Origin of the sequence: Salinisphaera shabanensis E1L3A, from assembly GCF_000215955.2 — a bacterium.
In the GTDB taxonomy this organism is placed as follows: Bacteria; Pseudomonadota; Gammaproteobacteria; order Nevskiales; family Salinisphaeraceae; genus Salinisphaera; species Salinisphaera shabanensis.
Map to the genome: position 1 here is coordinate 1 of NZ_AFNV02000021.1, position 57,017 is coordinate 57,017.

General features: G+C 60.5%; 56 protein-coding genes and 3 tRNA genes (1 of these 59 running past the window's edge). 34 read left to right on the forward strand and 25 right to left on the reverse strand.

Going from position 1 to position 57,017, the window contains the following annotated elements; translation table 11 throughout:
- The first annotated feature begins 105 nt into the window (after positions 1–105).
- Positions 106–1,107 (forward strand): GGDEF domain-containing protein, encoded by a 1,002-nt coding sequence (locus tag SSPSH_RS13200; protein ID WP_006915464.1) that lies wholly within the window; start codon positions 106–108, stop codon positions 1,105–1,107.
- 49 nt (positions 1,108–1,156) lie between these two features.
- Here SSPSH_RS13200 and pip read toward each other — a convergent pair whose 3' ends face one another.
- The 8 genes from pip to SSPSH_RS13240 form a co-directional block, all read right to left on the reverse strand.
- Positions 1,157–2,125: a prolyl aminopeptidase gene (gene pip / locus SSPSH_RS13205; RefSeq protein WP_006915463.1), complete on the reverse strand. Its 969-nt coding sequence runs from the start codon at positions 2,123–2,125 to the stop codon at positions 1,157–1,159.
- Positions 2,126–2,180: 55 nt separating this feature from the next.
- Positions 2,181–3,500, reverse strand: coding sequence for a hypothetical protein (locus tag SSPSH_RS13210; RefSeq protein ID WP_006915462.1), 1,320 nt, complete (start codon positions 3,498–3,500; stop codon positions 2,181–2,183).
- Between the two features lie 55 nt (positions 3,501–3,555).
- Positions 3,556–4,200: a 3-oxoacid CoA-transferase subunit B gene (locus tag SSPSH_RS13215; protein WP_006915461.1), complete on the reverse strand. Its 645-nt coding sequence runs from the start codon at positions 4,198–4,200 to the stop codon at positions 3,556–3,558.
- On the reverse strand, positions 4,197–4,868 hold the full coding sequence (locus SSPSH_RS13220; RefSeq protein ID WP_006915460.1) for a 3-oxoacid CoA-transferase subunit A: 672 nt from the start codon (positions 4,866–4,868) through the stop codon (positions 4,197–4,199). The genes SSPSH_RS13215 and SSPSH_RS13220 overlap by 4 nt, the downstream gene beginning before the upstream one ends.
- A gap of 13 nt (positions 4,869–4,881) precedes the next feature.
- The gene (locus tag SSPSH_RS13225) at positions 4,882–6,885 is read right to left on the reverse strand and encodes a TRAP transporter permease (RefSeq protein WP_006915459.1); all 2,004 of its coding nucleotides are present in this window, start codon (positions 6,883–6,885) and stop codon (positions 4,882–4,884) included.
- An 86-nt stretch (positions 6,886–6,971) separates the two neighbouring features.
- Positions 6,972–8,129 carry a TAXI family TRAP transporter solute-binding subunit gene (locus SSPSH_RS13230; protein ID WP_006915458.1) on the reverse strand — a complete coding sequence of 386 codons (1,158 nt, stop codon included), beginning with the start codon at positions 8,127–8,129 and terminating at the stop codon, positions 6,972–6,974.
- A gap of 571 nt (positions 8,130–8,700) precedes the next feature.
- On the reverse strand, positions 8,701–10,047 hold the full coding sequence (locus tag SSPSH_RS13235) for a PQQ-dependent sugar dehydrogenase (RefSeq protein WP_006915457.1): 1,347 nt from the start codon (positions 10,045–10,047) through the stop codon (positions 8,701–8,703).
- Between the two features lie 69 nt (positions 10,048–10,116).
- Positions 10,117–10,884, reverse strand: a complete 768-nt coding sequence (locus SSPSH_RS13240; RefSeq protein WP_006915456.1) for a 3-hydroxyacyl-CoA dehydrogenase — start codon at positions 10,882–10,884, stop codon at positions 10,117–10,119.
- Between the two features lie 180 nt (positions 10,885–11,064).
- Between SSPSH_RS13240 and katE the strand changes: the two genes are divergently transcribed.
- Positions 11,065–13,236 (forward strand): catalase HPII, encoded by a 2,172-nt coding sequence (gene katE, locus SSPSH_RS13245; protein ID WP_420852600.1) that lies wholly within the window; start codon positions 11,065–11,067, stop codon positions 13,234–13,236.
- Between the two features lie 66 nt (positions 13,237–13,302).
- Here katE and SSPSH_RS13250 read toward each other — a convergent pair whose 3' ends face one another.
- Positions 13,303–13,638, reverse strand: coding sequence for an MGMT family protein (locus SSPSH_RS13250; protein WP_006915453.1), 336 nt, complete (start codon positions 13,636–13,638; stop codon positions 13,303–13,305).
- Between the two features lie 86 nt (positions 13,639–13,724).
- Here SSPSH_RS13250 and SSPSH_RS13255 point away from each other — a divergent pair, with 86 nt between their 5' ends.
- From SSPSH_RS13255 to nirK, 9 genes are all read left to right on the forward strand, one after another.
- Complete coding sequence (locus tag SSPSH_RS13255; RefSeq protein ID WP_006915452.1) at positions 13,725–14,903, forward strand: acetyl-CoA C-acetyltransferase; 1,179 nt, start codon at positions 13,725–13,727, stop codon at positions 14,901–14,903.
- Positions 14,904–14,965: 62 nt separating this feature from the next.
- Complete coding sequence (locus SSPSH_RS13260; protein ID WP_006915451.1) at positions 14,966–16,264, forward strand: NnrS family protein; 1,299 nt, start codon at positions 14,966–14,968, stop codon at positions 16,262–16,264.
- A gap of 12 nt (positions 16,265–16,276) precedes the next feature.
- Positions 16,277–16,672: a SirB2 family protein gene (locus SSPSH_RS13265; RefSeq protein ID WP_006915450.1), complete on the forward strand. Its 396-nt coding sequence runs from the start codon at positions 16,277–16,279 to the stop codon at positions 16,670–16,672.
- Between the two features lie 417 nt (positions 16,673–17,089).
- On the forward strand, positions 17,090–17,221 hold the full coding sequence (locus SSPSH_RS19715; protein WP_006915449.1) for a hypothetical protein: 132 nt from the start codon (positions 17,090–17,092) through the stop codon (positions 17,219–17,221).
- A gap of 42 nt (positions 17,222–17,263) precedes the next feature.
- Entirely contained in the window at positions 17,264–18,091 is an 828-nt protein-coding gene (locus tag SSPSH_RS13270; protein ID WP_006915448.1) for a c-type cytochrome, read from the forward strand.
- 10 nt (positions 18,092–18,101) lie between these two features.
- On the forward strand, positions 18,102–19,472 hold the full coding sequence (locus SSPSH_RS13275) for a cbb3-type cytochrome c oxidase subunit I (RefSeq protein WP_006915447.1): 1,371 nt from the start codon (positions 18,102–18,104) through the stop codon (positions 19,470–19,472).
- On the forward strand, positions 19,469–20,272 hold the full coding sequence (locus tag SSPSH_RS13280; RefSeq protein WP_040608229.1) for a CbbQ/NirQ/NorQ/GpvN family protein: 804 nt from the start codon (positions 19,469–19,471) through the stop codon (positions 20,270–20,272). The genes SSPSH_RS13275 and SSPSH_RS13280 overlap by 4 nt, the downstream gene beginning before the upstream one ends.
- Before the next feature lie 15 nt (positions 20,273–20,287).
- Positions 20,288–22,267, forward strand: coding sequence for a nitric oxide reductase activation protein NorD (locus SSPSH_RS13285; protein WP_006915445.1), 1,980 nt, complete (start codon positions 20,288–20,290; stop codon positions 22,265–22,267).
- Positions 22,268–22,383: 116 nt separating this feature from the next.
- A complete protein-coding gene (gene nirK / locus SSPSH_RS13290; protein WP_021031782.1) occupies positions 22,384–23,757 on the forward strand; it encodes a copper-containing nitrite reductase in 1,374 nt (457 codons plus the stop codon).
- Between the two features lie 72 nt (positions 23,758–23,829).
- Here the strand turns inward: nirK and SSPSH_RS18525 are convergent, their stop codons facing one another.
- The 13 genes from SSPSH_RS18525 to SSPSH_RS13355 all read right to left on the reverse strand — a co-directional run bounded on the left by SSPSH_RS18525 (position 23,830) and on the right by SSPSH_RS13355 (position 34,185).
- Positions 23,830–24,285: a DUF3565 domain-containing protein gene (locus SSPSH_RS18525; protein ID WP_006915443.1), complete on the reverse strand. Its 456-nt coding sequence runs from the start codon at positions 24,283–24,285 to the stop codon at positions 23,830–23,832.
- A gap of 63 nt (positions 24,286–24,348) precedes the next feature.
- A complete protein-coding gene (azu, locus tag SSPSH_RS13300; protein WP_006915442.1) occupies positions 24,349–24,810 on the reverse strand; it encodes an azurin in 462 nt (153 codons plus the stop codon).
- Between the two features lie 63 nt (positions 24,811–24,873).
- A complete protein-coding gene (locus SSPSH_RS13305) occupies positions 24,874–25,608 on the reverse strand; it encodes a sulfite exporter TauE/SafE family protein (RefSeq protein ID WP_006915441.1) in 735 nt (244 codons plus the stop codon).
- Entirely contained in the window at positions 25,605–25,853 is a 249-nt protein-coding gene (gene ccoS, locus SSPSH_RS13310; RefSeq protein WP_021031783.1) for a cbb3-type cytochrome oxidase assembly protein CcoS, read from the reverse strand. The genes SSPSH_RS13305 and ccoS overlap by 4 nt, the downstream gene beginning before the upstream one ends.
- Entirely contained in the window at positions 25,850–28,315 is a 2,466-nt protein-coding gene (locus SSPSH_RS13315; RefSeq protein WP_021031784.1) for a heavy metal translocating P-type ATPase, read from the reverse strand. Before SSPSH_RS13315 ends, ccoS begins: the two co-directional genes overlap by 4 nt.
- A gap of 3 nt (positions 28,316–28,318) precedes the next feature.
- Positions 28,319–28,825 carry a FixH family protein gene (locus tag SSPSH_RS13320; protein WP_021031785.1) on the reverse strand — a complete coding sequence of 169 codons (507 nt, stop codon included), beginning with the start codon at positions 28,823–28,825 and terminating at the stop codon, positions 28,319–28,321.
- Between the two features lie 5 nt (positions 28,826–28,830).
- On the reverse strand, positions 28,831–30,261 hold the full coding sequence (gene ccoG, locus SSPSH_RS13325; RefSeq protein ID WP_006915438.1) for a cytochrome c oxidase accessory protein CcoG: 1,431 nt from the start codon (positions 30,259–30,261) through the stop codon (positions 28,831–28,833).
- Positions 30,258–30,557: a hypothetical protein gene (locus SSPSH_RS13330; protein ID WP_006915437.1), complete on the reverse strand. Its 300-nt coding sequence runs from the start codon at positions 30,555–30,557 to the stop codon at positions 30,258–30,260. Before SSPSH_RS13330 ends, ccoG begins: the two co-directional genes overlap by 4 nt.
- A 7-nt stretch (positions 30,558–30,564) precedes the next feature.
- The gene (ccoP, locus tag SSPSH_RS13335) at positions 30,565–31,497 is read right to left on the reverse strand and encodes a cytochrome-c oxidase, cbb3-type subunit III (RefSeq protein ID WP_006915436.1); all 933 of its coding nucleotides are present in this window, start codon (positions 31,495–31,497) and stop codon (positions 30,565–30,567) included.
- Complete coding sequence (locus SSPSH_RS13340) at positions 31,494–31,664, reverse strand: cbb3-type cytochrome oxidase subunit 3 (RefSeq protein ID WP_006915435.1); 171 nt, start codon at positions 31,662–31,664, stop codon at positions 31,494–31,496. Before SSPSH_RS13340 ends, ccoP begins: the two co-directional genes overlap by 4 nt.
- A gap of 1 nt (position 31,665) precedes the next feature.
- Positions 31,666–32,283, reverse strand: a complete 618-nt coding sequence (gene ccoO, locus SSPSH_RS13345; protein ID WP_006915434.1) for a cytochrome-c oxidase, cbb3-type subunit II — start codon at positions 32,281–32,283, stop codon at positions 31,666–31,668.
- Between the two features lie 17 nt (positions 32,284–32,300).
- A complete protein-coding gene (gene ccoN, locus SSPSH_RS13350; protein WP_006915433.1) occupies positions 32,301–33,722 on the reverse strand; it encodes a cytochrome-c oxidase, cbb3-type subunit I in 1,422 nt (473 codons plus the stop codon).
- Between the two features lie 387 nt (positions 33,723–34,109).
- Positions 34,110–34,185: transfer RNA gene (locus SSPSH_RS13355), tRNA-Asn, on the reverse strand.
- A gap of 224 nt (positions 34,186–34,409) precedes the next feature.
- Here SSPSH_RS13355 and uvrB point away from each other — a divergent pair.
- The 13 genes from uvrB (at position 34,410) to gluQRS (ending at position 46,157) form a co-directional block, all read left to right on the forward strand.
- Complete coding sequence (uvrB, locus tag SSPSH_RS13360) at positions 34,410–36,431, forward strand: excinuclease ABC subunit UvrB (protein ID WP_006915432.1); 2,022 nt, start codon at positions 34,410–34,412, stop codon at positions 36,429–36,431.
- A 41-nt stretch (positions 36,432–36,472) separates the two neighbouring features.
- Positions 36,473–36,823, forward strand: coding sequence for an AAA family ATPase (locus tag SSPSH_RS13365; protein ID WP_006915430.1), 351 nt, complete (start codon positions 36,473–36,475; stop codon positions 36,821–36,823).
- A 246-nt stretch (positions 36,824–37,069) separates the two neighbouring features.
- Positions 37,070–37,146 (forward strand) — tRNA-Val (locus SSPSH_RS13370).
- 296 nt (positions 37,147–37,442) lie between these two features.
- Complete coding sequence (gene thrS, locus SSPSH_RS13375) at positions 37,443–39,350, forward strand: threonine--tRNA ligase (RefSeq protein ID WP_006915428.1); 1,908 nt, start codon at positions 37,443–37,445, stop codon at positions 39,348–39,350.
- 109 nt (positions 39,351–39,459) lie between these two features.
- Positions 39,460–39,999, forward strand: coding sequence for a translation initiation factor IF-3 (gene infC, locus SSPSH_RS13380; RefSeq protein ID WP_084623619.1), 540 nt, complete (start codon positions 39,460–39,462; stop codon positions 39,997–39,999).
- A gap of 42 nt (positions 40,000–40,041) precedes the next feature.
- Positions 40,042–40,239, forward strand: coding sequence for a 50S ribosomal protein L35 (gene rpmI / locus SSPSH_RS13385; RefSeq protein WP_006915424.1), 198 nt, complete (start codon positions 40,042–40,044; stop codon positions 40,237–40,239).
- A 110-nt stretch (positions 40,240–40,349) separates the two neighbouring features.
- Complete coding sequence (rplT, locus tag SSPSH_RS13390) at positions 40,350–40,706, forward strand: 50S ribosomal protein L20 (RefSeq protein WP_006915422.1); 357 nt, start codon at positions 40,350–40,352, stop codon at positions 40,704–40,706.
- A gap of 183 nt (positions 40,707–40,889) precedes the next feature.
- Entirely contained in the window at positions 40,890–41,891 is a 1,002-nt protein-coding gene (locus SSPSH_RS13395; protein ID WP_006915421.1) for a phenylalanine--tRNA ligase subunit alpha, read from the forward strand.
- Positions 41,892–41,948: 57 nt separating this feature from the next.
- Positions 41,949–44,336: a phenylalanine--tRNA ligase subunit beta gene (pheT, locus tag SSPSH_RS13400; protein ID WP_006915420.1), complete on the forward strand. Its 2,388-nt coding sequence runs from the start codon at positions 41,949–41,951 to the stop codon at positions 44,334–44,336.
- 2 nt (positions 44,337–44,338) lie between these two features.
- Positions 44,339–44,638 carry an integration host factor subunit alpha gene (locus SSPSH_RS13405; protein WP_006915419.1) on the forward strand — a complete coding sequence of 100 codons (300 nt, stop codon included), beginning with the start codon at positions 44,339–44,341 and terminating at the stop codon, positions 44,636–44,638.
- Positions 44,622–44,978 carry a MerR family transcriptional regulator gene (locus SSPSH_RS13410; protein ID WP_006915418.1) on the forward strand — a complete coding sequence of 119 codons (357 nt, stop codon included), beginning with the start codon at positions 44,622–44,624 and terminating at the stop codon, positions 44,976–44,978. Before SSPSH_RS13405 ends, SSPSH_RS13410 begins: the two co-directional genes overlap by 17 nt.
- A 72-nt stretch (positions 44,979–45,050) precedes the next feature.
- Positions 45,051–45,127: transfer RNA gene (locus SSPSH_RS13415), tRNA-Pro, on the forward strand.
- Positions 45,128–45,266: 139 nt separating this feature from the next.
- A complete protein-coding gene (gene gluQRS, locus SSPSH_RS13420; protein ID WP_040608231.1) occupies positions 45,267–46,157 on the forward strand; it encodes a tRNA glutamyl-Q(34) synthetase GluQRS in 891 nt (296 codons plus the stop codon).
- A gap of 1 nt (position 46,158) precedes the next feature.
- On the opposite strand, the gene SSPSH_RS18050 is transcribed toward gluQRS, so the two are convergent.
- Both SSPSH_RS18050 and SSPSH_RS18055 read right to left on the reverse strand, forming a co-directional pair.
- A complete protein-coding gene (locus tag SSPSH_RS18050) occupies positions 46,159–46,665 on the reverse strand; it encodes a DUF6231 family protein (protein WP_021031787.1) in 507 nt (168 codons plus the stop codon).
- Positions 46,666–46,862: 197 nt separating this feature from the next.
- Positions 46,863–48,002 carry an OmpA family protein gene (locus SSPSH_RS18055; RefSeq protein ID WP_006915415.1) on the reverse strand — a complete coding sequence of 380 codons (1,140 nt, stop codon included), beginning with the start codon at positions 48,000–48,002 and terminating at the stop codon, positions 46,863–46,865.
- Positions 48,003–48,206: 204 nt separating this feature from the next.
- Here SSPSH_RS18055 and prfB point away from each other — a divergent pair.
- Both prfB and lysS read left to right on the forward strand, forming a co-directional pair.
- Positions 48,207–49,305 (forward strand): peptide chain release factor 2 gene (gene prfB, locus SSPSH_RS13435; protein ID WP_152522821.1). Its coding sequence is split into 2 segments (ribosomal slippage): positions 48,207–48,278 and positions 48,280–49,305, totalling 1,098 coding nucleotides; the frame shifts between segments, so codons are not numbered across the junction.
- Between the two features lie 55 nt (positions 49,306–49,360).
- Positions 49,361–50,866, forward strand: a complete 1,506-nt coding sequence (gene lysS / locus SSPSH_RS13440) for a lysine--tRNA ligase (protein WP_006915412.1) — start codon at positions 49,361–49,363, stop codon at positions 50,864–50,866.
- Positions 50,867–50,918: 52 nt separating this feature from the next.
- On the opposite strand, the gene ygfZ is transcribed toward lysS, so the two are convergent.
- Complete coding sequence (gene ygfZ, locus SSPSH_RS13445) at positions 50,919–51,794, reverse strand: CAF17-like 4Fe-4S cluster assembly/insertion protein YgfZ (RefSeq protein WP_006915411.1); 876 nt, start codon at positions 51,792–51,794, stop codon at positions 50,919–50,921.
- A 129-nt stretch (positions 51,795–51,923) separates the two neighbouring features.
- On the opposite strand from ygfZ, the gene SSPSH_RS13450 reads away from it, so the two are divergent.
- The 8 genes from SSPSH_RS13450 to SSPSH_RS13485 form a co-directional block, all read left to right on the forward strand.
- Complete coding sequence (locus SSPSH_RS13450) at positions 51,924–52,136, forward strand: DUF1674 domain-containing protein (protein WP_006915410.1); 213 nt, start codon at positions 51,924–51,926, stop codon at positions 52,134–52,136.
- A gap of 41 nt (positions 52,137–52,177) precedes the next feature.
- On the forward strand, positions 52,178–52,564 hold the full coding sequence (sdhC, locus tag SSPSH_RS13455; protein ID WP_006915409.1) for a succinate dehydrogenase, cytochrome b556 subunit: 387 nt from the start codon (positions 52,178–52,180) through the stop codon (positions 52,562–52,564).
- A 31-nt stretch (positions 52,565–52,595) separates the two neighbouring features.
- On the forward strand, positions 52,596–52,982 hold the full coding sequence (gene sdhD / locus SSPSH_RS13460; RefSeq protein WP_006915408.1) for a succinate dehydrogenase, hydrophobic membrane anchor protein: 387 nt from the start codon (positions 52,596–52,598) through the stop codon (positions 52,980–52,982).
- Positions 52,982–54,772: a succinate dehydrogenase flavoprotein subunit gene (gene sdhA, locus SSPSH_RS13465; RefSeq protein WP_006915407.1), complete on the forward strand. Its 1,791-nt coding sequence runs from the start codon at positions 52,982–52,984 to the stop codon at positions 54,770–54,772. The genes sdhD and sdhA overlap by 1 nt, the downstream gene beginning before the upstream one ends.
- Before the next feature lie 64 nt (positions 54,773–54,836).
- A complete protein-coding gene (locus SSPSH_RS13470; protein WP_006915406.1) occupies positions 54,837–55,616 on the forward strand; it encodes a succinate dehydrogenase iron-sulfur subunit in 780 nt (259 codons plus the stop codon).
- 73 nt (positions 55,617–55,689) lie between these two features.
- Positions 55,690–55,947: an FAD assembly factor SdhE gene (locus tag SSPSH_RS13475; protein WP_021031789.1), complete on the forward strand. Its 258-nt coding sequence runs from the start codon at positions 55,690–55,692 to the stop codon at positions 55,945–55,947.
- Positions 55,948–55,950: 3 nt separating this feature from the next.
- A complete protein-coding gene (locus tag SSPSH_RS13480; RefSeq protein WP_006915404.1) occupies positions 55,951–56,412 on the forward strand; it encodes a protein YgfX in 462 nt (153 codons plus the stop codon).
- Positions 56,413–56,419: 7 nt separating this feature from the next.
- Positions 56,420–57,017, forward strand: partial view of an alpha/beta fold hydrolase gene (locus SSPSH_RS13485; protein ID WP_006915403.1) — the beginning only. 827 nt of this gene lie beyond the right edge of the window; only the first 598 of its 1,425 coding nucleotides appear in the window; its start codon is at positions 56,420–56,422; the stop codon falls past the right edge of the window.

A 57,017-nucleotide genomic window follows, 5' to 3' on the forward strand; every position in this document is an offset into this window, starting at 1 on the left:
AACAACCTACTGAAAGATCACAGTTAGGCTACGTAGTGTCCGTTATTCAATCGCGGGCTAAATACTGTTTTACTGCTTTAATTGCCTGTGGAATTTAAACGGCCGATGATCGACCTTGAGCTTTTGCAGCATGCGGTGATGGATTCACGCGATGGCATAGCCATCGCGGATGCGCGTGCTGAAGATCTGCCCCTGATATTCGTCAACCCCGCCTTCGAGCGCATGACCGGCTATAGCCATGACGAAGTACTTGGGCGCAACTGTCGTTTTTTGCAGAACGGGCGCATTGACCCGGAATCCAGGGCGGAAATGCGAGCGGCGTTGCGCAAGGGGCAGGGCTTTTCGAAGGTCGTCACCAACTACCGAAAGGACGACACGCCGTTCTGGAACGAATTGAGTATTTCGCCGATTCACACTGAGCGTGGAGCGGTGACTCACTTCATCGGCTTTCAGAAGGATGTAACCCAGCGCTTGCTCGTCGATGAAGAACTGCGTGCGCGCAATCGCGACCTTGAATCGGCGAAAAAGGCCCTGGAAGAACTGGTGACGCTGGATGCGCTCACGGGTGTCTACAACCGCCGTCATTTCGACGATCGTATGGAATCGCTGTGGAAAATTTCCAGCCGCACCGGCGAATCCATGGCGATCTTTTTCATCGATATCGACTATTTCAAGACGTTCAACGATCACTTCGGGCATCAGGCGGGCGACGAAGCGCTCATCCAGGTTGCCCAGACGCTGGCTGAAAGCTTTCAGCGCGGATCGGATTTTCTGGCGCGCTACGGCGGAGAGGAGTTCGTGGTCGTCGCTTGTGGGATGGATCAAGAGCCCGCCCGCTATTTTGCCGAGCGTTTATGCGAGCGCGTACGTGAACTCGATTTCGACAACCCCGATACCGAAAGTGGCCGACTGACGATCAGTGTTGGCTATACGGTGGTAACGCCTCACGGCGGGCTGAACGCGCAAACCGTTATCGAACGGGCCGACCAGGCGTTGTTCGAAGCCAAAAAAGCAGGCCGCGATCGGGCCTGCGAAGCGACCGGCTCCACTCACGGCTGGGCGCCTGCGCGGCGTTCTTACGAGGTGTCGCGGCGGTCCAACTCGTAGCGCGACGCTGCCGGGACGTCATAGAGGACAGCCCGCAGAGGACACGATCTCAACGAAACTCGTCGGTGGCCTCGAGCAGGGCGTGACGGTTGCCGGGTTCGAATGCGGAATGACCGGCATCGGGTGTGATACGTAGATCGGCCTGCGGCCAGGCGCGATGCAAATCCCAGGCGTTGGCCAGCGGACAGACCACGTCATAGCGCCCGTGTACGATCACGCACGGAATATCGCGAATTCGATCGATGCCGTCCAATAGCTGGTGATCGGTCTCGAAAAAACCACCGTGTACGAAGTAGTGGCATTCGATACGCGCGAAAGCGAGCGCAAACCGGCTCGCAGTGGTCGTGTTCATATGGTCGCGGCTGGGTTTGAGATAGCTCGTTGCGCCTTCCCAGCCGGACCAGCGCCGCGCGGCCTCCAGCCGGGTACGTTCATCATCGCTGGTTAGGCGGCGATAGTAGGCGCTGATCAGATCGCCCCGTTCGCCGACGGGTATATGGTCGCGATAGGGTTCGAAGGCATCCGGGAACAACGCGCTGGCGCCCTGCTGATAGAACCAGAGCATTTCGGCGCGGCGCAGCATGAAAATGCCGCGCAATACCAGTTCGGTGACGCGCTCTGGATGCGTCTGGGCATAGGTCAGCGCCAGCGTGGAGCCCCAGGAGCCGCCAAACACCTGCCAGCGGTCGATCGTCAGATGCTCGCGCAGACGCTCGATATCGGCGACCAGATGCCAGGTCGTGTTGTCGACGAGATCGGCGTGTGGCGTGGATCGCCCGCAGCCACGCTGGTCGAACAGTACGATTCGATAATGGGCCGGATCGAAGAACCGCCGACTGCTGGGTCCGGCGCCGCCGCCGGGCCCGCCGTGCAGAAACACCACCGGCTTGCCGTTCGGATCGCCGCATTGTTCGTAATACAGCGTATGCCGCGTGTCGACGGCGAGATAGCCGCTGTCATAGGGCTCGATCTCGGGGTATAGCGTGCGATAGTCGCTCGGGCTGTCTGTTTCGGTCATCGTGCGCGCCGCGCTGAATCAGGCGCACAGGCTATCATCGGTATCGCCGGATCGATCAGTCCATCAGCACGACGGTGGTTGCTGCCGCGAGCGAGGACGCCACAGCCAGCGCGATCAGCGACAGCTTCAGACTCCAGCCGATGGTGGCGCGCCAGTTGTCGTAGCCGGTCAGACGCTGCACGAGCAGCGCATTGGCCGAATAGGGCGTGCCGGCGATCGTTAGCCCCCATCCCGACACCATGGCGATCGCGAGCCCCAGGCCTGCGGACTCGGGCCAGAGCCGGCTCGAAAGCCCGCCCGCCATGGTGACCAGGATCAGCGGGTTCATTCCGACCAGGCCGCCGGCGAAAAGTACCCAGGGTAGCCCGAAGGCGGTGACCGGAAAAGCCCAGACCGGCAAGTCGAAATCGGTGTCGAGGCCGGCGGCGACGAACGCGCTGAGTGTGGCGCCGAGAAAAGCCGAACCGCAGATGATCGCCAGTTCGTTGCTGATATTATCCATGCGCGGCAGACGACGCTCGCCCGGGCTGGCCACCAGGCCGATGGCGACGACGAGCAGGCAGCTACAGGTCACCGCCTGCGCATAGGCCAGACCGAAAAACGCGCGCGACAGGAACGTGCAAAGACAGATCAGACCGATACAGGCGCCGAAGAACAGCCACGATGGCAATACCCTTGGCGGCCGAACACGAGCTTGTGCATCGACTGCGACAGGCTCGGGCTCGCGAAAGACGGTGCCCATGAGCAGATAGCCGGCCGCCAACGGAAAGGTCAGACTCAGCAATTGCCAGCCGTGCAAGCCGGGCACGAGGGTGAGCGTCAGTACCACTGCGATCGATAGCGGCGAACATACAGACGCCGAGCCGAACCCGCGCAGCACCCCCCGTGCGGCGTTGCGAGCGCCGCCGGAATCGCCGTTATTTTCGATTTCGCGCCCGATCAGCGTTGAGACCACGCTGACCGAGCCGAAATTCAGCGGCATGGCGAGAAACAGCGTCCCGAAAGTGATGCTGAGATAGCGTGTAAGCGCCCGCCCGGAAAACAGATGCTCGGAAATCACCGACAGATGATGCGAGCGCCCGAGCGCGTGTGAGAGCAGCATCACCGCGACCACCAGCGCTGCCAGTCGCGTAATCGTCATCAGACCTGCAGTGAGCAAACCTGGATCGACAACCAGGGCGGTGGCGATAGCCAAGAGTACCGCCGAGGCGATGACCCGGGGTATACGGTTCAGGTTCGGCCAGGCGAGAACGATCGCGAGCACCACCGCCGGCGCGCCGACGAACCAGGCCAGCCAGGGGATTCCGACGACGCCAGCGACCAGGGTCAGATAGACCAGGCCGCTGCGTAGCGTGTCGATCGGTCGGTTATCCACTACCGGCAAGCGCGCCGCGCGCTTCGCGGCACATGAGTCCGGCGATCATAGCCGCTCACGCCGCCGGCGGAAGCAGACGGGTGCCGGTCACGGCCTGCACATCCTCGAAGCTGTTGTCGCCAAACAACTCGACGACCCGCGGCCCGTTTTCGGTGATTTCTATAACGGCGAGGTCGGTATAGATACGGCTGACCACACCGGTGCCGGTGAGCGGGTAGGTACAGGTATCGAGAATCTTGGGTTCACCATCCTTCGTGGTATGGCGCATGAGCACGTATACGGTTTTCGCGCCCACCGACAGATCCATCGCGCCGCCTACGGCCGGCGGATATTTTTCGTTGTCGGTCGCCCAGTTGGCGAGGTTGCCGTCGGCCGACACCTGAAAGCCACCAAGCACGGCGATATCCAGATGGCCGCCGCGCATCATCGCGAACGAGTCGGCGGTATCGAAATAACAGCCGCCCTTGATGAGCGTCACGTATTGCTTGGCCGCATTGATCAGATCCGGATCTTCAGTGCCGGGTTCGGGCGTCGGGCCGACGCCAAGGATGCCGTTTTCGCTGTGATAGATTACCTCGCGGCCTTCGGGCACGTAGTTGGCCACCATGACCGGCATGCCGATGCCGAGGTTCACATAGCTGCCATCCGGGATGTCCTGCGCGAGGCGTTCTGCCATTTGTGCGGGTTCGAGACGGGTCATACGATGCCCTCCTGTGCGACAACGCGATCGACGAAGATGCCGGGCGTGGCAACGCTTTCCGGATCGAGTTCGCCAAGTTCCACGATATGTTCGACTTCGGCGACGGTCAGATCGGCTGCCATTGCCATGACCGGATTGAAATTGCGACCGGCCGTGTTGTAAGCGAGGTTGCCCCACTTATCGGCTTTGTGGGCCTTGATTAAAGCCACGTCTGCCTTGAGCGGCGGTTCGAGCACGTAGCCGACGCCGTCGATCTCGCGTGTTTCCTTGCCATCGGCGAGCTTGGTGCCGTAACCGGTTGGCGTGAAGAAACCACCCAGACCGGCACCGGCCGCGCGCATGCGTTCGGCGAAGGTGCCCTGGGGCATCAGCTCGAGTTCGATAGCGCCTTCCTCGTAGAGTTTTTCGAACCAGACCGAACCCTGCGAGCGTGGATAGGTGCACACGACCTTGCGTACCAGCCGATCCCGCAACAGCGTAGCAATACCGATTTCATGCGAACCGGCATTATTGGAAATGATGGTGAGATCGTCGGCGCCGTGCAGGCGAAGTGCTTCGATAAGTTCGAATGGAATGCCCGAGCTGCCGAAACCGCCGATCATCACGGCATCGCCGCTTTTAATGCCGGCGATCGCTTCGCCCAGAGACGCGACTCGCTTGTCTATCATGATCTCATACCTTTTAAGAAGAAGCTTTCGCCTGCTGCGCGGCCTGTTCTGCCTGTTTGGCACGGGCAAGGCGCTGGGCGTCCTTCGAGCCCAGCCGACCGCCGAGCGCGGCATCCGCGACATAGACCGAGACGATGATCGCGACGCCGACCACGTCCGAAATACGCTCCGGATAGATCAGACCCGCGCCGGCAGCAAGCACGATCAGGCGCATGATCGGGTTGATCGCGCCGACCCGGTACAGATAACCCTCGAGCGCGGCGGCAACCAGCCAGATCGCGGCAACCGCGGTTACGGTCGATAGCAGGATATGGGCGAGATCGCCCTGCAGAATCAATGCCGGATTGGTCACGAACAAGAACGGCAACACGAACAGAATGCTGCCCAGGCGCATGGCATAGACACCGGTACGACCTGCGTTGGAACCCGCCACGCCGGATGCGGTGATTGCGGCCAGCGCTACCGGCGGCGTGATGTAGGACAGCATGCCCCAGTAGAGGATGAACAGATGGCTCGCCAGCGGGTTCAGGCCTGCCTCTACCAGCGCTGGCGCCAATAGAATCGACAGGAAGATGTAACAGGCGCTGACCGTCATGCCCATGCCGAGTACGAAGCTGGTGATCGCACCCGCGCCGAGCATCAGCGGAATGCTGCCGTCGGCATAGAGCAGCAGTTCACGCGAGAACGCGCCGGCCACACCGGTATAGGACAACCCGCCAACCACCAGGCCGATGCCGGCCAGAATCGAAACCAGACTGGCGACGCTGCTGGTCAGGTTGAGCACCAGATACTGCAACCGCGACCAGTTCAGCCGATGGCTGCGTTTGAATACCGCGATGACCAGCAGAATGATGGTGGCGTAATAGGGCGCATAGGCGTCCAGACGCATCACCAGCAGCATGTAGATAAGCATGGCCAGGCTGAATAGATACGGCCAGCCTTGCTTGAGGGTATCGATGACGCGCGGAATCTCGGATTCCGGCAGGCCGATCAGGCCGCGTCGTGCCGCATAGGCATCGACCTGGAACAATAGCGCAAGATAGAACAACAAAGCCGGCAGAAAGGCTGCCACCATGACTTCGGCGTACGGCACGTTTAGAAACGAGGCCATGATGAAGGCCACCGCACCCATGACTGGCGGCATGAGCGTACCGCCGGTCGAGGCACAGGCCTCGATCGCACCCGCATAGTGGGGCGGATAGCCCGACTTCTTCATGGTGGGGATCGTGATCGGGCCGGTCGTGAGAATATTCGAGATCACGCTACCCGACAGGCTGCCCATGATGCCGCTGGATACGACAGCGACCTTGGCGGGGCCGCCACGGCTGCGGCCCATCAGGGCCATGGCGAAATCCATGAAGAAGTCGCCGCCGCCGGTCACGGTAAGAGCCGCGCCGAAGACCACGAAGCCAATAATCAGATTGGCCACCACCTGCATCGGAATACCGATGACCGATTCCACGCCAAGCACGTGGGCGCGCAGCGTTTCGCCGAAGCCGTACTGCGTGCCCCAGAGAAAGCCGGGCATATGATCCGCGAATAGCGGATAGCAACCGAACAGCAGGGCGACGACGACAAGGATCAGGCCGCCACAACGGCGTGTGCCTTCCAGAATGAGTAGCAGCATCACACCCGAGGCTACGGTTGCCTCGATCGGTGCGCTGAAATCCCAGCCTTGCTGGATGATTTCGAGTCCGTGATAGCCCAGATAGATCGCGGGCACCAGGGCCACTGCGGCGAGTACCCAGTCGTAGAACGGTACGCCGTGTTTTGCGCCCGACCAGGCGGGGTAGTAGAGAAAGGTCGCCGCGAGGAACAGGCCGATCAGGTAATAGAGAAAGGCGTTGCCCAGCGGCTGAAAGCCCAACAGGCCGAGGGTAAAGGTCTGGTTGATGGTCAGCAGCAGACCGAGCGTGCCCAGCGCCATGACGGTCCAGTAGGACACACCGCGCAGGCGGCTGGCTTCCTTGTCTGTTTCCAGGCTGATCTCGGTGGCCGAAGGCGTGTTTGTGGCCATGACGACCTCTTCGAGTTTCAATGAACGTGAAACGAAAATCCGGCCGGCGTTTCAAGGCCGGCCGGTTTCAGACTACGAGCGCTGAACTACAGCGAATCGATTGCTTGCTGACGGTGCTTCGCCCAGATTTCGGCGAAGGCGTCGTCACTCTTGCCTTCACCTTCGGCGACCGCGTCTTTCCATGCGGCCTGCAAGGCTTCGAGGCGGGCCAGACGCTTGTCGTTCCAGCTCTGCATTTCGTCGGTCCAGATGCCTTTTTCCTTCAGGTACTTGATGGCACCCGGGTGAAACGGCACGTCGATCGGCGGGGTGCCGGCCTTATCGAGTTTCCAGCGACTCATCACCGCCGTACCGTCCTTGTACATCGGGTAGGTTTCGTCGAACGCCTTGAGGTAGTTGTAGACGAAGTCCTCGTCCTGATCGGCTCTGACGGTGATTACCGGATAGCGATAGGCGAAGATGTCGACGGCATTGTCTTCGCTCAGCCCAGCGCCGACGGTTTCGCGATACGGCTGCAGGAACGGTGCGATCTGACGCAGACGATCCCAGGCTTGCTCGTCGTCCGGATCGACTTCCAGCCAGTGGATACCGCGCGGCGATTCGGCCAGTTCGTAGAGCTGGCTAGGCGTGGTCGAGGTGCAGGACGCGTCGGCCTGGCCCTGGGCCAGCGAACTCATCGTGGCGTTGTAGGTCGGGAACATGCGTGCATCGACATCGTCACGCGTCATGCCGGCGGCGCCAAGTAGCGCATCGCACTTCAGATTGATCGACGGGTTACCGGCGACATAGGCAAAACGCTTGCCTTTGAGATCTTCCATCGAGCGGATATTGGCGTCCGCGGCGGTGAAAATCCCGAACGAGGACGGACGCCCGGCCAGCGCACGCAGATCCTGTGGGCCCCAGCGGCGATCGGCGAAATCCGCCACGCCTTCGGAGGCAAAGAAGGCTTCGGTAGCCAGGTAGGCGACTTCAGAACGTTTCTTCAACAATGGCTGAAGTCGGCCGATCGAGGAACCCGAGGGCTGGATACGCACGCGCGTACCGTATTTGCGGCCAAACGCATCGGCAATCGCGGATGCTTCCGCATAGCCGGCTGAACCGACGTCGTACGACGACCAGGTCATCGAACGCGGCAGATCCGGCGCACTGTCATCGGCGGCGATCGCGCCGCTTGCATGCGTCAGACCGAGAGCCGCGGTCATGAGCAGGGGTGAGAACGCGCGAAGCGTGGATTTCAGGCGCATGTAGTTTCTCCACTGATTATTGTTTCGTTCGCACGCGGCTCAGTCGTCGACCGAATCGCTGTGCGTGCTCGATGCGACTGCATAGCGAACAACTGGTCGCAAAGCGTATGCGTGCGTCCGCGCGTGGTCAACGCGAACCTGAGATGGAGCGTGTAACCCACTCAGGACAAAATGACGAAATACAGGTTTGCGGACGTGCCCTGGTCGAATCGTCGATCGCAGTTGCTGTAAGCGCGCTAAAGGCCCGAGATGATTGGCCATGGTGGGGTTAAAGGCGGGAGCGATTGTCCACGTCGGAGGGCCGGTTCTATTGCTTAAATCATAGTTCTGTATAGGCAAGCACTATCTTCGCGACGAACATGCAGTTTATCGAAACGCAATTTTACTCTAGCGAACGAAGTCTTTGTCGGACCAAGTATTCACAGCAAACACAGGCTTTGCCGGCGGTGGCGGCGATGAATTTATAGGTGCTTCCGGGGGTGGAAGGTTATACCTTGGTATGAATTGGCCGATGCAATGGACCAGACAGGTCCAGCGCGCTAAACAGCGGGTCGCAGGTCGGCGACGATGGTTACGGCGCGGGATTTGCGGCACCACTTCGCGACACGCGCCAGACCGTATTGCCCACGTCGTCGGCCACCAGCAGGTCACCGGCCGTATCGATCACGACCCCGACCGGCCGACCTTTGGCCTCGTCGTTCTGTATGAAGCCATCGAGAACGACCCGTGGCGCGCCGGCCGGTGCGCCGTTGTCGAATGGTACGAAGATCACGCGATAGCCACTACGCGGTTTGCGGTTCCAGGAACCGTGTTGGCCGACAAACATACCGTTGGCGAAGTCGCCTCCAAGCGCGTTGTCGCGGCTGTAATAAAGGCCCAGCGACGCCGTATGTGGCCCGAGCGCGTAGTCCGGTTTGATCGCCTTTGCAACGCGTTCCGGCTTTTGCGGCGCGACGCGGGCGTCGACGTTATCGCCAAAGTAGCTGTACGGCCAGCCGTAGAAGCCGCCGTCCTCGACCGAAGTCATATAGTCCGGAACCAGGTCGCTGCCGATTTCGTCGCGCTCATTGACCACGGTCCATAACCTGTACTGACCGCCAGGCTGTGGAACGAAGGCCAAGCCATTGGGGTTACGCAGCCCGGTGGCATAAATGCCCTGGTCACCACTGTCGGGGTCGATCTCCCAGATCGCAGCGCGACCTTGCTCGGCTGCCATGCCGTTTTCGCCGATATTGCTGTTGGAACCCACGGTTGCATACAGCGTTGCGCCATCCGGGCTGGCGATAACGTTCTTGGTCCAATGGTGATTGATCGGTCCGGCCGGCAGTTTGACCAGTTCACGCCCCGGGGCGTCGATGCGGTCGGCACCGTCGGTGTAGTCGAAGGCCACCACTGCGTCGGTATTGGCGACATAGAGAGTGTGGTCGATAACGGTCATGCCGAACGGCGAAAACAGGTCGTCGAGGAATACGTGCTGCTCGTCTGCGCGGCCGTCGCCGTCGGTATCGCGCAGTAACGTGATTCGATCGGCACTGGGCACGCCGGCGCCGGCGCGTGCCATGACCTTCTTCTTCACCCAGCCGGTAAGCCCGGTGGCATCCTGCGGGCGTTTGGGTGCATTGCTTTCGGCGACCAGCACATCGCCATTTGGAAGTACGTAGAGCCAGCGTGGGTGGTCCAGCCCCTCGGCAAAGGCATTGACCGTCAGTCCAGGGCCGGGATTCGGTTTTTCGCCTTCGGCCCAGCGGTTGGCCTTAGCAATATTGACCGTCGGAATGAACGAACTTTCGGGCTCGGGCAGCGTGGGGTTCGGGCCCATGCCTTCTTCGACCGACAGGCGGGCTTCATGCCCGCAACCTGCGGCGACCAGGGTGGCGAAAGCGGCGATAAAAATACGGGAAAGCGCGGTGCGGGCCATGGCGTTACAGCGGCGAGGGTAACCGTCGTACTCTAGCGCAAGACCGCACCGACCGTATCGGCTTGGAGCCTATTTCGGCTGCATGCGAATCCCGCCGTCCAAACGGATGGTGCTGCCGTTGAGCATGGTGTTTTCGATGATGTCGCGAGCCAGCCGTGCATATTCTTCCGGTTGGCCGAGGCGGGGCGGGAACGGCACCATCTTGCCCAGCGAATCGCGTACCTCCTCAGGCAGCTCGGCCATCATTGGGGTGTCGAAAATACCGGGCGCGATGGTCATCACACGAATGCCATGACGGGCGAGCTCGCGTGCGATCGGCAGGGTCATGCTGACGATACCGCCCTTGGACGCAGAGTATGACGCCTGGCCAATCTGGCCCTCGAAGGCCGCGACCGAGGCGGTATTGATGATCACGCCGCGTTCGTCGTCGGCCTGGGCTTCGCCGGCGGCCATCGCTTCGGATGCCAGACGAATCATATTGAAGCTGCCGATCAGATTGATCTGGATGACCTTGGAAAAAGTCTCTAGATCGTGCGGGCCGTTCTTGCCGAGCACCTTCGACGGAATACCGATACCGGCACAGTTGAGCAGCCCGTGCAACGCGCCGCCGTGCTGGCGCGCGGCGGTTACCGCCGCCTTGCCATCTTCTTCGCGGGTGACATCGCAGTGAACGAAGCGTGCGGCATCGCCCAGCGCCTCGGCGGTTTGGTGCCCGGCGTTCGTATTGACGTCGGCAAGCACGACACGCGCACCGGCTTCAACCAGCATGCGCGCACTTGCTGCGCCCAGCCCGGAACCGCCGCCGGTGATCAGAAAACAGCGCTCGGTAATCTGCATGGCTTCTCCTCTCGAGTTGTTCTGGTTCGATGTTCTCGCACGAAAGCCTACCACCGGGCCAGCTGGTGGGTGCCACACCCCGGCAAGGTCACGCTGTTATCGCGGGTGCGTGCGCATATTCCCTGAGCGAAGGATTGCGGATAGCACCTCTTGATTGCCGGTGGTCCACTGAGTCGGCCGATTCGTCGTTTCCCTACACACAAGGATCTCATGAGCAAGAATCCACACACCGAGTCCAATCGCGGTCCCGCAAGCGCCAACCCCGAGCTCAAGCGCGATTCTAAGAGCAAGGACCTGGCACGCGACCGCATGGATGCCACCGATCAGGATCTGCGTACCAACCAGGGTGTACGCATCGCCGATAACCATAATCAGCTCAAGGCGGGCGAACGTGGTCCGACGTTGATGGAAGACTTCATCTTTCGCGAAAAGATGAACCACTTCGACAACGAGCGAATCCCCGAGCGTATCGTGCATGCACGCGGTGCCGCCGCTCACGGTTACTTCGAGCCTTACGAGAATGCCGCGCGGTACTCCAAGGCCGCGGTGTTTCGCGATGCCGTTACACCCGTGTTCACCCGCTTTTCCACCGTTCAAGGCTCACGCGGCTCGAACGATACGGTTCGGGATGTGCGTGGTTTCGCCACCAAGTTCTATACCTCGGAAGGCAACTGGGACCTGGTTGGCAACAACATGCCGGTATTCTTCATCCAGGACGCGATGAAGTTTCCCGACTTCGTGCATGCGGTCAAACCCGAGCCGCATAACGAAATCCCGCAGGGCCAGTCCGCGCACGACACGCTCTGGGATTTCGTCTCGCTCATGCCGGAAACCGCGCACATGATTCTGTGGACGATGTCCGACCGCGCGTTTCCGCGACATTATCGCTTCATGGAAGGCTTCGGCGTGCATACCTTCCGACTGGTCGATGCCGAGGGCAAATCACGCTTCGTCAAATTCCATTGGAAACCGATCGCCGGCACTTGTTCGTTGATCTGGGACGAAGCCCAGTTGCTCTGGGGGCGCGACCCGGACTTCAACCGGCGCGAGATGTGGAAGGACATCCAGAACGGCGACGTGCTCGAATGGGAGCTCGGCATTCAGGTAGTCGAGGAAGAAGACGAGATGAGCTTCGACTACGACATACTCGATGCCACCAAGATCATTCCCGAGGAAGAAGTGCCGGTCGAGATGATTGGCAAACTCACCCTCAACCGCAACCCGGACAACTATTTCGCCGAAACCGAACAGGTAGCGTTCTCGCCCGGGCATATCGTGCCGGGTATCGATTTCAGCAACGACCCACTGTTACAGGGGCGTCTGTTCTCGTATCTGGATACCCAGATGCTGCGTCTGGGCGGCCCGAACTTCCACGAAATTCCGATCAACCGTCCGGTCTGTCCGTTCGCCAACAACCAGCGCGATTCGATGCATCGCCAGACCATCAATACCGGTCAGGCCTCCTACGAGCCGAACTCGATCGATGGCGGGCATCCGAGCGAAACCGCGCCCGGCCCGGAACGTGGTGGTTTCGAATCGGTGAACGAAAAGGTCGATGCGCACAAGATTCGCGGGCGCAGTGATTCGTTCCAGGATCATTACTCGCAGGCACGCCTGTTCTGGAACAGCCAGACGGATGTGGAGAAGGAACATATCATCGAGGCGTATACCTTCGAACTGTCCAAGGTCGAGCGTCCTTATATCCGCGAGCGCATCATTCAGTGGATGCTGCCCAATATCTCCATGGATCTCGCCCAGGCCGTCGGCGAAATGCACGGCGTGGAAGTGCCGGACGGTCCCACTGCCTCGGAAGAGGAATATGGGCGTGGCCGTACCGAAAAATCCGAACCACTGAGTCTGATGGCGCGTCTTCCGGGCGATATCAAGCACCGGAAGGTTGCGATTCTTGCCGCCGACGGCGTGGATGCCGGCGAAATCACCGAGCTGAAGGACAAGCTCACCGAGGGCGGCGCGATGGCTTTCGTGATTGCCCCGAGCATGGCACCGCTCAAGGCCGCCAACGGCGAAACCATCGAGTCGGACGCGATGCTCAACGGCTTGCCGTCGGTGACCATGGATGCCGTGATCGTCGCGGGTGGCGAGGAAAGCATCAAGCGCCTGCGCAAATCGGGCTTGAGCCTGTATTACCTGCAAGAGGCCTACAAGCATCTCAAGGTGATTGCGGCCGTATCGCAGGGCAGTGAACTGATGGAAGCCGCCGGGCTCGATAGCAGCGAAGAAGGCGTCATCGTCGGCGAGCGCGTCGAGGATGTCTTTGGTGAGTTCTGCGAATACCTCGGCCAGCATCGCGTATGGGCACGCAACGACAAGGCCAACGAAATGCCGGCCTGATCGAACGTGCGTTGGACGATGTAAAGCAAGGTCCCGGTGGTTTTCTGCCGGGCCTTTTTTTGGCTGTCAGTCCCGGTCTGGCCAGCCGAAGCGGTCGAGATCCACCTTGCCGCCGATAAAAACCACCCCTTCTTCTTCGAGTCGCCGCCGCTGTGCCAGCGCGGCCGTGCTGGCAGCGGGCAACGAAATACGTCCCTGGGCGTTGATGACACGATGCCAGGGCAGACCCGAGGGGCATCGATGCATGGCGTAACCGACCTGTCGCGCCGCACGCGGGCGGCCGATCAAACGCGCGATACGTCCATAAGTGGTCACGCGGCCCGCTGGAATACGGCGTACCGCGTCGAACACGGCAGCGTAGGTATTGTCGGCGCCGGCTTGGCGGTCGTGTGAATGGGGCATATCAGTCGCGTGCGTCGGCTTTACAGGGTAGCGGCAGAGTGGCACAAAGACAGGAGTCCTTGACCAGATAACCACGAGCCCTGCTTATGAGTGAAGCCTATATCGTATCCGCGCTGCGTACTGCCGGCGGCCGCCGCGGTGGTCGATTGGCGGGTTGGCATCCGGTCGATCTGGCAGCCACGCTGATCGACGGTCTGGTCGCGCGTACCAAGGCGTCGCCCGAGACGGTAGACGACGTGATTCTGGGCTGTGTGGGCCAGGTGGGCGAACAGGCGGCCAATGTCGCCCGAAACGCCGTTCTCGCCTCGAGCCTGCCCGAGTCCGTGCCAGGCACGAGCGTGGATCGCCAGTGTGGCTCGTCCCAGCAGGCGCTGCATTTTGCGGCCCAGGCGGTTATGTCCGGTTCGATGGATATTGTGATTGCCGGGGGCGTGGAAAGCATGACGCGTGTGCCGATGGGGTCGCCGCTGACGCTGGCCAAGAAAGCCGATATGGGCATTTATATGAGTTCGGGGATTCGCCAACGCTATCCCCAAACCGAACTGTTCAGTCAGTTCGAGGGCGCGGAGATGGTCGCTGCGAAATATGGCATCGAGCGTGGCGCGCTGGACGAGTTCGCTCTGGAAAGCCACCAGCGTGCGATTCGCGCGACGCAGACAGGCGCGTTCGATGACGAGATTCTGCCGGTATCGGTGCTCGATCCGGACTCCGGGGAACAGATCGTCCATACCGTCGATGAAGGGATCCGTTTCGATGCAACGCTGGACTCGATCGCCAGCGTGAAACTGCTGGCCGAAAACGGACGCATTTCGGCGGCCACGGCCAGTCAGATCTGTGACGGGGCGAGCGGCATGATGGTGGTCAGCGAAGCCGGGCTCAAACGTCTGGGCGTCGAACCGTTGGCGCGTATTCATCATATGAGCGTGATGGGGCACGACCCGGTGATCATGCTCGAAGCGCCGTTGCCGGCGACCCATCGTGCGCTCGACCGCGCAGGGATGACGATTGACGATATCGATCTGTTCGAGGTCAATGAGGCGTTCGCGCCCATTCCCCTGGCGTGGCTGCAGTCGACTGGGGCCGATCCGGAGCGTATGAACGTCAATGGTGGCGCGATTGCGCTCGGACACCCGCTGGGCGCTTCGGGGACCAAACTCATGACCACGCTCGTACACGGTCTCAAAGCACGGGGCGGGCGCTACGGGCTACAGACGATGTGTGAAGGCGGCGGCATGGCCAACGTAACCATTATCGAACGGCTCTAGATAAAGCCGAGTCCGCGTTCGTCCATTACATTTGCGTACGACTGTGTCGTGCTCTGGGCTTATTGATTTCCGTCAATGCCCACGCGGGGCGCGAGCGGCATAGTTCACGCTATCTATTGGGTGTGGAGCAGGGCGTGATGCCGGGTTCGGTATTCGAGGCCATGCGGTGCTTGATACGCGCGCCGCATCGGCTGTTTTTCATGGGCGGGTTGTGCGCGCTTGTCGTAGGCATGCTGTGGTGGGCGCCCGTTCTGATCATGCGCTGGGCCGGCGTTGCAAGCGCTTATCCGGTGCCGGCGGTCTGGTTGCATGCCTGGCTGATGACACTGGGCGTTTTTCCTTTTTTCGTTTTTGGTTTCTTGCTGACCGCCCTGCCTCGCTGGGTAGGCGCGCCCCCGGTGAGCGCGCTGTTCTACCGAAGCATGGCCGGTGTACTGTATGCCGGTTATACGCTGACCGTCGTCGGTACACTCGCCGGGCGAGATTGCCTAATCGCAGGGCTGGCCCTTACTGGCGTCGCCTGGGCATTGGGCCTGGTCGCACTCATCCGTTGTCTTCTTCTTGCGCGCGCCGCCTCTCTGTTGCACGCACGTTGGTCGATTATCGTTGCCGCGGTGGGATGCATCGGTGTACTCGTCGGGGTGGGCGCCATATCGGACGATCAATGGGCGCTCTTCGCGGCGATGCCGTCGCTCGCGCTCTGGGGCTTCGTGGGGCCGATCGTGTTCGTGGTGGCGCATCGCATGCTGCCGTTCTTTTCCGAACCGATGATTGCGAACTACCGACGCTACCAGCCGGTCTGGAGCCCCCCGCTAGTGGTGGTTCTCTCACTGGGCCACGGCGTGCTCGCATTCAATGGACACGACGACTGGCTTTTCATGGCCGACTTGCCGCTGGCATTCATTACCGCTTGGCATGCAATTCGCTGGCGGGGCTGGGCCGCATCGCACGTACCCTTGCTCTGGTCGCTGCATATATCTTTTGCCTGGCTGCCGGTCGCCGCATTGTTGTCGGCGACCCAGAGTCTGGCGCTGTTCGCCGGGTATGGTGCAGTACTGGGCCTGGCGCCCGCCCATGCGTTGGGTATGGGGCTCGCCACGAGCATGGTGTTTGCCATGGTCACACGCGTGAGCCTTGGCCATTCGGGCCGCCAGCTGGAAATGGATAACCTCAGCGTACTCTGTTTCTTGATTCTTCAGCTGGCCGTGGTGGCACGCCTTATAGCCGCCGTCACCGCCGGCAATGCGCGCTGGTTGTTCCTGTTCGTCGCCATAGGCGCATGGTTCGAAGCGATATTGCCTTGGGCGATTCGTTATGGCCGTATCTATTGCCGCCCGCGGGCCGACGGCCAGCCCGGCTGAGCGAGTAGAAGCATGTCCGTGGCGACTTTGTACGTTGTATTGAAAGCGCTGCATGTGGGCAGCGTCGCCGTGACGCTGGGATTGTTCGTGCTGCGCGCGGGCTGGATGGTGTTTGCGCCGGCGCGGCTCGAACGACGCTGGGTCCGTGTGCTTCCGCACTGTATCGATACGGTGCTGCTGCTCAGCGCAATGGGACTGGTTTTGCTGCTCGGCCCGTATCCCGGCATTCAGCCGTGGTTGACGGCCAAGGTCGTAGCGCTGCTTGTCTATATCGTACTCGGTACGATCGGGCTCAAACGCGGGCCGACAAAAACGATACGTATCGCCGCCTGTATCGCTGCGCTTCTGGTCTTCGCCTATATCGTGAGTGTGGCACTTAGCCATAACCCGTACGGCCTGTTCGCCTGAGCTAAATAGCACTTCCTATCCCGTGGACGGAGCGTTGTGCGCGCCGTTCTTACGACTTGCACTCGCCGCGCCGGATGGCGGATATCGAATCGTCGGGGATATCTTCGGGGCGCGAACGAGCTACGGCCCGACCCAGGGTTAGCTTTGCCGAAGATCGGGGTAAACAAAAGCCTGCTAGCCCGGTACACCGACCACGTTGCTGAACTCGTCAGTACAGCACGCTGATGAGAGGCGCGTAAGTTTGCGAAATAGAGTCGAATAAAATGCGGCGGTCCCGAGGCATTTTTAAAATAATAAAAACTTTTGATTTAGGTCAATGAGAGCGCCTGCTCCGACGAATTAATTTGGCGCGGCTCGGCACGCATTATTGGCTATGCCGGGCACGATAAAAGCCATTTATTCATCCCGGGGCAGGTCATGCGTCAATCAACCCTTCCGTGGTTTCTTCTTATCAAGTCGCTGGGTCTGGCGATGGCCGCAGCCTTGCTCGTGACCATCGCGTATGCCGGTGTGGCAGTCATCCGCTATTGGAATCTCATCGGTGTTTGAGATCTATCTGTTCGGCGTTTTGGCGAACGCCTGGGAGGCTGTATGACCAAAAGACAGAGTCGGCTGTTTTTCCTCGTCAGCACGGCGTGCTTCTCGCTCGTCTTCCTGGCTCTTACGCTGCATAGCCATACCCGATTCGGCGAGCTCACGAACGCCGACAAGATGGATGCGCAAGTGATTGCCGGCAAGGATGTGTGGCACAGCAATAACTGTATTAACTGTCATACGCTGCTCGGCGAGGGCGCTTACTATGCGCCAGATTTGACAAAAATAACGCAACAGCGTGGCGAAGCCTATTTGGCTGCATTTCTTTCAAATCCGTCGAAGTTCTACTCCGAGCAGCGGCACCGCCGGATTATGCCTAATCCCGAGCTCAGTGAAACGGAAATCGACGATGTGATCGCGTTTCTCGACTGGGTTTCGCAGATCGATAATCAGGGGTGGCCGCCGCGCCCGATTCTTGTGTCCGGCGCGACCTTTCCGGGTACCAACACTCAGAAGGCGTCCGGCGTTGCTTCGTCAGAGCAAGCGCCGCCCGCGGCCGCGGCTGCGGGAGAGCAGCTGTTCAGTGACGCCGCGACCGGGTGCAGCGGCTGCCATTCGATAGCGCCGGGCGTGGATCTGGCCGGGCCGTCACTGGCCGGTGTCGGTGAGCGAGCACGTCGGACCGTTACCGATGATGGCTATACCGGCAGCGCCGACACGGCGGCGGGCTATCTGCGCGAATCGATTGTTGCGCCGAGTGCGCATCTTGTGGGCGGCGATCGGTTTTCAGCGAACGGCACTTCGTTCATGCCGACCAATTACGGCACGGACCTCGATGCCGATCAGATCGACGCGTTGGTCGATTACCTCAGCACTCTGAAGTAGGAGAGATTTCATGCGTTTTCGTACTCAACGCGTGGCGTACTGGTATTTCGCCGTCGCGCTCAGCCTGTTCGGGTTGCAGCTGGTCATGGGGCTGCTCATGGCAGCCAAGTATCTCGGGCCGGATCCGCTTATCGATCTGCTGCCGTTCGATGTCGCCAAAGCGATGCACACGAATCTTCTTATCGTGTGGGTATTGGCTGGTTTCATGGGCGGTACGTACTACGTGGTCGCCGAAGAGTCACGTACCGAGCTCTATAGCGAACGCCTGGCCTATATACAGCTCGTGGCCTGGACCCTCATGGGGGCGACGGCGATTGTGGGATACATGCTCGGCTGGACCGCGGGTATCAAGATGCTCGAACAGCCGTATCCACTGAAGCTCGTGATCGTCGCGGTCATGCTGCTGTTCTTCTTCAATATCTTCATGACGATCCGCCAGGCCGGACGTTGGACACTGACCGAGGGCGTGCTGATCGCCGGTCTCGTATTGGCTGCCTTGCTCTATTTGCCGGCGCTGCTGCCGTACGACAACTACACGGTCGAAACCTTCTATCGCTGGTGGACAATCCACCTGTGGGTCGAAGGCGTATGGGAAATGATTCAAGGTTCGATGCTCGCGTTCCTGCTCGTACGCCTATCCGGTGCGGATCGTGAGGTCATGGAGAAATGGCTGTACGTGATCGTGGGTCTGGTGTTCATGGCCGGTATTCTCGGCACCGCGCACCATTACTACTGGACGGGCGTGCCCGGTTACTGGCTACCGATTGGCGGTTTCTTCAGCGCGCTCGAACCGGTTGCACTCGTCGGTATGGCGATTTATGCCTATGCCGCGATTCGCCGTTCCGGGGCCGCGCATCCCAATACGCTGGCTGTGCACTGGACGATTGGCAGTGCTGTGTTCACGCTTTTCGGCGCCGGTCTGCTGGGCCTGGCGCACACCTGGCCGGCGATCAATAAATGGACACACGGTACGCTGATTACCGCCATGCACGGCCATGCGGCCTTTTACGGCGCGTACGCGATGATCGTATTGGCGATGATCAGTTATACCCGCCCATATTTGACAAGCAACCGCCCCGAGCGCGGGCAAAGCCTGGGTTACTGGGCATTCTGGCTTCAGGTCGCCGGCATGTTCGGGATGACGCTGTCGTTCGCGACTGCCGGCATCGGGCAAGTCTATCTGGAACGCGTCATGGGCCTGGGATATCTCGATACCCAGTTGAAGATACAAATCCACTTCGTGATGCTCGTCGCGACAGGCTCGCTGTTCGCCGTCGGGGTCATTCTCTATATCGTGGATTTCTTCCGCTTCGCGCCGCTTCGCGTCGCTGCGCCTCATGATGAGGGCGCTGCGCCCAGGCACGCGCCGGGCACGGTATGAGTCGGGCTCGGATGGCCGCAGATACGCCAGCGCCTTACTACGCCGCCTCGGCGGAAGAGATCGCGCTCTTCGAGCATTGTCATGCGCAGGAATTGGCAGTGATGATCAAAGGGCCCACGGGGTGCGGCAAAACGCGTTTTGTCGAACACATGGCCTGGCGTTTGGATCGTCCACTGATTACGGTCGCTTGCCACGACGATCTGTCGGTAAGCGATCTGGTCGGCCGATTTCTAGTGCGGGACGATACGACGGTCTGGCAGGACGGCCCGTTGACCCGCGCCGTGCGCGAAGGCGCGATCTGTTATCTCGATGAGATCGTCGAGGCACGACAGGACACGGTCGTGGTCATTCATTCGCTGACCGATCACCGGCGGCTGTTGCCCATCGACAAGACCGGCGAGACATTGACCGCCGCCCCGGGTTTCCAACTCGTGGTGTCTTACAACCCCGGCTACCAGCATGCGCTGAAGGATTTCAAACCCAGTACCCGCCAGCGCTTTGTCGCACTCGAATTCGATTTTCCAACGTTCGAACGAGAAACCGAGATCGTGGCATACGAGGCCGATGTGCCACGCGCGACTGCACACGGACTGGTGGAACTGGCCTGGCGCATGCGCCGGCTTGAGGATCGTGGTCTTGCCGAAGTACCGAGTACTCGGCTGCTGGTAGCCACGGCACGATTGATTGCATGCGGCGTCGAGGCGCGCCAGGCATGCCGCGTGGCGCTGATCGCGCCCCTGACCGACGACCCCGAGGTCGCGGGTGCGCTTGCGGATCTGGTGGATGTCGCACTTGTATAAGCGGCGGCTCGCGTAATGGCGGAACCTGAAGGCGTACTTATCGATGCAGCGCGGTGGTTGGTCGACCGCCTGCGACCGGAACGTGCGCCCGTTGAAGTTCCCTGCGTTGAACTGCTCGCAACTCATCGGCGGCGTCTGGAGCTATTGCTCGAAAGCGTATTCGCCATCGAGTTGCCGATACGCGTAGCCCAGCCGCCAGCGCCGCCCAGGCTCATGGAGCGCGCCGTACGCCGGCTGCCGAAAGCGCATATCGATACGCGTGCGTTGCCTGGAACGGATGGGTGCGCTGTCCATCTTCCGTACTGTCTTGGCGGGTACGGCCAGCGCTCGCAACGCCTGTATCGCGTGATGGCACTGCACCAGGCCGTCAGAGCGGCGCGGTTGGCGCAGTGGACGCCGCCGTGTGCCAGTGCCTTGCAGAAGGATCTTTTCTGCCTCTATGAAGCCGCCGCCGCGGACGTGGTGTTGTGCACCAGCCTGCCCGGGACGGTGCGCGATCTGGAACTGCTGCATGCCTGTGCCAACGAGCAACGCCAGGGGCTGCATTATCGCTATGACACGCAACAGCGTATGGAGGCTTTGCGTACGCAGGCTCGCTCACTTCTCACAAAGCATGGGACGCGTTCGATGCCGGGCGCATCCGAGTCGTGGGCGCGGGCGCAGGATCACGCCAAACGCCTCGCGACCGAACGGGAGGGGTATCAGCCTTTGCCACGCGATTTCTGGTGGGGGCGTTTGCTTGCCGCATCGAATATAGCCGGCGCCGTAGGGGCGACCGATGCAAATACGCCAGCGGGCAGCGAACGGGTGGCGACGCTCGAGCGAACGCCGGAGATACGCACATCGGACGAAGACGAGGACGACACGCAGGTCGGCCCGTGGATGATCCAGACTGACGACCCGCACGAACACGCCGAAGATCCACAAGGCTTGCGACGGCCTGCGGATAACGACGACGACAGCGAGCCAGAAGCGTTGTCGGAATCGGTGGCCGAACTGCCGCGCGCCAGCCAGGTCACGAGCCCGGATCCCGTACGCGAAATTCTTCTGGCCGAGGAATCGACAGCGCCACGTAAAAAGCCCTCGTCGGCGCCGTGCGCCCGCCCCGATGGCAGACCATACCCGGAATGGGATTATCGCGTCGGGCGCTACCGTGAAAACGCGGTCACGGTACACAGCGGCGATGTCGAGTTCGGCGATGCGGCCTGGGCACGGGCCCTCATGCGTCGGCGCCATACGTTGATCAGCGATGTGCGACGCCAGTTCCAGAAATTACGCGCCCAACGACAATGGCGACGGCGCCAGCCCGATGGCGAGACGGTCGATATCGATGCGCTGGTTCTAGCGTATGGCGAGCGCAGGGCCGGCACGGTTGCCGATGATCATGTCTATCAACATTCGGTCCCGGCCCGCCGCGATGTCGCGATCATGTTGCTCGTCGATATCAGCGGCTCGACCGACGCCTGGGTCGATGCCGACATGCGCATCATCGATGTCGAGAAAGAAGCGCTGCTCGTGGTTTCCGAGGCGTTACAAGCGCTTGGCGATGCGCATGCCATTTTCGTATTTTCCGGCGAGACGGCATCGCGGGTTTGTGTCGACCGGGTGCGCGGGTTCGACGACCGTGAAAGCGAGCCGTGTCGACGGCGTATCGCGGCTTTGGCGCCCCAGCGATTCACGCGCACAGGCGCGGCCATACGTCATGCGTCGACGCTGCTCGCCGCGCGTCCGGAACGCAAACGCCTGCTGCTGGTGATCTCCGACGGCAAGCCCAACGATGCGGACGGTTACGAAGGCCGCTACGGCGTCGAAGATACGCGTCAGGCAGTCCGCGAGGCACGCGACGACAATATCGAGAGCTTCTGTATCACGGTTGATCGACAAGCCCCGGTCTACATGCCGGCCGTGTTCGGCGCTAACGGCTATACCGTACTGCGAAACCCGGCGAACCTCGCCGCTCGGCTCGTGCATGTGTTGCGTCGAATGCTCGAATGACCGCTCGATCACGACGATTCCTGAAAAACATGTTTTGTCTTGACCGACATCAAAGCCCGCCTGTTTTCCACTGCCTATTCTCCAGCTATCGATAACGGTAGCCAGGGAGAGCTCCAATGAAAATAAGGCGTTGGGTCAACGCGTTAGGGGTGTTGTTGCTAGGGGCCAGTGTGTCCGTCGCAAGCGCAACACAAACAAATATCGCCGACGGCGTCAGCTTGAAGCCGGATGTCTCGATCACGTTGAAAACGGGAATCGGCGAAGAGGGTATGTACTTTCAAGGGGTCGGGGGCAAGATCGACGGGCGTATCAACCCTGAGATCAAGGTGCCCGAAGGCGCGGTTGTTCAGCTGACACTGATCAACGGTGATGGCGCGATGCACGATGTGGCCATTCCTGACCTGCATGTAAAATCCGATGGAGTGGTCGGACGGGATTCGAGTTCGGTATTCGTCTTCCGTGCCAACGAGGCCGGCCAGTTCGATTACTTCTGCACCATTCCCGGTCATCGGGCGGCCGGCATGGAAGGCACGCTGGTAATCGGAGAGACCGAAGCCAGCGACTTAACCGGCACACTCGACGATATCAGTCGCGATCCTGCGGATGTGCCCGCGGCGATCGGCGACCGTGATCCCAAGACGGTTAGTGTGGCAATGAAAACCGTTGAAAAGCAGGCGCGGCTTGCCGACGGGACCAGCTATCGTTACTGGACGTTCGACGGTCAAGTGCCGGGTCCGCTACTGCGTGTGCGTGAGGGCGATACGGTCGACCTGACGCTTAGCAACGCCGAGGACAGCACGATGATCCACTCGGTGGACTTTCATGCGGTCACGGGCCCGGGCGGCGGTGCGGCCGTACTTCAAGTACCGCCGGGTTCGGAAAAAAGTCTGTCGTTCAAGGCCATCAAACCCGGACTGTATGTCTACCACTGCGCCACGCCAATGGTCGCCCACCATATCGCCAACGGCATGTACGGCATGATTCTGGTGGAGCCGGAAGGCGGCCTGCCGCCGGTCGACCACGAGTTCTATGTGATGCAGGGCGAGATATACACCACGCAGGCCTATGGCCAGCATGGCGAGCAATCGTTCGATGTGCGCAAACTGCTTGATGAAAAACCGGAATACTATGTATTCAATGGTTCCGTCGGGGCGCTGACCGACAAGCATCCGCTGACCGCGAAGGTCGGCGAGACGGTACGCATCTACTTCGGTGTCGGCGGGCCGAACGCCACATCTTCTTTTCATGTGATTGGCGAGATGTTCGACAAGGCCTACGAATGGGGCGGCACGAGCAGTGCGCCGGCCGAGCATATCCAGACCATCAGCGTGCCGCCGGGCGGCGCCACGATCGTGGATTTCGAACTCGAAGTGCCCGGCAAGTACGTGCTTGTCGACCATGCGCTTAGCCGTATGGAGCGCGGGCTGGCCGGCTTCTTGAAAGTCGAAGGTGAAGACGCACCGGAGATCTATAACCCGGGCGGTGGCTAAGCACGCAGGTGCTCAAGCACGAAAGCCGGCGCCTAGTGCGCCGGCTTTTTTTTGCGTCGCTGCGGGCGGTTTTCAGATCAGTCGATACGACCGGATACGTCCGCGTACCGTCGTCAGCGCTAGCAGATGAAACGCCAGCGTGGGTGGTATTGCGGTAACTGAGCCAGGGCAGAGCGATCGTTCGATCTGCAACGTGTCGATGAAGAGCATCGCACGGCCGGATTCGATCTCGATCTTTTGCCAGTAGCGGTTCGGAGCGCCGCTACGAGGAAGTTCGTCGTTGCAGTCGAGGTTGAACACCTCGTCCGGTGGTCGATGCTCGAGTATCCGCACAGGCCATTCCAGCCGGTCGCAGCGCAAACAATCGAACGATCGGCCCAACCAGGATGCACGCCCGGCCGCATGTATGACCCAAGGCCGGTTGATGAACGGTGGGCGGTGGCGAACGTGTCGGTTATGCCCGCAGGCCAGGCGGGCGGCCCAATCGCCTTCAGCGTCACGGCCGAAGCCTAGAATGGTTCGCTGCATGCGGATTCCATAAAAAAGGCCACGCAGCGGATGCCGCGCGGCCTCGAAACCAAACCGTGTCGTCTACTTGACGACCAGTTTGCCGTGCATCATCGAGCTGTGGCCCGGGAAGGTGCAGTAGTAGCTGTAGTCACCCCCGGCTTTGAGGTCCGCGGTGCTGAACGTGACGCTCGACGATTCGCCGCCGCCGATCAGATCGGTATGGGCGATGATCTTGTCGTCGTCGGGTAGATATTCGTTGTCGAGGCCGGCCTGCATGCCTTCGGATGTGATGGCCTGCTTGTCGGCTTCTTTGGACAGCACCCAGTTGTGACCCATCTGAGCCACCGGCATCTTGCCGGTATGCTCAAGGGTGAGCGTGACTTCGTCGCAGTCGGCAGGGACCACGAGTTCGGATTTGTTGAACTGCATCTGGTCGTTACCGCTGATCGACAGCTCGCAGCTATCGGCGGCGGCCGCCGGGCCGGCCATGAATACGGCACCGACCGCGGTCAGCGCACTTGCAGCCAGAAATTTCTTCATCATTGTCGTTTCCTTTTTACAGGTTGGGTGACAGGTGTAGCCGTCGGGTAAATGCCGAACATAAGGCTAGAGTATGGTTTCGCCCGGTCCGCAGAGGCCGAGCATGTTGAGATAACCGCCGGCCGGCGCGTGATGCATGAGCCAGGGCATGAGTGCGGTCAGCACACCCAGCAACACGACGAATGCGCCGCCGGCGCGTCGGAAGGATGGCCGTCGGGTGAGCCGCTGCAGACGCGACGCCGCCGTGCCAGTCGCAATGAGTGCAGGTGCGGTGCCCAACCCGAAGGCCAGCATGAGCGCGGCACCCTGGACACTGCCGCCGCTGAAGGTAGCCGCCACCAGAATCGAATAGACGAGGCCGCACGGCAGCCAGCCCCAGAGGCCGCCAAGCAATAAGGCGGGCAGCGCGCCGCGCCGGCCGATCAAGGCACGGGCGGCAGGCGAAATGCGATGCCAGAGCCGGAAGCCGAGATTCTCGATCGGCCGCAGCAAGCGCCAGTTCAGCGCAATCTGCAAACCGATGGCGACAAGCATCGCTCCGGCTATTGCACGCAAAATCACGATCAACAGTTGTGGGTCGAGAAGCTGGCCAAGACCAACGCCCACGCCGCCGGCCAGGGCGCCGGCGATCGTATAGCTGGTAATCCGGCCGGTGTTGTAAAGCAGTGCGGATACGATGGGCCGGCGGCGGCTTTGCGCACCGAAGGCAATCGCAATGCCACCGCACATGGCAATACAGTGCGAGCTGCCAACCAGCCCGGCAATCAGTGCGGCGGCAAACGTCAGCCCGTCTGCGTTCACCGGGGCGGCTCCGTCGAGTGATCGTCGTCGTTCGTTTCTCGCTCGCTAGCGTGGGCTGCACTCGCATCCGCCGAAGGTTTGCGACCTTCTGGCGCGGAGGGCCAGTCATCGTCATCGAGCAGAATGCGATAGGCAGGGCTGTCCATATCGTCGAACTGGCCGTCCCCGACCGCCCAGAAAAACGCCCATACGGCGACGCCGACCAGTAAGAGCGTCAAAGGCAGGAGCACGAGTACGATCGTCATGTCGACACCACGGGCGTGGGCGACGGGCCAAGCGGCGTGCCTGCGACTATCGGTTCGTAATGGTCGGCGCGGGCAAGACGGGCCGCGTTGGCCACGACCAGCAACGAACTCGCCGACATGCCCAGGGCCGCCATCCAGGGTTGGACGAGGCCGCCCGCCGCCAGCGGCAGCGCCACCAGGTTGTAGCAGGCGGCCCAGGCCAGATTCTGATGGATAACGCGCATCGTACGCCGGGCCATGCGTACGCCGGAAGCGAGATCAGCGAGCTGGGCGCGGGTGAGCAGCATGTCTGCCTGAGCCTGGGCAAGCACGGAACCGCTGCCCATGGCGACCGACACGTCGGCGCCGCCCAGCACGGGCGCGTCGTTGATGCCATCCCCAACCATGACCACGCGCTTGCCTTCACTCTGGAGTGCGCGCAGCCGGGCAAGCTTGTCTTCCGGTGTCATGCGCGCGCGCCAGTCGTCGACGCCCATACGCCTGGCCAGTGCTTCCACCGCGCCGGGGCTATCGCCGCTGGCAATTTCCAGCGTCAGGCCGAGCTCGCGCAGCGCAGCCAGCGACGCTTCGGCCTGTGGTCGTGGCGTATCCTGAAGCACGAAGCGGGCGACGGGCCGGGCGTCGATCTCGAGAACCACAGGCGTACCGCCGTCGGTCGTGTTTTCGCTCACGCCAAGCCAGGCCGGTTGCCCCAGCCGTAGATGATGACCTTCCAGGCTGCCTTCGATGCCTTGGCCGGCGTGCTCGTGTACGTCGGTGGCCGTGAGTGTGTCGTCGGCATCGTCGCGAAATGCCTGGGCGATGGGGTGCGCCGAATGTGTCTGCAGCGCGGCGGCCATTCGTCGGCAGGTGTCGCGATCATAATCCGGTGTCAGACATTCGACGCGTTCAATACCCAGGCGTGCCTGGGTGAGCGTGCCGGTCTTGTCGAGAATCAGGTGATCGGCGTTGGCCAGCGTCTGTAGCGATCCGGCACGGGCCACGAGCAGCCCGCGGCGTGCCAGCGAGGCCGTGCCGGCAACAAACGCGGTCGGCGTGGCAAGCGATAAGGCGCAAGGGCACGTGACTACAAGGACAGCGAGTACGATCGGCAGGGTTTGTTCCGGCGCGACCTGCCACCAATAGAAGCCGGTCACGGTGGCCAGTACGAGTACCGCCGAGACGAATATGCCGGCGATCCGGTCGGCGAGCAGGGCCAGACGCGGGCGTTCACTCTGGGCCCGTTCGAGCAAACGGACGATGCCCGCGACCAGCGTGTTCTGGCCGATACGCTCGATTTCGATATCGACGCTCGATGTCAGGTTGAGACTGCCTGCGATCGCGTTTTCAGCGGTACCGTGGGCCGCCGGCATGAACTCGCCGGACAAAAGCGATTCGTCGAAGGTACTTTCGCCGGCGATGATTCGGCCATCGCCGGGTACGATCGTGCCTGCAGGTACGCGCACGTGATCGCCGGCCCTCAATTCTGCAAGGGCGACCGTTTCGGTCTCGCCGTGCGTGGTGATACGGCGGGCGGTGGCTGGCAGCGCACGTGCGCTATCGCCGGTCGCCAGCGCGGCACGATGCCGCGAACTCATTTCGAGAAACCGTGCTGTGGTGAGGAAGAACACGAACATTGTGACGGAGTCGAAATAGATTTCGCCGCCGGTAAAGAAGTGGTAGACGCTCGCGACATAGGCACCGCCGATCGCCAGACTCACCGGCACATCCATGCCGGGCCGGCGCGCGCGCAGGTCACGCCAGGCACCGCGTAGAAAGGGGGTGCCCGAATACAGCAGCACCGGGGTGGCCACGAGCAGGCTCACACCGCGCAGGAACAGCGCGATGTCGGCATCCATATCGTCGTAGATCGCCCCGGCATAGAGGGCAACCGCATACATCATCACCTGCATCATGCCCAGGCCGGCGACGATCAGACGCTTGAGAGCGGCACGCCGCTCGCGGGTGAACATCGGGACAGCTTGATCGGCGCCGAGCAGGTGTGGTCGGTAGCCCAGTTGGGCAATACGACGCAGGAGGGTGGACAGAGCGGTTTCGTCTGCACGCCAGCGCAGGATCGCGCGGCCGGTTGCAGGGTTGACCTGAATATGGTCAACGCCTTCGTCGTCTATGAGTACGCGCTCGATCAACCAGCTGCAGGCCGCGCAGGTGATGTTTTCCAGCAGGAGCACGGCTTCGGACGTGCTGTCGCTAACCTGGCGTACGTAGCTTTCGAGAACGCTGTCGCGATCGTAGGCGTTCCATTCATCGTCGTGGGCGGCCAGCTGGGCATCGGGCGTGGGCGCGTATTCGCTGCGAAAACGGTAAAACTCGCCCAATCCGCCTTCATCGATCAGCCGGGCGACCGCTTCACAGCCGGCACAACACATGGGTTGTTCGACGCCGGCGATCATGACGCGGCGTACAGGTCCCTTTGGCAACGCCTCGCCGCAGTGATAGCACTGGCCAGCCGCGTCGCTCATGGGTTATTTGTTCCGTGCGCGGGGCGCGAGCGCAACGCTCGCCTGTGGGCCAATCAGGCGCCCGGTGATCGTCCACGAACCATCGGCAGGAGACAGCCGCAATTCGCGTGCGCCGACAATGCGCGTTGGGGTGTTGCCACGATAGATGCCGGCGCTGTTGCGCTTTAACTCGATGACATGATCAGCGGTGGCCTGCGTCGCGTGCACCAGGGCCAGCCGAAGCGTTTCAGGCGCCGAGTCGAAGCCGTCCACGCGAACGCTGACAGCGCCCGTATCGCGATCGACATGCGCATTTGCGCTGATGCCCAGGCGTTCGGCTGCGTGGCGTGCGCTCTGATCTTCGGTGTAGGTCAGGCCTACCTTGGCATAGTCTTCTACCACCAAATCCGGCGGGCCGGCCATGGTGGTGATGATGACCGCCCAGAACACCACCGACGCGGCCGGGGGCGCCATCAGGGCCCAGGGCCAGACGTGGCGATACCAGGGGCGAACGGTTTGCGTCATCGACATGGTATTCACCGGTTGATCGGCATATGAAAGCGGGTTGTCTCGGTCACCGATGTGCTGCCATCGACACTGTAGGCGCGCAGCACGATATCGTGGCCGCCGCCTTGGACTTTGCGGCTGTCGACGCTAACACGCGCCGGCAGGTTGCGGACTTCGCCGGGCGCGACACGGACGCGTTCCGGGTCGGTCTCGATGGAATATGCGTTATTGTTGGCGACTTCCACACGGAATACACGAGGCTCCTGGCTCATGTTCATGAGCTTGATTCCGTAGACGTTTTCGACATGGGTATCGTCGATTACCCGATACAGCGCGTTGCGGTCGGGTAGGATATCCATACGCAGCGAGCTGCGCATTCCGATGCCGAGCACGAACGCTGCGGCCAGCACGACCAGCAGGGCGGCATAGATGAGCACGCGCGGGCGAAGCAGCGAGGAGCGCTTGCCTTCGAGTGCGTTTTCGCTGGTATAGCGAATGAGTCCGCGCGGATAGTTCATGCGATCCATAACGGTATCGCAGGCGTCGGCACAAGCACCGCAGTTGATGCACTCGTATTGCAGGCCGTCGCGGATATCGATACCGGTGGGGCAGACTTGGACGCACATCGTGCAGTCGATACAGTCGCCCATGCCGAGCGCGCTCGGGTCGGCGCCGCGCTTGCGCGGGCCACGCGGTTCCCCGCGGTTCGGATCGTAGGCCACCGTATAGGTATCCCGATCGAACATCGCGCTCTGAAAGCGCGCATACGGGCACATGTAGAGACAGACGTTTTCACGCAGAAAGCCGGCATTGCCCCAGGTCGCGAAACCGTAGAACAGCGTCCAGAACACTTCCCAGCCGCCGACGTCCAAGGTTAGAAAACGCGCGCCTAGATCGGTAATGGGCGTGAAAAAACCGACAAAGGTGAAGCCCGTCCATAGCCCGAGCAGGACCCAAATCGTGTGCTTCGCGCTCTTGCGCCATATCTTGTTGGCGTTCCAAGGACCGCGATCGAGCTTGATACGGCGCATGCGGTCGCCTTCGATCTTGCTTTCGACCCAGAGGAACACTTCGGTCCAGACCGTCTGGGGGCAGGCATAGCCGCACCACACGCGGCCGACCACGGCGGTCACGAAGAATAGACCCAAAGCGCAGATTACGAGCAGCAGGGTCAGGTAAATGAAATCCTGGGGCCAGAACGTCAGGCCAACGATATGGAACTGACGTGCTGGCAGATCGAACAGGACGGCTTGGCGTCCGTTCCAGGAGATCCACGGCAACAGATAGAACAGGCCCAGCAGTACGAAGACCGCAATCGTGCGCAGACGCTGGTAGAAGCCGTTGATCTCGCGCGGATAGGTCTTCGCACGCGACTGGTACATGCTGATGGGCTGTACCGGCGCGGCTTCGGCCGATGCGCCTTTACGGTGGCTGCGATGCGTCTGCTGGCGACTAGTCATTTCGTATCACGTGGGGTGGGGTCGGGGCGTGGCGTCCTGGGGCGACGCAGCAGCAGTGTGGTCAGCGCACTGGAGGCTACGCCAATAGCCCAGAACATAAGAAAGCCGATCGCATAACCGGCTTCACGGTTGAGCTGCATATCCGGCAACGTCTGCATGCGCAGCGTTGCCGGATCGATGTTGGCGAAGAACACGATCGAACCGATGCCGGCCACAAGAAACGCTGGCCAGAGTGTCGCCCCCCACACATGTATACGGCGGCGGGTGTCACGTTTGTAGTACGTCGTATTCTTCATGGCATCCCTATTGGCTTTCGTTGGCGCCAGGCGTAGCCGCAGCGCCGTCCGGGTGCGATAGGCTGTAGACATAAGCCGCAAGCACGTGCACTCGATCCTCTCCCAGCAGGTCGGCGTGCGCCGGCATCTGGTTGGTTCGACCGTTGGCGACGATGTCGCGGATATTCTCTATCGAACCACCGTGCAGCCAGGTCTCGTCAGTGAGATTGGGTGCGCCGATCGCCTGATTGCCGGTGCCATCCATGCCATGACAGCCGACGCAGGTTGCTGCAAAGCGTTCCTTGCCGGCTTCGACGAGGTCCGGGTTCGGCGACGTGCGGCCGTTGAGCTGATAGACGTAGGCAGCAACTTCCTTGACACCGTCTTCGCCGAGTACCGGTTTCCAGCCCGGCATCATGCCGTTACGACCAGCCATGATGGTGCGCTCGATGTTTTCGGGTTCCCCTCCGTAAAGCCAGTCGTTGTCGGCCAGGTTCGGATAACCGGTGGCACCGCGCGCATCCGAGCCGTGACAGACCGCGCAGTTATTCGCGAACAGGCGGCGGCCGGTGTCCATCGCGTCGCTGTTCTCGGCGAGTTGCGGGATGGGCGTCGCTGCATAATCGGCGAACAATGGCGCGACCCGTTCTTCGGCCGCGGCGACCTCTTGCTCGTAGGCATCGTACTGGCTCCAACCGAGCACACCGGCGAACTTGCCCAGACCCGGGTAGAGCACCAGATAGCCCAGCGCGAAGATGATGGTCAGGTAGAACAGCCACAGCCACCAGCGCGGCATGGGCTTGTTGTACTCGGTCAGGTCACCGTCCCAGACATGGCCGGTCGTTTCCTCGGCTGACGCCTCGCCGGGCCGCGGTTTGGCGGTCCAGCGAATCAGCAGCCAGCAACCGGCGATATTCGCCAGCGCCAGAACGATGATGAACAGACTCCAGAAATTATTCATGACCGACGCTCCCCGTGCTGGCGGTCATCGCCAATATCGTTAAGAGGTAGACGCGAGGCTTCATCGAAGTCCGCACGACGGCGGCTGCTGTAAGCCCACACGACGATTCCCAGGAACATCACGAAAAAGACCAGCGTGACGATTCCCATCAATGTGCCGACGGTCATGCTATTTCTCCTGCGCCGAGAAATCGGTGCCCAGGTGCTGCAGATAGGCGATGACGGCCTGCATTTCGGTCTTGCCTTCTAGCTTCGCCGCGGCTTCGTCGAGCTGGGCGTCGGTATAGGGCACGTTCAGCCAGTCCTTCTGCACCCGCATGCGGGTCACCACGGTCTCCGGGTCGACTTCATTATCCGCAAGCCACGGAAAAGCTGGCATATTCGATTGCGGTACCACGTCACGCGGGTTCATCAAATGGGCCCGATGCCATTCGTCGCTATAGCGGCCACCAATACGGGCAAGGTCCGGCCCGGTACGCTTGGAACCCCACTGGAACGGGCGGTCGTAGACGAACTCGCCGGCCACGGAGTAGTGGCCATAACGCTCGGTTTCGGCCCGGAAGGGGCGGATCATCTGCGAGTGGCAGTTGTAGCAACCTTCACGCACGTAGATATCGCGGCCGGCGAGTTCGAGCGCGCCGTAGGGCTCAATGCCTTCGGCGGGTTCGGTTGTCGATGCAGAGAAGAATAGCGGCACGATTTCCACCAGCCCGCCGATACTCACGACGATGACGATGAGAATGGCCATCAGACCGATGTTCTTCTCGACTACTTCATGCGATGCCATGAACGGATCTCCCTGAATTAAGCCGTGGCCGCTGCGGTCTGTGCGACCGGTCGCGGGCCAGAAATCGTGCGCCAGGTGTTCCAGGCCATGATCACCATGCCGGCCAGGAACAAAATGCCGCCCAGCAGACGCACTGCGTAGTAGGGGTAGGTCGCCTGCAGCGCCTGAATGAAGCTGTAGGTCAGCGTCCCGTCCGGGTTGCTGGCACGCCACATCAAGCCCTGCATCACGCCCGAGATCCACATCGCGGCGATATAGAGCACGACGCCGATTGTTGCGACCCAGAAGTGCAGGCTGATGGCCTTGACGCTATACATCTGCGTCTTGCCATAAAGACGCGGGATCAACGCATACAGCGAGCCGATCGTGATGAAGGCAACCCAGCCGAGCGCGCCGGCGTGGACGTGGCCGATCGTCCAGTCGGTGTAATGCGAGAGTGCATTCACCGTCTTGATCGACATCATCGGGCCTTCGAAGGTCGCCATGCCGTAGAACGACAGGGAGACGATCAGGAAACGGATGATCGGATCGTCGCGCAGCTTATGCCAGGCGCCCGAGAGCGTCATGATGCCGTTGATCATGCCGCCCCAGGACGGTGCCAGCAGGATCAGCGAGAACGCCATGCCCAGCGACTGTGCCCATTCCGGCAGCGACGTGTAGTGCAGGTGATGCGGGCCCGCCCACATATAGATCGAGATCAGCGCCCAGAAGTGCACCACCGACAGACGGTAGGAGTAGATCGGGCGCTCGGCCTGCTTGGGCACGAAGTAATACATCATGCCCAGGAAGCCCGCCGTCAGGAAAAAGCCGACGGCGTTATGCCCGTACCACCACTGCACCATCGCATCGACCGCGCCCGAATAGACCGGGTAGGAATGCGTCCATGACGTCGGGATCTGGATGCTGTTGATAATGTGCAGGAGGGCGACAGTCAGCACATAGGCGCCAAAGAACCAGTTGGCGACATAAATGTGCTTGGCCTTGCGCTTGACGATCGTGCCGAAGAACACGATTGCGTAGACCACCCAGACCACTGCGATCAGGATATCGAGCGGCCAGATCAGTTCCGCGTATTCCTTACTCTGGGTCAGACCCATCGGGAGCGTAATTACCGCACCAACGATGACGGCCTGCCAGCCCCAGAAAGTGAATGCGGCGAGCTTGAAGCGGTCGCCGAATAGGCCGGTATGACAGGTTCGTTGTACGACGTAATAAGACGTCGCAAACAGTCCCGAACCGCCAAACGCAAAGATCACCGCATTGGTATGCAGTGGGCGTAGACGGCTGTATGTCAGCCAGGGGACATCAAAATTAAGGGAAGGGAAGAGCAGTTGGGCGGCGATCAACACCCCCACAGCCATCCCGATAATCCCCCAAAATACGGTGACCAGCGTGAACTGGCGCACCACCTTTTCGTTATAGCGCGGGGTAGCGTCCATCGATCGTTCCAGCGGTTGCAAGACCAGACAACCCCCGGTTTTCGCTGCGATTTCGAATAATGCTCTCAGCGAGCCGGGGTACGGCGACGCGCAGATGCTAGACCCCGGGCCGGGCAAGCGAATTGATCTAAATCAAATTTGGCGGCGCACCGGAAAACGACGCCCGTATCGACGGGCGCGACGGTCCATCGGGGCGACTCGGGCCGCTGCGAGAAACGGCAGAAACGCATTGGCGCTGCGCGCTGCCGACCGGATCGCGCAGAAACGAGCAGCGGCGTAACGAGGGCCGCGACGACGGTTTGTGTGTGGGGAAGGGTGAGCGGAAGAAAACGTCGCCCACAAAAAAAGCCGACATACGCCGGCCTGCATGGACTATCCGAATGGGGATGGCTCCCCGGGACGGGCTCGAACCGCCGACCTAGTGATTAACAGTCACCCGCTCTACCAACTGAGCTACCGGGGATCGGATATCCGCTTGTGTTCGCCCTGTGGCGAAGGCCGCGTATGCTAGGGGACTGGCATGGATTTGGCAAGCATGAATCCGGATTTTTTATACGGTGCTCGGCTGTCGACCTTACAGAGTGATTTGCGTCTCGGCCGAGGGTTCATGCGTAGGCATTCGAAACGCAATCGAGATCGTCTCGCACGGCGCTTGTTTTCAAGCCGATCGTGCCAATCGTGGGTGTCATGAGCGAAAGCAGCTTCAAACTCAAAGCAGACTGGGCGCCGGCCGGCGACCAGCCGACGGCGATCACAGGGTTGGTCGAGGGCCTGGACGACGGCTTGGCGCACCAGGTGTTGCTCGGTGTGACCGGTTCCGGCAAGACTTTCACCATGGCCAATGTGGCAATGCAGGCTGGCCGACCCATGCTGGTCATGGCGCCCAACAAGACGCTGGCGGCCCAGCTTTACGGCGAAATGCGGGAGTTCTTTCCCGGCAACGCGGTCGAGTACTTCGTATCGTACTACGACTACTATCAGCCGGAGGCTTATGTGCCGGCGTCCGATACCTTTATCGAGAAGGACTCCTCGGTCAACGAACATATCGAGCAGATGCGTCTGTCGGCGACCAAGGCGTTGATGGAGCGCCGCGATACGATCATCGTGGCGTCGGTATCCGCGATCTATGGTCTGGGTGACCCGGCCGCGTATTTCTCGATGGTGCTGCACCTGGACGAGGGCGATCGTATCGGCCAGCGCGATATCGTCACCCGGCTGACCGAATTGCAGTACAAGCGTAACGATGTCGCGCTCGAGCGCGGTTGTTACCGGGTGCGGGGCGAGATCATCGATGTGTTCCCCGCCGAAGCCGACGACGAAGCGGTCCGTATCGAGTTGTTCGACGACGAGGTCGAGCGCCTGTCGTATTTCGACCCACTCACCGGCACCGTCAATCGGAAGGTTCCGCGGCTGACCATCTACCCGAAAACACATTATGTGACGCCACGCGAGCGCATGGTCGGGGCGATGGACTCGATCAAGGCCGAGATGAAGGAGCGGGTCAAGCAGTTCGAGTCGCAGGGCAAACTGCTCGAAGCCCAGCGTATCGAACAGCGCACGTTGTTCGATCTCGAGATGATTAACGAGATCGGCTTCTGTTCGGGTATCGAAAACTATTCGCGCTATCTGTCGGGCCGCGCGCCGGGCGAGCCGCCGCCGTGTCTGCTCGATTATCTGCCCGATGACGCCATCATGGTGCTCGACGAGTCGCATGTGACCGTTCCGCAGATCGGTGGCATGTACAAGGGCGATCGCGCTCGTAAGGAGACGCTTGTCGAATACGGGTTCCGCCTGCCGTCGGCATTGGACAATCGCCCACTCAAGTTTGAAGAGTTCGAGCGGGTCGCGCCGCAGATGATCTATGTCTCGGCCACGCCGGGCACTTACGAGACCGAACACGCAGACAACACGGTCGAGCAGGTGGTACGCCCGACTGGTCTCGTCGATCCGGCGATCGAGATTCGGCCGGCAGAAAACCAGGTCGACGATCTGCTTTCCGAAATCAAGGAAGTGACGGTCAAGAACCAGAGGGTCTTGGTGACCACGCTGACCAAGCGCATGGCCGAAGACCTGACCGAATATCTGCACGAGGCCGGGGTGTCGGTGCGGTATCTGCATTCGGATATCGATACGGTTGAGCGCAGCGAGATCATTCGTGATCTGCGCCTGGGCGAGTTCGACGTACTCGTGGGGATCAACCTGCTACGCGAGGGGCTGGATATTCCCGAGGTCGCGCTGGTGGGCATCCTCGACGCGGACAAGGAAGGCTTCCTGCGCGCCGAGCGCTCTCTCATTCAGACCATTGGTCGTGCAGCGCGTAACGTCGACGGCCGCGCGATTCTGTATGCCGATCAGATCACCGGCTCGATGCGGCGTGCGATTGACGAAACCGAGCGTCGCCGCGCCAAGCAGATCGCGTTCAATGAAGAACACGGTATTACGCCGAAGACGATCCAGAAGGCGGTGGCCGATGTCATGCGTCACGGCTACGAAGAGTACAGCGAGGTGAAGGAGCGTAAGAAGGTGGCCGAAGTGGGCGCCGACTATGCCCGCATGACGCCGAATCAGCTGGCCAAGGAAATCGAGAAGCTCGAAAAGCAGATGTTCAAGCACGCCGAGAATCTGGAGTTCGAGCAGGCCGGGGAGATTCGCGACCGGATCGGCAAACTGCGTGAGCATGCCTTCGATCTGCCAGCGAAAGCGGGCTGAACGTCGCGCTTGTCTATTGTGGCAGCAAGTTCCGTCTAGAGATGGTGCATGTTCTAGTGACCGGTGGCCCGGGTTCGGGTACGAGCACGCTTGCTGAAGTGCTCGCGCATCGCCTGAGCGCGGTTTGGATCGAGGCGGATGATTACTACTGGAAACCCAGCGATCCGCCGTTCCAGTACAAATACGAGGCGTCAGAGCGTGCCGAGCGGCTGCTTCAGGCATTGGGTAATACTCAGCGGGCCGTGGTGGCCGGCTCGGTCATGGGGTGGGGCGATGCGATCGAAACGGCCTTCGACCGCATCATTTTCCTCTATACCGATACGGCGACCCGTATGACGCGTCTGCGAGCGCGGACAATATCGCTACGGTCGAGCGAGGCCGGGTTTCCTTGAATGGGCGGCCGGCTACGATGCGGGCGAGCGTCCGGGACGCTCGCTGCCCCGGCATCAGGCCTGGCTCGCGCAACGCACGGTACCGGTGCTGCGCCCCGACGGCGCCACCGAACTCGGCGAGATGACGGCGCAGGCGATATCGTTCTGTAATCCGCGTACGAAGTAAGCGAACGTACGGGAACACAAAAATGTTTCGGTAAAGGGTTGCCTCGGTCCGCCCACGCCGGTATTGTTTCGCACCTCGACAGGCGCGTAGCTCAGTTGGTTAGAGCGCTACCTTGACATGGTAGAGGTCGGTGGTTCGAATCCACTCGCGCCTACCAGACTTGTTTGTTCTGGTTTTCATGTCGTGCTTCGATATCGATGGCGATCGACGGCATTTTCGCCACTGACCCTGCGGGTCGGGGTGTCAGCTTCCAGGCGAAGCCGATTTTGCGAGCTTGGTTTGGTCGCGTCCTCATGGTGTGAGGTTGTCGAATGCGCGCGCGTTGCCGGAACAGATCGTTAAAGCCGCAGCCGGGTTCTCCCGCCCGCGGCTTTTTTGTTTAAGGCATTCGCCGAGCGGCGAATGACACGCACGCGGCCTCTGGTATGGGCCGCCACTGACAAAAGGAATGCCATGCCTGCCATTACTCTTCCCGACGGTTCCGTCAAGCAGTTCGACCAGCCGGTGACCGGCATGCAGGTCGCCGAGTCGATCGGCGCCGGACTGGCCAAAGCCACGCTGGCCGCCCGAATCGATGGCCGCCTGGCCGATGCCTGTGTCGAGATCGATCACGACGCCGAGGTTGCGCTGATCACGGCACGTGATCGCGAAGGTCTCGATATCATCCGTCACTCCTGTGCGCATCTGCTGGGTCAGGCGCTCAAGACGATTTATCCGAATGTGCAGATGGCCATCGGGCCAGTCATCGACGATGGCTTTTATTACGATATCGCCATCGACCGCACGCTGACCCCCGAAGACCTGGAAAAGATCGAGGCCCGCATGTACGAGCTGGCCGAGCGCGATCATGATGTGATTCGCGAAGTGGTCACGCGCGAAAAGGCGCTGGCCACGTTCGAGGCGCGTGACGAACCCTATAAGCAGGAGATCGTGCGCGGTATCCCGGAGGGCGAAACCATCGCCCTGTATCACCATGAGGACTACACCGACATGTGTGTGGGTCCGCATGTGCCGAATTCGCGGCATCTGCGCGCGTTCAAGCTGACCAGTCTGGCCGGGGCTTACTGGCGCGGCGATGCGGACAACGAGATGCTCACCCGCATCTACGGCACGGCTTGGGCGAACAAGAAGGACTTGAAAGCGCATCTCGCCCATATCGAAGAGGCCAAGAAACGCGACCATCGCTTGATCGGTCGTCGCCAGGAGCTTTTCCACATTCAGGAAGAAGCGCCGGGCATGGTGTTCTGGCATGACCGTGGCTGGCAGATCTATCTGCAGATTACCGACTATATTCGCGCCCGGCTTAAGCGGCAGGGCTATCGCGAAGTGCATACCCCGTCGCTGATCGATCTGTCGCTCTGGGAAAAATCGGGCCACGCGGACAAGTTCATGGAGAACATGTTCATCACCGGCTCCGAAGAGCGTCAGTTCGCGGTCAAGCCGATGAATTGCCCCGCTCATGTTCAGATCTACAACCGCGGCCTGAAAAGCTATCGCGATTTGCCGCTACGCTTGGCAGAGTTCGGCTCCTGCCATCGTAATGAAGCGTCCGGCACGTTACACGGCCTGATGCGGGTGCGCGGCTTTACCCAGGACGACGCCCACATCTTCTGTACCGAGGCGCAGATCGGCGAGGAAGTCGGTGCTTTCATCGATCTGCTTTATACCGTCTATCGAGACTTCGGCTTCGACGATGTATTGATCAAGCTATCCACTCGGCCCGAAAAACGTGTGGGTTCGGACGCGGTGTGGGATAAGTCCGAAGCGGCGTTGCAGCAGTGTCTTGAAGACAAGGGGCTGGACTTCGAGCTTCAGCCAGGCGAGGGCGCGTTCTACGGTCCGAAAATCGAGTTCTCCCTGCGGGATTGCCTGAGCCGCGTCTGGCAGCTCGGCACGGTGCAGCTCGACTTCTCCATGCCAGCGCGCCTGGGCGCCGAATATGTTGATGAAAATGGCGATCGCCAGGTTCCGGTGATGATTCATCGGGCTATCCTGGGCTCGCTCGAGCGCTTTATCGGCATCCTGATCGAGCACTATGCAGGCTCGATGCCGGTCTGGCTTTCGCCGTCGCAGGCAGTGTTGCTCAACATCACCGATGCGCAAGCAGACTTTGTAACCGCCACCGCTCGACGGCTGCGTGACGGTGGATTGCGGGTCGATACGGACCTGCGTAACGAAAAAATCGGCTACAAGATTCGTGAACACACGATGCAGCGCGTACCCTTTCTTCTCGTGGTGGGCGATCGTGAAGTCGAGTCGGGCTCGGTTGCCGTGCGGACTCGCGAAGGCGAGGACCTCGGCACGATGAGCGTCGAAGCGTTTCTTGCGATGGCGCAAGAGCGCATTGATGCGAGAAATTAGCCTTGAGAGGCTGGTTTGCCTGCAATCATCTGATATACTCGCGCGCTTCGCGCAATTCGTGCGTGTAAAAGCGGTGCGAATATGCCGGTAATGCAAGGAGGACGCTGAAATCGCTTCTGGACAAAAGGATCGTCGCAACGATGCAATAACCGCGCGGGAAGTCCGCGTGATCGACCCCGACGGGGAACAAGTCGGCATCATGCGAATCGAGGATGCGCTTGAAAAAGCAGGCGAGTACTCGCTCGACTTGGTCGAAGTTTCGCCCAACGCCAATCCCCCGGTCACCCGGATCATGGATTACGGCAAGCACATCTTCGAGAAAAAGAAGACGCAGCAAGCTGGTAAGCAGAAGCAGAAGCAGACGCAGCTCAAGGAAGTGAAGTTCCGCCCGGGTACCGACAAGGGCGACTACAACATCAAGCTGCGTAAGCTTAAAGAGTTTCTGGAAGACGGCGACAAGATCAAGATCACGCTGCGTTTTCGTGGTCGTGAGATGGCTCATCAGGAACTCGGCATGGAGTTGATGGACCGGGTTCGCGATGATCTCGAAGAACTGGCTGGTGTTGAGCAGCATCCGGAAATGCAGGGTCGTCTGATGACCATGGTCATGGCGCCGCTCAAGGGCGTGCCCAAGAACAGCAAAAAGTAACGAACCCCGATTGCCGGGGACATGTCGATTTAGAGAGAAGTTATGCCCAAGCTCAAGACGAACCGCGGTGCTGCGAAACGTTTCAAGCGTACTGGCAGCGGCAAGCTCCGTCGCCGTCGCGCTTTCGATAACCATATCCTGACCAAGAAGGCGCCCAAGCGTAAGCGTCGTCTGGCCCAGGGGGCGATGGTTGCGCATTGCGACCAGCCCGCGATGGATCGCTTGATTCCGTATAAGTAGCGATTACGCGCTGCGTGCTCGCAGCGGTATTGCGTCAAAGTCCGGCTCGTCGGTATGCCAAGTGTATGCCGGCGTCATGTTTTAAACAGTTATAAACAGGAAACGCGAAAATGGCACGAGTCAGTCGCGGCGTGACGGCCAAGGCCCGTCACAAAAAGGTGCTCAAACAGGCCAAGGGTTATTACGGCGCGCGCAGTCGCACGTATCGCGTTGCCCGCCAGGCCGTGTTCAAGGCGGGTCAGTACGCCTATCGAGATCGTCGCAACCGCAAGCGCGATTTTCGCGCGCTGTGGATCACGCGCATTAGCGCTGGCGCGAAAGAGTTGGGTATGTCGTACAGCAAGCTGATGAACGGACTCAAGAAGTCCGGCATCGAGCTGGATCGCAAGATTCTCGCGGATCTCGCGGTGCGCGACAAGGCGACCTTCGCGGCTATCGTCGAGCAGGCGAAGTCCGCACAGGCCTGACCCGTTGACCCGGTTCCCAGGAATCGGGGGTATCTGGCTGGTCGGTATCGATTTTCGATATCGGCAACCGCTCGTGCATTCTACGAAAGGGAAAGGCAGCTGCCTTTCCCTTTCGTGTTTGTGAGCGGTTCTTTTGTATTGCCGGTTGTCTTTTGAGAAATCTGGCGCGAGGAGTTGCGGTGCATGACTAGCGAACTCGATCGTCTGCGGGAGCAGGCTATTGCCGATATCGAAGCGTCTGAAAACCTGCAGGCGCTGGACGCGCACCGCGTGTCTTTGCTCGGCAAAAAAGGTGTCGTAACCGCTCAGCTCAAGGCGCTCGGCGCACTGGCGCCAGAGCAGCGCCGGGAAGAGGGGGCGCGGATCAATCGGCTCAAAGGTGAGCTCGCGGCTGCCATCAACGCGCGGCGTGAGGCGCTCGAGGCCGAGGCGCTCGAGCGACGTATGGCTGCAGAAAGTGTGGATGTTACCTTGCCGGGGCGCGGGCGCCGCCCCGGGGCGGCGCATCCGATTACGCTCACACGGCAGCGGATCGAGCGGCTTTTCGTACATAACGGCTTCGAAGTGGTGCACGGCCCCGAAATCGAAGACGATTACCATAATTTCGAAGCACTGAACGTACCGCCGGATCATCCCGCCCGCGCCATGCAGGACACGTTCTATGTCGACGGCGCGCGGTTGTTGCTACGCACCCATACCTCGCCGGTGCAGGTGCGTACGATGGAGGCGCGTCAGCCGCCGATTCGGATCATCGCGCCGGGTCGAGTCTATCGCTGCGATTCCGATCGTACGCACAGCCCCATGTTCCACCAAGTGGAAGCCCTTTATGTGGCCGAGCGCGTAAGCTTCGCGCAGCTACGTGCCGAGTTGCAGTCCTTTCTGGAAGCCTTTTTTGGCACCGAACTGAAGCTGCGCTTTCGCCCGTCCTACTTTCCGTTTACCGAGCCTTCTGCGGAAGTCGATATTGATGGTCGAAGCCTCGGTACAGGGTCTGGCTGGATGGAAGTGCTCGGCTGCGGCATGGTGCATCCGCGTGTGCTCGAGGCTGCAGGTATCGACGGCGATCGCTATACGGGCTATGCAATCGGTATGGGGGTGGAGCGTCTGGCGATGCTGCGCTACGGCGTAACCGATCTGCGCCAGTTCTATGATAACGATCTACGCTTTCTCGAGCAGTTCGCTTAGTACATGGGCGCGTTTCAGTGCGTCGGGCGTGACCGTTCTTTCGATATTGGCTGATGTATGAAGATTAGCGAACAGTGGCTACGTGAGTGGGTCGATACGGCGTCACCCATCGAGGTTCTTGCAGACAAGCTGACGATGGCGGGGCTTGAAGTCGATGACGTGCTCGACGGCGGCCCCGCGTTGGATGGCGTTGTTGTTGGCCGCATTCTCGAGTGTGAACCCCACCCGCAGGCCGATCGACTGCGACTGTGTAAGGTCGACGTCGGGGGCGCTTCACCACTGGCGATCGTTTGCGGTGCGCCCAATGCGGCCAAAGGTTTGGTTGTGCCTGTGGCGCTCGTCGGTGCGACTTTGCCGAACGGCACGCGTATCGAGCCTGCAAAAATCCGCGGTGAGGCATCCGCGGGTATGCTTTGTAGTGCAAGCGAGCTCGGCCTGACCTCGGACGCGAGTGGTCTCTGGGCGCTCGCGGTTGATGCCCCGGTGGGTACCGCACTTGCCGATTATCTGGGTTTGCCGGATCGTATTCTGGATATTGATCTGACGCCCAACCGAGGCGACTGTCTTAGCGTGCGCGGTGTGGCGCGGGAAATCGCGGTCGCAGAAAACGTGGTGGCCACGCTCCCCGTATTTGATTCACCGCCCGTTTCGATCGCAACCCAGCGCGAGGTGCATATCGATGCGCCTGATCGATGTGCCGCCTATGGGGCACGAACGATCGAAAACGTGCAGGCAAACGCGCCCACACCCGTATGGCTGGCGGAACGACTGCGTCGCGCCGGCATACGTCGTATCAGTTTGCCGGTGGATATCGGCAACTACGTGATGCTCGAGTTCGGACAGCCGATGCATGCCTTCGACGCCGACAAGCTCGTGGGTGCGATTCACGTGCGCCTGGCAACAACCGGTGAACACGTCGTGACGCTCGATGGCGAAGATGTCGAGCTGGCATCGGACACGCTGGTCATTGCGGATGAACGCGGCCCGGTTGCGATTGCCGGCATGATCGGCGGTCAGCGCACCGCCGTGGATGAACATACCCGTAACGTCGTGTTCGAATCCGCATGTTTTACGCCAGCGGCGGTCGCAGGCCAAGGGCGTCGCTACAAGATCCATACGGATTCACTGCATCGGTTCGAACGTGGGGTCGATCCCGCCCTGTATCGGTTAGCGCTTGACCGCGCCTCGCAGTTGTTAACTGCACACGGCGGCGGTGTGGCGGGGCCGGTGAGTGTGGCCGAAGGGGCCCCGGTCTCGAATCAGCAACGCCGTATCGCACTGAGTGCCGGCCATATCGAACGACTTCTCGGCCAGCCGGTTGAAACAGCCTGGGTTGAAAAAGCGCTCCAAGCGCTCGGCATGGAAGTTGAAACCGAGGACAAGAATCACTGGATCGTGGTGCCACCGAGTTGGCGCTACGACATCGAGATCGAAGCCGACCTCATCGAGGAGGTCGCACGCGTGTATGGTTATGACCGACTCGAGACGAACGATCCTGGCGTGACCTTGCCGCCAGTGCCTGCCGACGGCGGATTCGACTCGGCTGGCCATACGGCCGCCGCGTTGCGTGAGCGCGGCTACAGCGAGGCGATAACGTATAGTTTCGTTGAGCCAGGCCTACATGCTGAACTCACCGGCGCTGAAGCCGCGGTGGTGCTCGATAATCCCATATCGGATCAGCTCGTGGAAATGCGGCGCACGCTCTGGGCGAGTCTGCTCCCCGGTTGGCATCACAACGTTCGTCGTCAGCAAACCACTATTCGGCTCTACGAGCGTGGGCTGAGGTTTCTGCCGGATGCCGACGCTGAGAATGGCATCGCCCAACGTGAAACGCTAGCAGGCCTGGCGAGTGGGTCGGCCGACGATACGCATTGGGACAGGCCGTTGCGGGCACTGGATTTTTTCGATATTAAAGGTGACGTCGAAGCCTTGTTTGTAGGCGTGGCGGGACGTCTTACGTTCGAGGCAAGTCGCCATCCGGCGTTGCACCCCGGTCGCAGCGCGCAGATCCTACTGGATGGCAATGTCGTGGGCTGGCTTGGTCAGCTCTCGCCGAAATTCGCCAAGCGTTATAAAAACATAGAGTTACCCTATCTTTTTGAAGTTGATTATCGCGCACTTTCGAAGTCTCGCAATATTCGATTCGAGCCGCTTTCGGAGCAGCCGACTGTACGCCGTGACCTCGCGCTGGTCGTTGCCGATGATGTAGCCGTCGCGACGTTGATTGCGGCAATCGAGAGCGTTGACGCGGCTGAACTCAGGTCAATTCAAGTGTTTGATGTATTTCGAGGACAAGGCCTTGAGACTGGTTTCAAGAGCGTGGCTTTAGGCTTGATTTTCCAAGATAAAGCGAGCACGCTTACTGACGACCGGGTGGAAAAAATAATAGAACGCGTATTGGCTGCTCTAGATGAGCGCTGCGACGCGCGAATCAGGGGTGAATAATCGTGGCATTGACCAAGGCCGATCTTACCGAGAGTCTGTTTGACCAGCTCGGTTTCAATAAGCGCGAGTCTAAAGAGTTTGTCGACTGCTTCTTTGAAGAGGTACGTCAAACTCTCGAAGAAGGTGAATACGTGAAGCTTTCCGGGTTCGGTAATTTCGAACTGCGTGACAAGAATCAGCGTCCGGGGCGTAACCCCAAGACCGGCGAAGAGATTCCGATCTCGGCACGTCGTGTTGTCAGTTTTAAACCGGGCCAGAAGATGCGCGCCCGCGTCGAGTCGAGCATTGACTCAAGTAGCTGAAGAACTGCCGCGGATTCCGGACAAGCGCTACTTTACGATTGGTGAAGTCAGCGAGTTGTGCCGCGTCAAGCCGCATGTGTTGCGGTATTGGGAACAAGAGTTCACGCAGCTCAAGCCCGTAAAACGACGAGGCAATCGGCGTTATTACCAGCAACATGACGTGGTCATCGCGCGCGATATACGTATGCTGCTTTATGAGCAGGGCTTCACTATCCAAGGGGCTCGGCTTCAGCTGCGCGATAAAGGGCGTGTTCTGGCGTCGTTGCCCGTTGCGAGCGCGGCGGACTCGCTCGCCTCTATTCGCCAAGAACTCGAGTCGATCGCACAGCGTCTCGAATGAGCGAGACGGGATTTACAAGGGTCGTGATTATCTCTCGACGTACAGCATATCTCTGGTAAGATACGCATCTCTCGGGGTATGGCGCAGCTTGGTAGCGCGTCTGCATGGGGTGCAGAAGGTCGTAGGTTCAAATCCTGCTACCCCGACCAACCTTTTCTCGTGGCACTTACCTTAGTGCACTAACGATACCGTGCCGGTGTTGCGGTACGGCTTGTTGTCCCTCGGCTCTGCGTCGCTCCGGCGCATGAGTACGCCCTCACGTATTTCGCTTTTCTTAGACTCTGCCTGATGGTTGGTGTTATCGGTAGGTTTGCGCCTTCGCCTAGCGGAGCTCTGCATATGGGCTCGCTTGTTGCGGCGCTCGGCAGCTTTCTACAGGCACGCGCTCAGGGCGGAAAATGGCTGCTGCGGATCGATGACCTCGATATACCGCGAGTCGAGTCTGGCGCAATTAATAAAATCGTCGATACGTTAGAGTTCTTCGGATTACGCTGCGACGGTGAAGTCCTCTATCAGAGCGGTCGACGGGATGACTACGCGCGAGCCATTACTTATTTGAAAGCCGCCGGCTACGCATTCGACTGCGGTTGTACGCGTCGGGAGGCGCGCTCGGGGCGAGCCGGAATCGAGGGGCCGATCTACCCGGGCACTTGCCGACGAGGGTTGCCGGCTGGCCGCACAGCGCGATCGATACGACTGCGGGTGTCCGAAGCACCGATCGTGGTAACGGACGCGATCCAGGGCTGCTATACACAACGCCTGGACCGAGATATCGGTGATTTCGTGATCCGGCGCGCTGACGGAATTGTGGCGTACCAGCTAGCGACCGTGCTGGACGATGCTTATCAAGGGGTGACCGAAGTCGTGCGCGGCGCGGATCTTCTGTCATCGACGCCTCGTCAAATAGCTATTCAGCAGGCGCTTGGCTTGCATACGCCCCTCTACGCACACCTTCCAGTGGTCGTAGACGAAACGGGGGAAAAGCTCGGCAAAAGTACCGGCGCAATACCGTTGCGGCCCCGCAATGGGGCAGCTCAGCTATTCCAGTGCCTGCGATGGCTGGGACAGTCCCCGCCCGATACGCTTCACGACGTGAGCGTCAGCCGACTGTTAGAGTGGGGTTTAGACAATTGGTCGCTAAGTCGTGTGCCGAGCGCGCCGCAGCTAGGCGGGCGTTGAGTTACCAGCGCTCCCGATCCCAGCGCTCGGGATTCGCCCAGTAGCGTGAATTAAGCCAATCGGGCGTCGTCTTGTAATCACGAATATCGTATCGATAGATTGAGATTTCAGTATTGATCTCGACGCTTTTCGGGCTACGCCTGAAGCCCAGAGCAATAAAGTCTCCGATGCGCCATTCGTTGCTGCTTGTCTCGTCGTTTCTGACGCAAACGATAACGGTATTGGCAAGCTGATCGCGTAGCCTGCTTATAAGCTGACGGCCCTGAGGCGGAGTCAGTTGAGTTAAGGCAGGCGGGAAAGTGATCGCCAGATCGAAGCGCGCCCCGGCCGTATCGCCGCTCAACGAGTCATCGGCGTTCGATACCGCGCATTTGCATTCGATGCCGGCTACGCCTTGCAGCCGCTGCCGCGACGTATGGCACGGCTCGATCAGTAGCAGGCGCCCCGGTGCGTTTTTGCGCACAAGTTCCTCTAGATAAGAGAGTACGGGGTCAGCTGTGATCTCCATAGGCACCTATTTATGTTGGCCACGAACGGCGAACGGACAATTTGTATTCTCAATACCCGCAGAATAGTTGAGCTAGTTTGCCAGCTCATCTAGCGAGTTGTGCGTTCGACTTCGACCATTGCACGAATATCAGACAAAAAAAAGCCCGGCCTCCGAAGAGGCCGGGCCCGACTTCAAACAGTCGGTCTACCTGATTGTTACTGCTCGGTAACGTTCAGTTCGACGCGACGGTTCTGAGCGCGGCCAGCGGCCGTCTCGTTGGTCGCAACCGGGTTGGACTCGCCATGACCCTGCGTGCCGGTGATACGGCTCGAGGAGATGCCATGCTCGATCAGGTACTGACGCACCGAATCGACACGACGCTGGGAGAGACCCTGGTTGTACTGCTCGGTACCGATGCTGTCGGTGTAGCCATCGACACGGAACTTGACTTCCGAGCTGGCCTGCAGCGCGTCGACAACGTTGTCGAGGCGATTTTCAGCCTGCATCGTCAGCTTGGACGAATCGAACTCGAAGGTGACACCCTTGAGTACGATCGGAGCCTGCTTCTCGATCGGGCAACCGCGGGCATCGACTTCGGTGCCACGCGGGGTGCCGGGGCACTGGTCGTTGGCGTCGATGACACCATCGCCATCGCTATCCATCGGCTGGGCCGGAGCGGGCGCCGGAGCCGGCTCGGCTGCAGTCGGGGGCGCCCCCAGCGGGATCTGCAGACCCAGCGACAGGATGTGGTCGTCGAAGCGCTGATCTTCGTAACCGGCACCATAGATGTCCGCGGAATCCACGGTGGTGTAGCGGTAACGGTACTCAGCACGCACGGCCAGGCCGTAGTCGTTGAGCTGGTACATATAACCCAGACCGGCGTCCAGGAAGTCGGCGTCAGCATCGTCGCCCACGGCTACATCGTTAACTTCGCCGTAGCCGGGATCCATCTTGCCCCAGGACGCGCCCAGGATGCCGTAGACCGGCAGGGTGTCACGGGCCGGGAAGAACAGGGCGTCCAGACCAAAGCCGTACAGGTCGGCGTCGTTGGCGTCAGCGCCGTTGATCGACTGGTCGGGGTTGAAGTAGAAACCGAACAGTTCCAGGTTCAACCAGCTGTTGATCGGCTTACCGATCGCCAGCGTAGCGCCGATGCTGTCGTCGTTATCGGTGTTCAGGTTACCGAGCGGTGCCGGGCCGCCGACGGCATCGTTATCGAAGAAGCCGTAGCTGACCATCGGCGCCACGTAGAAGCGCTTGTCCTGCGGGGCGTCCATCTGGGCCATGGCGCTGCTCGCGAAGGCGAGCCCCAGCGCGCCAGCAACACCTGCGGTAAGCGGTTGCTTGAATTTCATAGTTCAAAACTCCCTTGAACGGGTTTAGGTTTGTTGTGCGGTCCCATTCACCGAACTGGCGAACAAGCGTTCCCAAACCGGTGACGTGCAACCAGATTATGGGGGTTATCGCTGGAATTAGCAATTAATTCTCGCGCTTGTGCTACTAGTCTGAAGCTGCAATGATCCGCGCCCGCAACGCACCCTCCAGTACTAGGAATGTCAATGGATACCAACGCTGTGAACACTCGTATGCAGGAATTGCGCGCGCGTCTAGGCGACCTCAGGGGGTATCTTTGACTACGCTGAGAAAAAGGATCGGCTAGACGAAATCGACGCGGAGCTCGCGCAAGGGGATATCTGGGCCAACGACCCGGACAAGGCGCAGGCATTCGGTCAGGAAAAAGCGCGCCTTGAAGAGGTCGTGCAGCCGATGGAGAGGTCGCTTTCCATTCTGGATGACAGTGCAGAACTGGTAGAGCTCGCAGAGGTTGAGGGCGACCAGTCGGTAATCGACGATATCGTTGCCGAGCTGGACACTGTTGAAGCGCATTTGAAGAGCCTGGAATTCCAGCGCATGTTCTCCGGCGAAGCCGATGCGAGGAATGCGTTCGTGGATATTCAATCCGGGTCGGGCGGCACGGAAGCGCAAGATTGGGCGGAAATGCTGCTGCGAATGTACTTGCGTTGGTTCGAGCGGCGCGGGTTCGCGACCGAGGTAACCGAGTTGTCGCCGGGCGAAGTCGCCGGTATTAAGAGTGCGACCATTGCGGTAACTGGGAGCTATGCCTATGGGTGGCTGCGTACGGAGACCGGTGTGCACCGTCTGGTGCGCAAATCACCGTTCGACTCGGGTGCGCGCCGCCATACTTCTTTCGCCGCGGTATTTGTGGCGCCCGAAATCGACGATGAGATCTCGATCGATATCGACCCGTCGGATCTGCGCGTCGACGTGTATCGAGCCAGCGGCGCAGGCGGCCAGCATGTCAACCGCACCGAGTCGGCCGTGCGAATCACGCATAATCCGACGGGCATCGTCGTTCAGTGCCAAAACGATCGCTCGCAGCACAAGAATCGTGCGACTGCGATGAAGCAGCTGCAATCCAAATTGTACGAGCGTGAGTTGTCGGCTCGTCGCGCCCAGGCAGAGGCGACCGAAGCGGATAAATCCGATATCGGTTGGGGCAGCCAGATCCGGTCTTACGTGCTCGATCAGTCGCGTATCAAGGATCTGCGCACGGGCGTCGAAGTCGGCAACACCCAGGCGGTACTCGACGGCGATCTGGACGAGTTCGTTGAGGAAAGCCTCAAGCAGGGGCTATAGAGCGATACGTCGGGCACGAGCGCATAAGCCATTCTCTATATATGGACGCAACGAAATGACTGAAACCGGTTCGAGCGATACCGACACCCATCGGCTGGTCGCTCAGCGCAAGGAAAAGCTGAAGGCCTGGCGCGAGCAGGGCGCGGCCTTCCCGAATGATTTTCGGCCCGATGCGCTGGCCGGCGAGTTGCAGCGCGCGCATGCGGATGACGACGCTGAGACTCTGGACGAGCGCGCGCAAGAGGTTGCGGTGGCCGGGCGGCTGCTCGCCAAGCGGGTCATGGGTAAGCTCAGCTTCGCGACACTTCAGGATCGCAGCGGGCGCATCCAGTTGTTCGTGCAGCGCGACTTGCTGGGCGAGGACGCATACAAGGCATTCAAGCAGCTCGACATCGGCGATATCGTCGGCGTACGTGGCGCATTGTCCCGCACCAATAAGGGTGAGCTGTCAGTTCGAGCGACCGAATTGCGTCTGTTGACCAAGTCACTGCGCCCGTTGCCGGAAAAATGGCACGGTTTGTCCGATACCGAAGCACGCTATCGTCAGAGATATGTCGATCTGATCATGCATCCTGACTCGCGTGCAGTGTTCATGGCGCGTAGCGCGATCGTGCGCGGCGTGCGCGATTTCTTCGAGTCGCGTGACTTTCTGGAAGTCGAAACACCGATGCTGCAGGCCATCCCCGGCGGTGCGGCGGCGCGGCCCTTCGTGACCCACTATAATGCGCTCGATCACGACTTCTATCTGCGGGTGGCGCCCGAGCTCTACCTCAAGCGTCTCGTGGTCGGCGGCCTGGAAAAGGTTTTCGAGTTGAACCGGAATTTTCGTAACGAAGGGGTGTCCACTCGCCACAATCCCGAGTTCACGATGCTTGAGTTCTACCAGGCCTACGCGGACTACCGCGATCTGATGGATTCGATTGAAGCACTGCTGCGAGAACTCTCGGATCGGGTCGCGGCAAATCATTCCCAGGCGTGCAATGAGGATGCGATACGCTTCGATGCCCCGTTCGAGCGTCTTTCCATGCGCGATGCGGTCCTTAAGTATAACGACAGCGTTAGCCAACAAGACATTGAATCATTGGATGGATTATCCGAAGCAGCAGCCCGTCTCGGAGTAAAAGGCGAGGCGAGCTGGGGTTACGGAAAATGGCTTACCGAGCTGTTCGAACATACGGTCGAACATCGTTTGGAAAGTCCGACGTTTGTGACTGACTATCCCGCAGAAGTATCACCGCTGGCGCGTCGGCGCGACGATAACCCCGACGTGACAGAACGTTTCGAGCTGTTTGTTGCGGGCCGCGAAATCGCCAACGGGTTTTCCGAGCTTAACGATGCGGAAGACCAGGCCGAGCGCTTCGCGGCACAGGCCCATGCCATGGCTGCCGGCGACGATGAAGCGATGTATTACGATGCCGACTATGTGAATGCGCTCGAGTATGGGTTGCCGCCTACGGCCGGCGCCGGGATCGGCATCGATCGACTGGTCATGCTGTTGACGGGCCGCTCGGCCATTCGCGATGTGCTGCTGTTCCCGCAATTGCGACCCCAGGGTCAGTAGCACGCTGTTTGCGGTTGGCAGGCCCACCCGCGTGCGGGCTTGCCGACGCGTTCTAACCAGGTGTCGGGTAGGGAAGTTCGCCCAATTCCAGTGTTGCATTCGTACTCGTAAGCAAGCCGCCGATCGCGCGCGTCTTTATAACAGCGAGCAAGGCGCCCTGATCAGGAGTGGCGTTTGGCGCGGCGCTGAGTACCGTCCCAGCCCGTTCGCCGTCGGCGTCTATCACGTCGCTGCCCGGCAACGGTTGCTCGCCATGCCAGAACAAGCGGAACATGCGGCGGGTTAGGGTGCCGCGATAGTGCAGTCGTGCAATGACCTCCTGGCCGGGGTAGCACCCTTTGTCGAAATCGATTGCGCCCAGCCAGTGCAGGTTGAGCATCTGGGGTACAAACATGCCCTGCGTTGCCAAAGTCAGGGTCGGGATGCCTGCGTCGATGTCCAGGGCCAGCCAGCGCGTGTCGTCGGTCGAGATCGACTGCGGTTCCGGCGGGCGGTCAGCGGAAACGATCTCGAGCGCGCGCGGTTCGCCTTCGCCGTTCGGGGCCAGGCCTAGGCGAATAACATCATCGCTATGACTGCTCTGGTTGGGGGCGGGCATATCGCCGCCTACGCGCGCAATAATGCGGAGCACGCCGCGACAATCGCTGAGTTTGACCGCGGCGCGCAGCACGAACATCTGCAAGCGCTTCATGACGCCATCGATCAGTTCTTCCGGCAATATCAGCAAGTAGCCATCGTCGCGCTCGCATACTCGTGCGATCATTTGCGTACGCCCCTTGGCATCACACCACGCAGCCAGAAAATGGCGGTCATGGCCAAGGCGCATTACATCGTTGCTGAGCTGTGCACGTAGAAAATCGGCAGCGTCCGCGCCGCTCACGGCAATAGCGCCGAGCGCGGCCGGCGCAGTCGAAACAGAATCGGTCATGAGTGCATCCAAGTCGTGTATGGCTCGTATTCTAGCCTTTGCGTAAAGCCGCTGTTATATGCATCTGAACCCGCCGGTTCAGCCGATGTTCACATTGCCAGAAACCCAACACAGGTTTAGAGTATCGCCATGTCAGACGAACGTTTGTCGGCCTCGGACGAGTCCCAGGCAGGTGCCCCCGCCAGCTCTACCGAGCGTGAAGGCGCGCCACAGCCCTCCGAGCCCAATCCGCCCGCGAAGCCCAAGACGCTTGATCTTCCGCCCGAATACGGCGGCCGCAAGGGTCCTGAGCCTGTGCGCTATGGCGATTGGGAAAAAAACGGGCGTTGCATCGATTTCTGACCCTTTCTCCAGTTCGTTTTCATTGCCATTCGGGGACCCTCATGAGTCAACAGGCTAACCGCCCGCTATCGCCGCATATCCAGATCTATCGCTGGCAGATTGCGATGCTTACATCGATCGCGCATCGCGCATCCGGCATCGTGCTCTCTCTCGGTAGCATCTTTCTTGCCGTCTGGTTGATATCTGCCGCCAGCGGCCCGGATGCATTCGCCAGCGTTAATGGCTTCGCGGCTTCCTGGTTCGGCCAGCTGCTGATGTTCGGCTGGTCCTTCGCACTGTTCTATCACCTGTGTAATGGCATCCGTCATCTGGTATGGGACGTCGGTATCGGCCTGGATTTGGAAACCGCGCGCATGACCGGCTATGTCGCGATTGGCGTCGCCGCAGCGCTGACCCTGTTTGTCTGGATCTGGGCGTTCATCGCCTGATCGACTCGATTTTGTGTTCCGGGAGATTTAAATGAGCAGTATTCGTTCATCGCTCGCTAGCGCGCGCGGGTTGGGCAGTTCCAAGACAGGCGTATCCCATTGGTGGTTCCAGCGTGTGAGTGCGGTTGCGCTTGTGCCGCTAACGCTATGGTTCGTTGCTTGCCTGGCGTCGCAGCTCGGCGCCGATTATTTCAGCGTCACCGACTGGCTGTCTTCGCCGCTGCAGGCATCGCTGCTGGCGATCTACCTTGCCGCCATCTTTTTCCATTCGCAGCTAGGCCTGCAGACAATCATTGAGGATTACGTGCACCACGACGGCGCGAAGATGGCGCTTCTTATCGGGTTGCAGCTGCTCAATATCCTGCTGGCCGTTGCCGCTATCTTTTCCGTTATCATGATTCTAGTAGGAGCCGCCTGATGAGCGAGAGCTACGACATCATCGACCACCAGCACGACGTCGTGGTGGTGGGCGCCGGTGGTTCCGGCCTGCGCGCCACGCGCGGCCTGGCAGACGCCGGCCTTTCCACCGCTTGTATTACCAAAGTTTTCCCTACCCGAAGCCATACTGTGGCTGCGCAGGGCGGTATCGCCTCTGCTCTGGGCAACATGGGTGAAGACGATTGGCGCTGGCACGCCTATGACACCATCAAAGGTGGTGACTGGCTGGGCGATCAGGACGCTATCGAGTACCTGACCAAGGAAGCGATTCCAGCGATTATTGAGCTCGAGCATGACGGCGTGCCGTTCTCGCGCACCGAAGACGGCCGTATTTACCAGCGCCCGTTCGGCGGCATGACCACCCACTTCGGCGAAGGCACGGCACAGCGCACCTGTGCCGCGGCCGACCGTACCGGTCATGCGCTGTTGCATACGCTCTATCAGCAGTCGCTCAAGGCGCGCGCTGAATTCTTCATCGAATACTTCGCCATCGATCTGCTAATGACCGAAGACGGGGAATGCCGCGGCGTACTGGCCTGGGATCTGCAGGGCGGCCAGCTGCATCGTTTCCGCGCGCAGCAGGTCATCCTGGCGACCGGCGGCTACGGGCGTGCCTATTTCTCCTGCACCTCCGCGCATACCTGCACGGGCGACGGCATGGGCATGGCGCTACGCGCCGGCCTGCCTTTGCAGGATCCGGAGTTCGTGCAGTTCCATCCGACCGGCATCTACGGCGCGGGCTGCCTGATCACGGAAGGCGCGCGCGGCGAGGGTGGTTATCTGACCAACTCCGAAGGCGAGCGCTTCATGGAGCGCTACGCGCCCAACGCCAAGGATCTGGCCTCGCGCGACGTGGTCAGCCGTGCCGAGACCGTCGAAATCAATGAAGGCCGCGGTGTAGGCGAGAACAAGGACCACACGCTGCTGCATCTGGAACACCTCGGTCCGGAAGTGCTGCACGAGCGGCTCCCAGGTATCACCGAAACCGCGATGATCTTCTCTGGCGTGGATGCCACCAAGGAGCCGATTCCGGTGTTGCCCACGGTGCACTACAACATGGGCGGCGTGCCCACCAATGCTTTCGGCGAAGTGGTCACGCTCAAGGATGGCGATCCGGATTCGGTCGTACCGGGCCTGATGGCGGTCGGCGAAGCCGGCTGTGTGTCGGTCCACGGGGCCAACCGTCTGGGTTCCAACTCGTTGCTCGACCTCGTGGTGTTCGGCCGTGCGGCTGCGCATCGTTGCACAGAGGTCGTGCGCAAGGGCGCACCACACCGTGGTGATATCCATGCCTCCGAGCAGAAAGCGCTGGAGCGTTTCGATCGCCTGCGTTATGCCAAGGGCGATACACCAACCGCCGAGCTGCGGGCCAGCCTGCAGAACTCGATGCAGAAATACGCTGCGGTGTTCCGCAATACGGAAAGCCTGAACACCGGCGCCGAGCAGATCAGTAAGGAAGTTGAAGCCTTCGCCAATGTCGGTGTGACCGACCGTTCCATGACCTGGAACAGCGATCTGGTCGAAACAATGGAACTCGAAAACCTGCTCGGCTGCGCGATCACTACCATGCACGCCGCCGCCAACCGCAAGGAAAGCCGTGGCGCGCATGCGCACGAGGAATATACCGAGCGCGACGATGAGAACTGGATGAAGCACACGCTCATCTGGCACGACGGCGGTCCGGATACGCATATCGACTACCGGCCCGTGCACATGAACCCCATGACCGAAGACATGGAACATGTGCCGCCGAAAAAGCGTACTTACTAACGCATAACATCAGCCGCCGGCCTTACGAGGTCGGCGGCCTGCCACTGAGTAATGGAGGCCTGTCATGGCTGAATTTCGACTGCCGAAGAACTCGCGCGTTGCCAAGGGCAAGAAGTTCGATGCGCCCGAGGGCGCGAAGAACGTCAAGACGTTCCGTATTTATCGCTGGGAGCCCGAATCCGGCGAAAACCCGCGCGTGGATAGTTTTGCTATCGACCTCGACAAGTGCGGGCCGATGGTTCTCGATGCCGTTATCAAGATCAAGAACGAAATCGACCCCACGCTGACCTTCCGTCGCTCCTGCCGCGAAGGTATTTGCGGATCCTGTGCGTTCAATATCGACGGTAAGAACACACTGGCCTGCACCACGCGTATTACCGATATCGATGGCGACGTGCGTATTTATCCGCTGCCGCACATGCCGGTCGTCAAGGATCTGGTGCCCGACCTGACGCATTTTTATGCGCAGCTCGAGTCCATCGAGCCCTGGATCAAGACCGACACGCCCAAACCCACGCGTGAGCGGCTGCAAACACCCGAGGATCGGGCCAAGCTAGACGGGCTGTATGAGTGCATCCTGTGTGCCTGCTGTTCCACGGCATGCCCCAGCTATTGGTGGAACCCCGAGCGTTACCTGGGTCCGGCGGTACTGCTCCAGGCCTATCGCTGGATCGTCGATTCGCGCGACGAGGCCACCGGCGACCGGCTCGACGACCTGGAAGATCCCTTTAAGCTTTATCGGTGCCACACCATCATGAACTGCACCAATACCTGTCCGAAGGGACTGAACCCGGCCAAGGCGATTCAGGAAACCAAGAAGCTGCTTCTCGAACGCCGCGGCTGATATCGATCCTGTGGCCCGCCAACTGGCGGGCCATATCTATTGGCCGATCGTTGTCGGCCCATTCGAGCCAATCATGAGTGAAAAAGCGCGCATACGCTGGTTATGCCGGCGCGGAATGAAGGAGCTTGATGTGCTCCTCGAGCGTTTCGTAAGCATCGAGTACGACGATCTCGACGAACGTGAGCAGACTGGTCTGCGTGAGCTGGTCGAGATGGAAGATCCTGATCTCTATGCGCTGGTCATGGGGCGTATGGAGCCGGAGACGGCGGTCCACGCGGATCTGCTCTCGCGTATTCGGCAGTTCCAGCGGCCCCAGGGCACCGCCCGCTAGACGATGTCGAATCCGTTCGCCGATACGCTGCACCTGAGAGTGCGTGCGTCGGCGGCACATCGGGTGTTTATCGCGGTTTTGCATATTGCTGCGGCGGTGCTGATTACGCTCATGGGCATAGCGCGTCCATGGCTTTTCTTCTTGCTACCGGCCATTGCGGTCGCTGGGCGGTATGCCTACCGGGATGCAAGCCTGGGTCGTCCAGGCAGCATCCACCATCTGCGCTGGCAGCACGACGGCCAGTGGCGTTGGCAAACAGCAAGCGGCGAGTGGGAGCGCGGTCGGCTGGTCGGCGTATTCACCGCAGGCGACTGGCTCGTCGTACTACGGCTGCGCGCAGAGCACCATCGGCTACGCACGCGAACCTGTGTGTTGTTCCGTGACGCTCTACCGGTTCAAGCCCATCGTCATTTGCGCGCCCGCCTGACCATCGCACCCGCGCTGGATGCCCCCGACACGGCATGAGCTTCACATGAGCCTTGCGCGCATGGCTTTCGCATTACTTGTGCTGGCCGTGGTAAGCGTGGCGTCGACGAGCCTAGCGCGCCCGAGCAATATCGACTGGACCTCGTGTCCTGAGATGCCGGCAGCGTTTAGCGCGGCACAGATGGAATGCGGGTGGCTCGATACGCGGGAAACGATACAGGGCCAGCCGATACGCCTACGCGTGGCGATACTTCGTGCGCGTCCGGATCGGCGCGATCCGTCTCCGGTGGTGTATGTCCCGGGCGGCCCCGGCGAGAGTGCGGGTCTCGATGCGCAATCGTTGAGAGGCTGGCAGCGTTGGCAGCAGCAGGCCGGCTGGCCCCACGATATCGTGCTTTTCGACCCGCGCGGTACGGGCGAAAGCCGGCCGCGGATACGCTGCGTGCCCGATACGACGGCTCCGCTGCGCCCGCTCACTTCAACGCAGTCCGTTGATTCGTTTGCGCATGAGGCGGCGGTCGTGCGCCGTTGTCTTCAACAGCTGGGCGAAGACGGCATGCAGGCGCTCGGTCCGCATGCGCAAATACGAGATATAGCGACACTGCTCGACGGTCTTCGCGTCGAGCGCGCCACGCTGTGGGGTG

Excerpts from the sequence above, each read along its gene's own strand:
- SSPSH_RS13450 (WP_006915410.1), top strand. The coding sequence starts at position 51,924 with ATGTCAGACGAACGTTTGTCGGCCTCGGACGAGTCCCAGGCAGGTGCC.
- SSPSH_RS13470 (WP_006915406.1), top strand. The coding sequence starts at position 54,837 with ATGGCTGAATTTCGACTGCCGAAGAACTCGCGCGTTGCCAAGGGCAAG.
- SSPSH_RS13230 (WP_006915458.1), bottom strand. The coding sequence starts at position 8,129 with ATGCGCCTGAAATCCACGCTTCGCGCGTTCTCACCCCTGCTCATGACC.
- SSPSH_RS13280 (WP_040608229.1), top strand. The coding sequence starts at position 19,469 with ATGAGTCGGGCTCGGATGGCCGCAGATACGCCAGCGCCTTACTACGCC.
- SSPSH_RS13480 (WP_006915404.1), top strand. The coding sequence starts at position 55,951 with ATGTCGAATCCGTTCGCCGATACGCTGCACCTGAGAGTGCGTGCGTCG.
- SSPSH_RS13340 (WP_006915435.1), bottom strand. The coding sequence starts at position 31,664 with ATGACCGTCGGCACATTGATGGGAATCGTCACGCTGGTCTTTTTCGTG.
- SSPSH_RS13250 (WP_006915453.1), bottom strand. The coding sequence starts at position 13,638 with ATGCCCCATTCACACGACCGCCAAGCCGGCGCCGACAATACCTACGCT.
- SSPSH_RS18050 (WP_021031787.1), bottom strand. The coding sequence starts at position 46,665 with ATGGAGATCACAGCTGACCCCGTACTCTCTTATCTAGAGGAACTTGTG.
- SSPSH_RS13265 (WP_006915450.1), top strand. The coding sequence starts at position 16,277 with ATGTCCGTGGCGACTTTGTACGTTGTATTGAAAGCGCTGCATGTGGGC.
- ccoG (WP_006915438.1), bottom strand. The coding sequence starts at position 30,261 with ATGACTAGTCGCCAGCAGACGCATCGCAGCCACCGTAAAGGCGCATCG.
- thrS (WP_006915428.1), top strand. The coding sequence starts at position 37,443 with ATGCCTGCCATTACTCTTCCCGACGGTTCCGTCAAGCAGTTCGACCAG.
- ccoP (WP_006915436.1), bottom strand. The coding sequence starts at position 31,497 with ATGAATAATTTCTGGAGTCTGTTCATCATCGTTCTGGCGCTGGCGAAT.
- SSPSH_RS13255 (WP_006915452.1), top strand. The coding sequence starts at position 13,725 with ATGAGTGAAGCCTATATCGTATCCGCGCTGCGTACTGCCGGCGGCCGC.
- SSPSH_RS13365 (WP_006915430.1), top strand. The coding sequence starts at position 36,473 with ATGGTGCATGTTCTAGTGACCGGTGGCCCGGGTTCGGGTACGAGCACG.
- azu (WP_006915442.1), bottom strand. The coding sequence starts at position 24,810 with ATGATGAAGAAATTTCTGGCTGCAAGTGCGCTGACCGCGGTCGGTGCC.
- sdhA (WP_006915407.1), top strand. The coding sequence starts at position 52,982 with ATGAGCGAGAGCTACGACATCATCGACCACCAGCACGACGTCGTGGTG.
- SSPSH_RS13475 (WP_021031789.1), top strand. The coding sequence starts at position 55,690 with ATGAGTGAAAAAGCGCGCATACGCTGGTTATGCCGGCGCGGAATGAAG.
- pip (WP_006915463.1), bottom strand. The coding sequence starts at position 2,125 with ATGACCGAAACAGACAGCCCGAGCGACTATCGCACGCTATACCCCGAG.
- nirK (WP_021031782.1), top strand. The coding sequence starts at position 22,384 with ATGAAAATAAGGCGTTGGGTCAACGCGTTAGGGGTGTTGTTGCTAGGG.
- SSPSH_RS18055 (WP_006915415.1), bottom strand. The coding sequence starts at position 48,002 with ATGAAATTCAAGCAACCGCTTACCGCAGGTGTTGCTGGCGCGCTGGGG.
- ccoO (WP_006915434.1), bottom strand. The coding sequence starts at position 32,283 with ATGGCATCGCATGAAGTAGTCGAGAAGAACATCGGTCTGATGGCCATT.
- uvrB (WP_006915432.1), top strand. The coding sequence starts at position 34,410 with ATGAGCGAAAGCAGCTTCAAACTCAAAGCAGACTGGGCGCCGGCCGGC.
- SSPSH_RS13215 (WP_006915461.1), bottom strand. The coding sequence starts at position 4,200 with ATGACCCGTCTCGAACCCGCACAAATGGCAGAACGCCTCGCGCAGGAC.
- SSPSH_RS13200 (WP_006915464.1), top strand. The coding sequence starts at position 106 with ATGATCGACCTTGAGCTTTTGCAGCATGCGGTGATGGATTCACGCGAT.
- gluQRS (WP_040608231.1), top strand. The coding sequence starts at position 45,267 with ATGGTTGGTGTTATCGGTAGGTTTGCGCCTTCGCCTAGCGGAGCTCTG.
- ccoN (WP_006915433.1), bottom strand. The coding sequence starts at position 33,722 with ATGGACGCTACCCCGCGCTATAACGAAAAGGTGGTGCGCCAGTTCACG.
- rplT (WP_006915422.1), top strand. The coding sequence starts at position 40,350 with ATGGCACGAGTCAGTCGCGGCGTGACGGCCAAGGCCCGTCACAAAAAG.
- SSPSH_RS19715 (WP_006915449.1), top strand. The coding sequence starts at position 17,090 with ATGCGTCAATCAACCCTTCCGTGGTTTCTTCTTATCAAGTCGCTGGGT.
- lysS (WP_006915412.1), top strand. The coding sequence starts at position 49,361 with ATGACTGAAACCGGTTCGAGCGATACCGACACCCATCGGCTGGTCGCT.
- SSPSH_RS13270 (WP_006915448.1), top strand. The coding sequence starts at position 17,264 with ATGACCAAAAGACAGAGTCGGCTGTTTTTCCTCGTCAGCACGGCGTGC.
- pheT (WP_006915420.1), top strand. The coding sequence starts at position 41,949 with ATGAAGATTAGCGAACAGTGGCTACGTGAGTGGGTCGATACGGCGTCA.
- SSPSH_RS13220 (WP_006915460.1), bottom strand. The coding sequence starts at position 4,868 with ATGATAGACAAGCGAGTCGCGTCTCTGGGCGAAGCGATCGCCGGCATT.
- SSPSH_RS13320 (WP_021031785.1), bottom strand. The coding sequence starts at position 28,825 with ATGTCGATGACGCAAACCGTTCGCCCCTGGTATCGCCACGTCTGGCCC.
- SSPSH_RS13330 (WP_006915437.1), bottom strand. The coding sequence starts at position 30,557 with ATGAAGAATACGACGTACTACAAACGTGACACCCGCCGCCGTATACAT.
- SSPSH_RS13235 (WP_006915457.1), bottom strand. The coding sequence starts at position 10,047 with ATGGCCCGCACCGCGCTTTCCCGTATTTTTATCGCCGCTTTCGCCACC.
- sdhC (WP_006915409.1), top strand. The coding sequence starts at position 52,178 with ATGAGTCAACAGGCTAACCGCCCGCTATCGCCGCATATCCAGATCTAT.
- SSPSH_RS13240 (WP_006915456.1), bottom strand. The coding sequence starts at position 10,884 with ATGCAGATTACCGAGCGCTGTTTTCTGATCACCGGCGGCGGTTCCGGG.
- sdhD (WP_006915408.1), top strand. The coding sequence starts at position 52,596 with ATGAGCAGTATTCGTTCATCGCTCGCTAGCGCGCGCGGGTTGGGCAGT.
- SSPSH_RS13315 (WP_021031784.1), bottom strand. The coding sequence starts at position 28,315 with ATGAGCGACGCGGCTGGCCAGTGCTATCACTGCGGCGAGGCGTTGCCA.
- SSPSH_RS13395 (WP_006915421.1), top strand. The coding sequence starts at position 40,890 with ATGACTAGCGAACTCGATCGTCTGCGGGAGCAGGCTATTGCCGATATC.
- SSPSH_RS13275 (WP_006915447.1), top strand. The coding sequence starts at position 18,102 with ATGCGTTTTCGTACTCAACGCGTGGCGTACTGGTATTTCGCCGTCGCG.
- rpmI (WP_006915424.1), top strand. The coding sequence starts at position 40,042 with ATGCCCAAGCTCAAGACGAACCGCGGTGCTGCGAAACGTTTCAAGCGT.
- SSPSH_RS13225 (WP_006915459.1), bottom strand. The coding sequence starts at position 6,885 with ATGGCCACAAACACGCCTTCGGCCACCGAGATCAGCCTGGAAACAGAC.
- SSPSH_RS13285 (WP_006915445.1), top strand. The coding sequence starts at position 20,288 with ATGGCGGAACCTGAAGGCGTACTTATCGATGCAGCGCGGTGGTTGGTC.
- ccoS (WP_021031783.1), bottom strand. The coding sequence starts at position 25,853 with ATGACGATCGTACTCGTGCTCCTGCCTTTGACGCTCTTACTGGTCGGC.
- SSPSH_RS18525 (WP_006915443.1), bottom strand. The coding sequence starts at position 24,285 with ATGCAGCGAACCATTCTAGGCTTCGGCCGTGACGCTGAAGGCGATTGG.
- ygfZ (WP_006915411.1), bottom strand. The coding sequence starts at position 51,794 with ATGACCGATTCTGTTTCGACTGCGCCGGCCGCGCTCGGCGCTATTGCC.